At 41.5% G+C, this 50,704-nt stretch carries 56 protein-coding genes and 2 tRNA genes (1 of these 58 cut by a window edge); 32 read left to right on the forward strand and 26 right to left on the reverse strand.

Translation table 11 applies throughout. The features are described 5' to 3' along the window. The 9 genes from ACW6QP_RS06915 to ACW6QP_RS06955 all read left to right on the forward strand — a co-directional run. Positions 1–139: the final stretch of a hypothetical protein gene (locus ACW6QP_RS06915; RefSeq protein ID WP_457910128.1), read on the forward strand. The gene continues 305 nt to the left of window position 1, outside the view; the window shows 139 of its 444 coding nt (coding positions 306–444); its start codon lies beyond the left edge, outside the window; its stop codon occupies positions 137–139. Positions 140–326: 187 nt separating this feature from the next. Beyond that, entirely contained in the window at positions 327–830 is a 504-nt protein-coding gene (locus tag ACW6QP_RS06920; protein ID WP_457910129.1) for a hypothetical protein, read from the forward strand. A gap of 84 nt (positions 831–914) precedes the next feature. Continuing rightward, positions 915–1,811 carry a DUF5996 family protein gene (locus tag ACW6QP_RS06925; protein ID WP_457910130.1) on the forward strand — a complete coding sequence of 299 codons (897 nt, stop codon included), beginning with the start codon at positions 915–917 and terminating at the stop codon, positions 1,809–1,811. 19 nt (positions 1,812–1,830) lie between these two features. Beyond that, positions 1,831–2,745: a pirin family protein gene (locus ACW6QP_RS06930; RefSeq protein ID WP_457910131.1), complete on the forward strand. Its 915-nt coding sequence runs from the start codon at positions 1,831–1,833 to the stop codon at positions 2,743–2,745. A 34-nt stretch (positions 2,746–2,779) separates the two neighbouring features. Beyond that, complete coding sequence (locus tag ACW6QP_RS06935) at positions 2,780–3,430, forward strand: DsbA family oxidoreductase (RefSeq protein ID WP_457910132.1); 651 nt, start codon at positions 2,780–2,782, stop codon at positions 3,428–3,430. A gap of 54 nt (positions 3,431–3,484) precedes the next feature. Further along, on the forward strand, positions 3,485–4,720 hold the full coding sequence (locus ACW6QP_RS06940) for a YaiO family outer membrane beta-barrel protein (RefSeq protein ID WP_457910133.1): 1,236 nt from the start codon (positions 3,485–3,487) through the stop codon (positions 4,718–4,720). A gap of 173 nt (positions 4,721–4,893) precedes the next feature. Next, positions 4,894–6,057 carry a helix-turn-helix domain-containing protein gene (locus ACW6QP_RS06945; RefSeq protein WP_457910134.1) on the forward strand — a complete coding sequence of 388 codons (1,164 nt, stop codon included), beginning with the start codon at positions 4,894–4,896 and terminating at the stop codon, positions 6,055–6,057. Between the two features lie 254 nt (positions 6,058–6,311). After that, positions 6,312–7,058: a LytR/AlgR family response regulator transcription factor gene (locus ACW6QP_RS06950; RefSeq protein ID WP_457910135.1), complete on the forward strand. Its 747-nt coding sequence runs from the start codon at positions 6,312–6,314 to the stop codon at positions 7,056–7,058. Between the two features lie 118 nt (positions 7,059–7,176). After that, positions 7,177–7,959 (forward strand): hypothetical protein, encoded by a 783-nt coding sequence (locus tag ACW6QP_RS06955; protein WP_457910136.1) that lies wholly within the window; start codon positions 7,177–7,179, stop codon positions 7,957–7,959. Between the two features lie 131 nt (positions 7,960–8,090). On the opposite strand, the gene ACW6QP_RS06960 is transcribed toward ACW6QP_RS06955, so the two are convergent. Further along, the gene (locus ACW6QP_RS06960; protein ID WP_457910137.1) at positions 8,091–9,566 is read right to left on the reverse strand and encodes an exonuclease domain-containing protein; all 1,476 of its coding nucleotides are present in this window, start codon (positions 9,564–9,566) and stop codon (positions 8,091–8,093) included. A 205-nt stretch (positions 9,567–9,771) separates the two neighbouring features. Here ACW6QP_RS06960 and ACW6QP_RS06965 point away from each other — a divergent pair, with 205 nt between their 5' ends. Both ACW6QP_RS06965 and ACW6QP_RS06970 read left to right on the forward strand, forming a co-directional pair. Beyond that, entirely contained in the window at positions 9,772–10,125 is a 354-nt protein-coding gene (locus tag ACW6QP_RS06965) for a bleomycin resistance protein (protein ID WP_457910138.1), read from the forward strand. Positions 10,126–10,248: 123 nt separating this feature from the next. Then, positions 10,249–10,662: a VOC family protein gene (locus ACW6QP_RS06970; RefSeq protein WP_457910139.1), complete on the forward strand. Its 414-nt coding sequence runs from the start codon at positions 10,249–10,251 to the stop codon at positions 10,660–10,662. Between the two features lie 304 nt (positions 10,663–10,966). On the opposite strand, the gene ACW6QP_RS06975 is transcribed toward ACW6QP_RS06970, so the two are convergent. After that, on the reverse strand, positions 10,967–12,283 hold the full coding sequence (locus ACW6QP_RS06975) for an IS110 family RNA-guided transposase (RefSeq protein WP_457910140.1): 1,317 nt from the start codon (positions 12,281–12,283) through the stop codon (positions 10,967–10,969). Positions 12,284–12,637: 354 nt separating this feature from the next. Here ACW6QP_RS06975 and ACW6QP_RS06980 point away from each other — a divergent pair, with 354 nt between their 5' ends. Then, complete coding sequence (locus ACW6QP_RS06980; RefSeq protein WP_457910141.1) at positions 12,638–13,270, forward strand: hypothetical protein; 633 nt, start codon at positions 12,638–12,640, stop codon at positions 13,268–13,270. A gap of 12 nt (positions 13,271–13,282) precedes the next feature. Here ACW6QP_RS06980 and ACW6QP_RS06985 read toward each other — a convergent pair whose 3' ends face one another. The 5 genes from ACW6QP_RS06985 to ACW6QP_RS07005 are packed head-to-tail and all read right to left on the reverse strand — an operon-like array spanning position 13,283 to position 15,622. Further along, positions 13,283–13,717 carry a VOC family protein gene (locus tag ACW6QP_RS06985; protein ID WP_457910142.1) on the reverse strand — a complete coding sequence of 145 codons (435 nt, stop codon included), beginning with the start codon at positions 13,715–13,717 and terminating at the stop codon, positions 13,283–13,285. Between the two features lie 59 nt (positions 13,718–13,776). Then, positions 13,777–14,637: an SRPBCC domain-containing protein gene (locus ACW6QP_RS06990; protein WP_457910143.1), complete on the reverse strand. Its 861-nt coding sequence runs from the start codon at positions 14,635–14,637 to the stop codon at positions 13,777–13,779. 59 nt (positions 14,638–14,696) lie between these two features. Further along, positions 14,697–14,831 (reverse strand): VOC family protein, encoded by a 135-nt coding sequence (locus tag ACW6QP_RS06995; RefSeq protein WP_457910144.1) that lies wholly within the window; start codon positions 14,829–14,831, stop codon positions 14,697–14,699. Positions 14,832–14,870: 39 nt separating this feature from the next. After that, positions 14,871–15,230, reverse strand: coding sequence for a nuclear transport factor 2 family protein (locus ACW6QP_RS07000; protein ID WP_457910145.1), 360 nt, complete (start codon positions 15,228–15,230; stop codon positions 14,871–14,873). 11 nt (positions 15,231–15,241) lie between these two features. Then, positions 15,242–15,622 (reverse strand): VOC family protein, encoded by a 381-nt coding sequence (locus tag ACW6QP_RS07005; RefSeq protein WP_457910146.1) that lies wholly within the window; start codon positions 15,620–15,622, stop codon positions 15,242–15,244. Positions 15,623–15,772: 150 nt separating this feature from the next. Here ACW6QP_RS07005 and ACW6QP_RS07010 point away from each other — a divergent pair, with 150 nt between their 5' ends. Beyond that, positions 15,773–16,765, forward strand: coding sequence for a GlxA family transcriptional regulator (locus tag ACW6QP_RS07010; RefSeq protein WP_457910147.1), 993 nt, complete (start codon positions 15,773–15,775; stop codon positions 16,763–16,765). A 107-nt stretch (positions 16,766–16,872) separates the two neighbouring features. Here the strand turns inward: ACW6QP_RS07010 and ACW6QP_RS07015 are convergent. The 6 genes from ACW6QP_RS07015 to ACW6QP_RS07040 all read right to left on the reverse strand — a co-directional run bounded on the left by ACW6QP_RS07015 (position 16,873) and on the right by ACW6QP_RS07040 (position 20,745). After that, positions 16,873–16,949: transfer RNA gene (locus ACW6QP_RS07015), tRNA-Arg, on the reverse strand. Positions 16,950–17,039: 90 nt separating this feature from the next. Next, entirely contained in the window at positions 17,040–17,309 is a 270-nt protein-coding gene (locus tag ACW6QP_RS07020) for an ATP-dependent Clp protease adaptor ClpS (RefSeq protein ID WP_457910185.1), read from the reverse strand. A 48-nt stretch (positions 17,310–17,357) separates the two neighbouring features. Then, positions 17,358–18,191 carry a 50S ribosomal protein L11 methyltransferase gene (prmA, locus tag ACW6QP_RS07025; RefSeq protein WP_457910148.1) on the reverse strand — a complete coding sequence of 278 codons (834 nt, stop codon included), beginning with the start codon at positions 18,189–18,191 and terminating at the stop codon, positions 17,358–17,360. A 2-nt stretch (positions 18,192–18,193) separates the two neighbouring features. Then, the gene (gene tpiA, locus ACW6QP_RS07030) at positions 18,194–18,946 is read right to left on the reverse strand and encodes a triose-phosphate isomerase (protein WP_457910149.1); all 753 of its coding nucleotides are present in this window, start codon (positions 18,944–18,946) and stop codon (positions 18,194–18,196) included. Between the two features lie 136 nt (positions 18,947–19,082). Next, positions 19,083–20,177 carry a BT_3928 family protein gene (locus tag ACW6QP_RS07035; protein ID WP_457910150.1) on the reverse strand — a complete coding sequence of 365 codons (1,095 nt, stop codon included), beginning with the start codon at positions 20,175–20,177 and terminating at the stop codon, positions 19,083–19,085. Between the two features lie 19 nt (positions 20,178–20,196). Next, positions 20,197–20,745 carry a DUF1599 domain-containing protein gene (locus ACW6QP_RS07040; protein WP_457910151.1) on the reverse strand — a complete coding sequence of 183 codons (549 nt, stop codon included), beginning with the start codon at positions 20,743–20,745 and terminating at the stop codon, positions 20,197–20,199. Positions 20,746–20,851: 106 nt separating this feature from the next. Here ACW6QP_RS07040 and folP point away from each other — a divergent pair, with 106 nt between their 5' ends. Both folP and cdaA read left to right on the forward strand, forming a co-directional pair. Next, the gene (gene folP / locus ACW6QP_RS07045) at positions 20,852–21,673 is read left to right on the forward strand and encodes a dihydropteroate synthase (RefSeq protein WP_457910152.1); all 822 of its coding nucleotides are present in this window, start codon (positions 20,852–20,854) and stop codon (positions 21,671–21,673) included. 41 nt (positions 21,674–21,714) lie between these two features. Continuing rightward, a complete protein-coding gene (gene cdaA / locus ACW6QP_RS07050; protein WP_457910153.1) occupies positions 21,715–22,488 on the forward strand; it encodes a diadenylate cyclase CdaA in 774 nt (257 codons plus the stop codon). Here cdaA and ACW6QP_RS07055 read toward each other — a convergent pair. Then, a complete protein-coding gene (locus tag ACW6QP_RS07055; RefSeq protein ID WP_457910154.1) occupies positions 22,485–24,251 on the reverse strand; it encodes an ABC transporter ATP-binding protein in 1,767 nt (588 codons plus the stop codon). The genes cdaA and ACW6QP_RS07055 overlap by 4 nt on opposite strands. Next, a complete protein-coding gene (truA, locus tag ACW6QP_RS07060) occupies positions 24,251–24,994 on the reverse strand; it encodes a tRNA pseudouridine(38-40) synthase TruA (RefSeq protein WP_457910155.1) in 744 nt (247 codons plus the stop codon). Before truA ends, ACW6QP_RS07055 begins: the two co-directional genes overlap by 1 nt. A 107-nt stretch (positions 24,995–25,101) precedes the next feature. Between truA and ACW6QP_RS07065 the strand changes: the two genes are divergently transcribed. Next, on the forward strand, positions 25,102–25,590 hold the full coding sequence (locus ACW6QP_RS07065) for a metallophosphoesterase family protein (RefSeq protein WP_457910156.1): 489 nt from the start codon (positions 25,102–25,104) through the stop codon (positions 25,588–25,590). A 268-nt stretch (positions 25,591–25,858) separates the two neighbouring features. On the opposite strand, the gene ACW6QP_RS07070 is transcribed toward ACW6QP_RS07065, so the two are convergent. Beyond that, on the reverse strand, positions 25,859–26,269 hold the full coding sequence (locus tag ACW6QP_RS07070; RefSeq protein ID WP_457910157.1) for a DUF4293 domain-containing protein: 411 nt from the start codon (positions 26,267–26,269) through the stop codon (positions 25,859–25,861). A 198-nt stretch (positions 26,270–26,467) separates the two neighbouring features. Here ACW6QP_RS07070 and rho point away from each other — a divergent pair, with 198 nt between their 5' ends. From rho to ACW6QP_RS07095, 5 genes are all read left to right on the forward strand, one after another. After that, positions 26,468–28,168 (forward strand): transcription termination factor Rho, encoded by a 1,701-nt coding sequence (gene rho, locus ACW6QP_RS07075; RefSeq protein ID WP_457910186.1) that lies wholly within the window; start codon positions 26,468–26,470, stop codon positions 28,166–28,168. A gap of 117 nt (positions 28,169–28,285) precedes the next feature. Beyond that, positions 28,286–28,358 (forward strand) — tRNA-Gly (locus ACW6QP_RS07080). A gap of 181 nt (positions 28,359–28,539) precedes the next feature. Then, the gene (locus ACW6QP_RS07085) at positions 28,540–29,100 is read left to right on the forward strand and encodes a ClpP family protease (protein WP_457910158.1); all 561 of its coding nucleotides are present in this window, start codon (positions 28,540–28,542) and stop codon (positions 29,098–29,100) included. Then, positions 29,090–29,371: a GNAT family N-acetyltransferase gene (locus ACW6QP_RS07090; protein WP_457910159.1), complete on the forward strand. Its 282-nt coding sequence runs from the start codon at positions 29,090–29,092 to the stop codon at positions 29,369–29,371. The genes ACW6QP_RS07085 and ACW6QP_RS07090 overlap by 11 nt, the downstream gene beginning before the upstream one ends. Positions 29,372–29,393: 22 nt before the next feature. Beyond that, positions 29,394–31,040, forward strand: a complete 1,647-nt coding sequence (locus tag ACW6QP_RS07095) for a L,D-transpeptidase family protein (RefSeq protein ID WP_457910160.1) — start codon at positions 29,394–29,396, stop codon at positions 31,038–31,040. Here the strand turns inward: ACW6QP_RS07095 and ACW6QP_RS07100 are convergent. Continuing rightward, entirely contained in the window at positions 31,037–31,771 is a 735-nt protein-coding gene (locus ACW6QP_RS07100) for a murein L,D-transpeptidase catalytic domain family protein (RefSeq protein ID WP_457910161.1), read from the reverse strand. The two genes, ACW6QP_RS07095 and ACW6QP_RS07100, sit on opposite strands and share 4 nt — an antisense overlap. A 319-nt stretch (positions 31,772–32,090) precedes the next feature. Between ACW6QP_RS07100 and ACW6QP_RS07105 the strand changes: the two genes are divergently transcribed. The 7 genes from ACW6QP_RS07105 (at position 32,091) to ACW6QP_RS07135 (ending at position 37,575) form a co-directional block, all read left to right on the forward strand. Continuing rightward, entirely contained in the window at positions 32,091–32,861 is a 771-nt protein-coding gene (locus ACW6QP_RS07105; RefSeq protein ID WP_457910162.1) for a M48 family metalloprotease, read from the forward strand. 70 nt (positions 32,862–32,931) lie between these two features. Further along, positions 32,932–34,449, forward strand: coding sequence for a 2,3-bisphosphoglycerate-independent phosphoglycerate mutase (gpmI, locus tag ACW6QP_RS07110; protein WP_457910163.1), 1,518 nt, complete (start codon positions 32,932–32,934; stop codon positions 34,447–34,449). A gap of 5 nt (positions 34,450–34,454) precedes the next feature. Next, a complete protein-coding gene (locus tag ACW6QP_RS07115) occupies positions 34,455–34,985 on the forward strand; it encodes a TlpA family protein disulfide reductase (RefSeq protein ID WP_457910164.1) in 531 nt (176 codons plus the stop codon). A gap of 47 nt (positions 34,986–35,032) precedes the next feature. Next, positions 35,033–35,431, forward strand: coding sequence for a BT0820 family HAD-type phosphatase (locus tag ACW6QP_RS07120; RefSeq protein ID WP_457910165.1), 399 nt, complete (start codon positions 35,033–35,035; stop codon positions 35,429–35,431). Positions 35,432–35,436: 5 nt separating this feature from the next. Beyond that, entirely contained in the window at positions 35,437–36,261 is an 825-nt protein-coding gene (map, locus tag ACW6QP_RS07125; protein ID WP_457910166.1) for a type I methionyl aminopeptidase, read from the forward strand. Then, the gene (locus ACW6QP_RS07130; RefSeq protein WP_457910167.1) at positions 36,245–36,808 is read left to right on the forward strand and encodes an HNH endonuclease signature motif containing protein; all 564 of its coding nucleotides are present in this window, start codon (positions 36,245–36,247) and stop codon (positions 36,806–36,808) included. The genes map and ACW6QP_RS07130 overlap by 17 nt, the downstream gene beginning before the upstream one ends. Beyond that, entirely contained in the window at positions 36,808–37,575 is a 768-nt protein-coding gene (locus ACW6QP_RS07135) for a class I SAM-dependent methyltransferase (RefSeq protein ID WP_457910168.1), read from the forward strand. The genes ACW6QP_RS07130 and ACW6QP_RS07135 overlap by 1 nt, the downstream gene beginning before the upstream one ends. On the opposite strand, the gene ACW6QP_RS07140 is transcribed toward ACW6QP_RS07135, so the two are convergent. The 8 genes from ACW6QP_RS07140 to ACW6QP_RS07175 form a co-directional block, all read right to left on the reverse strand. After that, positions 37,572–38,585 carry an FAD:protein FMN transferase gene (locus ACW6QP_RS07140; RefSeq protein WP_457910169.1) on the reverse strand — a complete coding sequence of 338 codons (1,014 nt, stop codon included), beginning with the start codon at positions 38,583–38,585 and terminating at the stop codon, positions 37,572–37,574. The two genes, ACW6QP_RS07135 and ACW6QP_RS07140, sit on opposite strands and share 4 nt — an antisense overlap. A gap of 5 nt (positions 38,586–38,590) precedes the next feature. After that, positions 38,591–38,947, reverse strand: a complete 357-nt coding sequence (locus ACW6QP_RS07145) for a Na(+)-translocating NADH-quinone reductase subunit F (protein WP_457910170.1) — start codon at positions 38,945–38,947, stop codon at positions 38,591–38,593. Between the two features lie 80 nt (positions 38,948–39,027). Then, complete coding sequence (nqrF, locus tag ACW6QP_RS07150; protein ID WP_457910171.1) at positions 39,028–40,314, reverse strand: NADH:ubiquinone reductase (Na(+)-transporting) subunit F; 1,287 nt, start codon at positions 40,312–40,314, stop codon at positions 39,028–39,030. A gap of 18 nt (positions 40,315–40,332) precedes the next feature. After that, positions 40,333–40,947 (reverse strand): NADH:ubiquinone reductase (Na(+)-transporting) subunit E, encoded by a 615-nt coding sequence (gene nqrE, locus ACW6QP_RS07155; RefSeq protein WP_457910172.1) that lies wholly within the window; start codon positions 40,945–40,947, stop codon positions 40,333–40,335. 18 nt (positions 40,948–40,965) lie between these two features. After that, entirely contained in the window at positions 40,966–41,712 is a 747-nt protein-coding gene (locus tag ACW6QP_RS07160; RefSeq protein ID WP_457910173.1) for an NADH:ubiquinone reductase (Na(+)-transporting) subunit D, read from the reverse strand. A 2-nt stretch (positions 41,713–41,714) separates the two neighbouring features. Then, positions 41,715–42,458 (reverse strand): Na(+)-translocating NADH-quinone reductase subunit C, encoded by a 744-nt coding sequence (locus ACW6QP_RS07165; RefSeq protein ID WP_457910174.1) that lies wholly within the window; start codon positions 42,456–42,458, stop codon positions 41,715–41,717. Positions 42,459–42,460: 2 nt separating this feature from the next. Then, positions 42,461–43,642 (reverse strand): NADH:ubiquinone reductase (Na(+)-transporting) subunit B, encoded by a 1,182-nt coding sequence (locus ACW6QP_RS07170; protein ID WP_457910175.1) that lies wholly within the window; start codon positions 43,640–43,642, stop codon positions 42,461–42,463. Between the two features lie 14 nt (positions 43,643–43,656). Then, positions 43,657–45,000 (reverse strand): Na(+)-translocating NADH-quinone reductase subunit A, encoded by a 1,344-nt coding sequence (locus ACW6QP_RS07175; protein WP_457910176.1) that lies wholly within the window; start codon positions 44,998–45,000, stop codon positions 43,657–43,659. Positions 45,001–45,167: 167 nt separating this feature from the next. Here ACW6QP_RS07175 and ACW6QP_RS07180 point away from each other — a divergent pair, with 167 nt between their 5' ends. Genes ACW6QP_RS07180 through apaG form a run of 3 tightly spaced genes read left to right on the forward strand, consistent with a single transcriptional unit; the run spans position 45,168 to position 47,910 of the window. After that, positions 45,168–46,418 carry a type IX secretion system plug protein gene (locus ACW6QP_RS07180; RefSeq protein ID WP_457910177.1) on the forward strand — a complete coding sequence of 417 codons (1,251 nt, stop codon included), beginning with the start codon at positions 45,168–45,170 and terminating at the stop codon, positions 46,416–46,418. Beyond that, a complete protein-coding gene (locus tag ACW6QP_RS07185) occupies positions 46,418–47,521 on the forward strand; it encodes a DUF3667 domain-containing protein (protein ID WP_457910178.1) in 1,104 nt (367 codons plus the stop codon). Before ACW6QP_RS07180 ends, ACW6QP_RS07185 begins: the two co-directional genes overlap by 1 nt. A 2-nt stretch (positions 47,522–47,523) precedes the next feature. Next, positions 47,524–47,910, forward strand: a complete 387-nt coding sequence (gene apaG, locus ACW6QP_RS07190) for a Co2+/Mg2+ efflux protein ApaG (RefSeq protein ID WP_457910179.1) — start codon at positions 47,524–47,526, stop codon at positions 47,908–47,910. Here apaG and ACW6QP_RS07195 read toward each other — a convergent pair. After that, positions 47,907–48,620 (reverse strand): NRDE family protein, encoded by a 714-nt coding sequence (locus tag ACW6QP_RS07195; protein WP_457910180.1) that lies wholly within the window; start codon positions 48,618–48,620, stop codon positions 47,907–47,909. The genes apaG and ACW6QP_RS07195 overlap by 4 nt on opposite strands. A 142-nt stretch (positions 48,621–48,762) precedes the next feature. Here ACW6QP_RS07195 and pruA point away from each other — a divergent pair, with 142 nt between their 5' ends. Beyond that, positions 48,763–50,406 carry an L-glutamate gamma-semialdehyde dehydrogenase gene (gene pruA, locus ACW6QP_RS07200; protein ID WP_457910181.1) on the forward strand — a complete coding sequence of 548 codons (1,644 nt, stop codon included), beginning with the start codon at positions 48,763–48,765 and terminating at the stop codon, positions 50,404–50,406. The last annotated feature ends 298 nt before the right edge of the window (positions 50,407–50,704 follow it).

Below are 50,704 nucleotides of genomic sequence, written 5' to 3' on the forward strand. Positions count from 1 at the left end.
GAGAAGTTATAGTGATCTTTATGACATTTGTCATAACTCCAGATATAAAAATTATCATATCGAACCTGAAAGCTTAGAAATAGCAAAGGAATCTTTGGATGCTATCAAGCAATATTGTAATGATAATTTAAAGGCGTAATTTTCCTAATAATGTTTGCCAACGTCTTATACCCCTAAATTTTTAATCTTTCATCAGAATTCTCCCGGGAAAAATGCGACTATTTAGGGATTCGGTTTTATAAATTTCAAGTACAGCCTGTGTAGGGATGAGCTGCCTGGGGTGGGAAGTTAATAAAATTTTAACTAAATTCGTTGAAATTCCAAATTTGAAGTTTTTCATTAAATTTTTTCTTGAATTATTGCTATTAGCAGCTCTGGCGCTTATTTTCTACATAGCCGCGATCGATTTTGTGATCTTTAACCGGTATTTTTATGAGAGAGAATATCTAAGCTGGCTTTTCTATCTTTTTCCAATTTGCCTGGCTTTGGCTATAATTTTGGTAGCAGTCTGGCTTCCGGCAAAATTAAGGTTGGTAAGTCTGTTGCTCATTATCCTGGCAAATTGCTACCTGGCGCTTTCGCTTTTTATGATCACTGGAATCTATTGTGAGGAAGAGAAAAATTTTAACTGGATCTACAAAGGAATTCTGCTAATACTCGGCCTTATTATATTTGGAATTTATTATAAAAAGATCCTCCCTAAATTTTCAAAATTTGACCTCCTATTAATATTCCTTGCCAGCCTGGCCGTGATCGCTGAACTTTACCTCAACAGCTTCAGTTTCGACCTCATTTATCGCAATCTTTATCCGGCGATGAATAATTCGTAATTCAGCCTAAACTTCAAAAAATTCGATTCCGCAGCTCATTCAAATTTATCGTAACTTAAAACCTCATTTTTAAAAAATTGCGCTATGAAATCAATATGGCCAGAGTTATCCTATTCCCAGGGAAAAGACACCTATTACAGCTTGCATATGTTCAGCCAGATTCTGGGCAAGATTCAGCTGGCCTGCCTGCCCTGGCAGAACCATTCCTGGCACGTGGCATTGCGAATGAGTCCCGAAGGGCTCGCTACCAAAACCCTCTCGCATGAAAATATTTCGTATCAGTTGCTGCTGGATTTGGTACAGCATAAATTAAAACTACAAACCAGCCTGGGCGAAAATCGTGAATTTAAGCTGCAGGGACTTTCGGTAGCCGACTTCCATAAAAAACTTTTCAGCGAACTCGAGGCGCTAAAAATCTTTCCGAAGATCTACAACAAACCCGTAGAGGTGCTCGAGGCGATTCCTTTTCAAGAAAACAAGCACAATAAATATGATCCCGAAGCTGCCACCGCCCTTCACAGGGCCTTGCTGGCGATGCAGGAGGTGTTTTTCCACTTTAAATGCGGCTTTAAGGGCAAGAGCAGCGAGGTGCATTTCTTTTGGGGTAGTTTTGATGTGGCGGTCTCTTTATTTTCAGGCCGCAAAGCGCCCAAACACCCCGGCGGCATTCCCAACTTAGCCAACAGGGTGGCCGAAGAGGCCTACTCCCACGAGGTGATGAGTTTTGGCTTCTGGCCCGGCAGTGAAGCCCTTCCCGATCCTGCCTTTTATTCCTATCTTTATCCCGAACCCGATGGTTTTAATAAGGCCAAAGTGCAACCCGCCAAGGCCTTTTATCATAAGGATTTACGGGAATTTGTGCTGCCCTATAAAGCCGTGCAGCAAGCCGAAAATCCTGAAGAAGACCTGATGGCATTTTTAAAGTCGGTGTATAATGCGGGCACCGAGCTGGCCAACTGGGACCGGGAGGCACTGGAATAATTCAGAAAAAACTAATCTTATGCTAAAACTGGTAATCGATGCAAGGCAGGCCTCGCTGGGCGAAGGAATGCAGGTGAAACGAATTTTACCTTTTCGAAAACAACGTATGGTAGGCCCTTTCATTTTTATGGACCACGGCGGCCCGGTGTCGCTGCGACCCGAACTGAAAAAATCTATGGATGTGTTGCCGCATCCGCATATTGGTTTGTCTACGGTGAGCTACCTGTTTAGCGGCGAACTGGTACATCGCGACAGCCTGGGTGTGCAGCAAATTATCAAACCCGGCGAGGTGAACTGGATGACCGCCGGCAGCGGGATTTCCCATTCCGAGCGATTTGAAGACCCCGGAGTTTTAGCCGAAAATTCCCTGGAACTCATTCAAACCTGGGTAGCCCTGCCCGAAAAAAACGAGGAAGACGCCCCGAGTTTTGAAAATTACAAACCCGAAGAGCTGCCGGTCTACACCGATAAAGGCGTTTGGATGCGGCTTATCGCCGGCGATGCCTATGGGCTCAACAACAAGGTAAGCACCCACTCCCCTCTTTTCTATTTGCATGTAAAACTCGAGCCGGGAGCCAAGTTTGCCCTACCCGATAAACACAGTGAAAGAGGCCTGTATATCGCCAAAGGCAGCCTGGAAGTGGGCGGTCGCAGCTACAAAGCCGGGCAGATGCTGGTTTTCGAACCCGGAAAAGATGCGGTGATTCGCGCGAAAGAAGCCGCTGATCTTATGCTTTTAGGCGGCGAACCCCTTGGAGAACGATTTATTTGGTGGAACTTTGTTTCTTCGCGCAAGGAACGAATCGAGCAGGCCAAGGAAGACTGGAAACAGGGACGAATTTTGTTGCCTGAAAATGATGATAAGGAATTTATCCCGCTTCCGGAAAACCCGTTTAAGCCCAAGAATGATCCGCCGCCAGAGCCGCTCTCTTAAAATTAAAATATTGCCAACCTGAAAAAGAAAAAGAATGAAAGTAAAAATATGGTCTGACGTTAGATGTCCCTTTTGTTATATCGGAAAGAAAAAATTTGAAGCTGCGCTGGAGAAATTTCCGCATTCAGAAAAAATTGAGATTGAATGGAAGAGTTTTCAGTTAGATCCGCACCTGGAAACCAGTCCCAATACCAGCACACTCGATTATTTTGTACAAACCAAAGGCGTAAGCGAAGACCAGGCCCGGGAAATGTTTACAGGAGCTACCCAATTGGCTGCAGATGTAGGCCTGAATTTTGACCTGGAAAACACCGTGACCGCCAATTCCTTTAAAGCGCATCGATTAATACAGCTGGCAAAATCTAAAAACCTGGGTAATGAGATTGAAGAGGCGCTTTTCAAGGCCCATTTCGAAAATGCTGTGAATATAGACGATACCCAAAGCCTGGTAGAGATCGCCGGGTCTATAGGAATGTCTTCAGAAGAAACAGAAAAAGTACTGCAAGGCGATGCTTTCGCTTATGAAGTGAAACAGGACGAAATGGAGGCGAGAAATATTGGGGTGCGGGGGGTTCCGTTTTTTGTGCTGAATGATAAATACGGCGTTTCTGGCGCACAGCCCGAAGAAGTATTTTTGGAGACTTTAGAAAAAGTTTGGCAGGAAGAAAAGAATGCAGGCAATTAGCCTACAAAATTTAAATCCTGAAAGCATTTCTATAAATTTGATAAAATTTAAAATATGAGGCTCCCCATCCTGTTATTCTTTTTTAGCTTTTCACTTATCACTTTCAGCCAGGAAATCAAAGAAACCAACACCGATATTTTACTGCAACAAGGCCTGGAGCAATACCGGCAGGGAAATTTTGCTGAAGCTTTAAAATACGCCAATCGCGGCCTGCAGCTGGCTCCCGAATACCACGACATTCGTTTATTGAGAATACGCACGCATCAGGCTTTGGAGAATCCAGAGAAGGCCCGTGCCGATTTGGATAGCCTGTACCTCACTGCACCCAACTATCCCGAGGTAAAGGACCTGGGCTTGCGGCAGGCGCAACTTTTAAATTCTTCGGAAGCTATTTTTTACCTGGATAGACTTTCTGAAGTTTATGATGATGCCGAAATTCAAATTCTAAAAGCACAGATTTTAATCGAGCAGGGGCAGGTAAAAGAGGGTCGCAGGCTGGCCGAAAATTTATTGAAGCAGGGAGATCTCACCAACGAGCAGCGATTAAGACTAAACCAGATCCTGAAGCTAAGCCTGAATAATGAATTGGGACTCACCTATCAGCTTTTCAATTTCAGCGAAGATTATAACCGGGATTCCTGGCATAATTATATGCTGGAATACCAGCAAAACATCGGCAAAACGGTGCTTGTAGGGCGGGTAACTCATTCAGATCGCGGCTTTGATTCGGGGCAGCTCTACGAAATCGACTTCTACCCTATTGTTAACGAGAATCTTTATTTCCTCGGAAATATCGGCTATTCCAATGATGAGTTATTCCCAGAGTTCAGAGCCAGCAGCTCGGCTTTTTTCTCGGTTTTCAAGGCTTTTGAACTGGAAGCCGGAGCCCGATGGATGCGCCTCAACGATAGTGATTATTTTACCGGAATTGGAGGAATCACCTATTATGCCGGGAAATTTTATTTTAATCTGAGGTCGGCTGTGGGACCTAAGAGGTTAAATAATACCATAGAAAACCATCAGCTCAATGTTCGCTATTACTACTCGGGCACCGATAATTTTCTGTTCACCCGCCTTAGCCGCGGAATTTCTCCCGATGAAAGCACCCTTTTTGCCCAGGTGCAGGATAACCCGGCACTCGATGCCTACTTTGCGGGAGGAGGCATCAATTTTCTACTGGGCAGTCATCATATTTTAAGAGCTGAAGCGGGGGTTTTATTTGAAGAAATCACTGCAAACAGAGATGGAACCCAGGCGATTTTAAGTGCGGGATACCGGTATCGATTTTAGACGAAAGCCGAACAGCTTCAGAGCTTTAACTGTTTCTGGGGATTTTTCCCCTTCGGGCAAATAATATTTTGAAACTAACTGTATTTGAATATATTTAGCCTTATAATTTTCTCTGAACAGAAACTCCGGGTTTACTAATGCGACAGCAGTTAACAGGCAGGCAATAATAGGATATGGTAATTTTTTTATTCATTGCCGCGATTTTTGGTTTCATCTTATCTGTAAACTTATTTCTTAAGACTTCTACCAACATTCTCGCCAGCCGTATTCTTGGAAGTTTTTATTTCCTGTTATCGGTTTACGTCTTGCAGGCATTTATTATCGACGGCGGCTATTTGCAGCATTTTCAATGGTTTTTTCTCTGGCCATTGCTGCCCTACCATTTAATTTTTATCCCGATTTATTATTACTTCAAAGTGGTAATTACAGATGAATTTAAATGGGATAAAGCTGAATTAATTCTACTTGTTCCTTTCCTGATTGGTTTAGTAGATGTTACCTACGTCTATCTTCAACCCGCAGCTTTATACAATAGTATTATTTCTGAAACCATTGCGAATCCCGAAACCAGGCTTAATGTAGAATATTTGCTGCTTAGCCTGGACCAGCACCTGTTAATGAGACATCTCTGGCAGTTTGGGGTATTGGCGGTTTTATTTCCTGAAATAAAATTCTTTATCAAAAACGGCCCCGATGAAGAACTGAAAAACAGGCTGAACAAATGGCTGCTGGTTTTTTGGGGAATTTTAATGCTTATGGCGGTTTTGGCAATAATTTATGCCCTCGAAAAAATTATGCTGGTAAAGTTTTTTGACCTGATGATTATCGGGCAAAAAGGCGGCCTGGTGACCTTTTTCCTTTATCTCGCACTGGTGCTTCTGGGAACTGTACCTATATTTTTTCCCAGTATTTTATATGGCTACCCCCAGCCAAACAAATCAGCGCTCTCCCCTACTATACCTGATTCGTCTGAAGCAAATGCTCTGAAATTCGAACGTGATGAAATGGAAATTCGGGCAAAATTTGATGAGTTAAAAGAAAGCAGGTTATTCCTGAAAAAATCGTTTAATATTAACGAATGTGCCAGGATCCTTGAAATGCCTACGCATCATATTTCCTATTTTTTACAGGAATATTATGGCCAAAGTTTCGAAGTCTATACCAACACTTTACGAATGAACGAGGCTATGGCTTTAATCGAAGCAGATTTTTTAGAGAACAATAGTTTAGAAAACCTGGCTGAAAAATGCGGCTTTACCAGCCCGGCCACTTTTAGCAAATGGTTTCGGAAGCTTGCAAATATTAGCCCGGGAGAATACGCCAGGTCTTTAAGGTAAAAACCAATATCAGGAAATAGATTTTTTCACTTCAGCTTCAAAAATCCCGGCCTCGGGTACCTGAATACCTGGAAATTTTCAGTAAATTAGAGTGATTTTGCCTCAACTCCTGCCTCCACCCCTTCTAATGTTTTGCCTGCCCTAAAATTGAATCTAGCTGAATAGTTATTCAACCAGGCTCTTGGGTTTTAGAAAGTTTCCGTAGCGAAAGTAAACATACCATCTCCCCCCGCTAATCTAAAAATTAGATTTTAATGATTCAGCCGATTAAAATTTTGATTATCGAGGAAGATATGCGAATTGCCTCTACAATTTCGCTGCAACTTCTGGAGTTAGGTTATGAGGTCTCAGCGATTCTATCCCGGGGAAAGGATGCCCTCAATTTTATGGTCAATAACCGGCCCGATATCGCCTTAATCGACCTGCATCTAAAAGGAGATGTAGACGCAGTGGAAACCGCTCAAAAATTGCAGCAAATGCACAAAGACATTGCTGTAATTTATCTTACTTCCAATGCCAGTGAGGCACACTGGAACCGGGCCGAAGCCGAAAACCAGCACATATTTATATCCCGGTCTTCGAACAGGGAAGAACTTCAGCATAGTATTGAGCAAAGCCTCAACCAACTGGCCTGTAGAATTCACGTCCCAAGACCTGAACAAAAATTATCGAATACTAATTTTGTGTCCCGGGAGTGTCTTTTTATCAGGCACCAGGAATCTTTGGTGAAGGTAGATATAAATGCTATTTGTTATATCGAGGCAAACCGTAACTATTGCCGCATATATTCTACCCAAAAAGAATACCTTTTGGTGAACAGTCTTAAAAATATGGACACCAAGTTACCCGACACCCATTTCTTCAGGATTCACAGGTCCTACATCATTAATCTTTCCCGAATTGATGAAATTGGAGGTTCTCATGTAGTAATTGCCAGAAAGGCCATTCCTATGGCTAAAAACCTACGTCCAGCATTATTGTCGAGATTGCAAAGCATTTAAATGCTTCGGATAAGGTTTTTGATTCTTCGTCCCAGGTTTGAGCTCGTTCGTCCCAAGGCACTTGTTTTTAATGTGTTAACAGACTAAATTAAATTCCTAATCTAAAAATTAAGGAATTATGAAATCGTTACAATTATTTATGGGTCTTTTTGTAGGCTTACTTTTATCATGCATCGGGATGCAGGCCCAGAGTTCCGGTACCAATCAGGCATTCTGGATACATGAAGATCAGGTAAAACCTTCAATGTACAAGGAATATGAAGCTGTCACCAAAGATTTTATCGCGGCCTGTAAAGAACACAACCTACAGGATGCCGATTTTACCACAGCACGACTCGATGAGGGTATTTATTTAAGCATTAGTCCAATAAGTAAAATGGGAGATTTGGATAATAATCCGCTGGCTCCTATGGCAGAGAAAATGGGTGAAGAAAAATTCAGGGAAATGTTCACCCGCTTCGACAAATGCTATGACTCTCATCGAAATTATGTGGTGCACCTCGTTGGCAATATGTCGTATATGCCAAATGGTTTGTCGCCAAATACGCCCGGGGAAGATTACAGGAAATGGCACTTCTTTCACGTAAGCCCCCAAAATGTAACGAATCTTCGCAATAAAATGATGGAAATAAGAAGCTTGTATGAAGAAAAAGCTGCGCCACAGCATTATCGTATCTACCGCAATGGTTTTGGAACTACAGGAGATTATTTCCTGGTGGTGATCTCGGCAAAGGATGCGAAATCATATCTTGAAACTTCAGAGGAAACCAATAAACTTTTGGGGGAACAAGGGGAAAAATTAATGAACGAGATGATGCAATATGTATCTAAATACGAGACCAAAACCGGAAAGATGCGACCCGATTTAGCCTATACCTCGGCTACCCCGATTAAGGATTAGTCTGTTCTATGAAGATATTTCAGGTAGAGAAAAAAGTGCAGGGCAACAGCTTTGCACCTTTTTACAGATAATTTTGGAAAGAATGCGATTATCTTAAATTACTCATTTACAGGAGCAGCCCGGTAATACCCTTAAAATTCTAAAACCAGGGTCCCGTGTGCTGCTTTTATCATCCTATGATCGTGGAAGCCTGTTTCAGGTTGAACGGAAGAAGCACCTGATTTTTCTTCAAAATTAATTAACCTGGGGTTTTCCTGCTTCCGAAGATAACTGCGCAAAATTTTATGCGTATGGTAGGTCGCGGGCTGGCGTTTTAAGAATGGCTCCAGGTCTTCGGGACTTAACAACTGCGTTTCCGAATCCAGAAATCCGAAGCCCTGGTAATTCCCTTCTTTCACCCAGATGAATGCCTCTTCGTTTTTATGTCGGCCTTTTTCACGAATAATAAAACTGCTGGAATCTTCAAAAATCGAAGCGATGGCTTGAGTAACTTTTTTATTATAAACTTCCAGGTCTTCCTTTCCGCAGCAAATTCCCTCACAGGTCTTTATGCTGTAATGCGAACATTCGCCCGACTTTTGTTGTAAACTGCAGTAGCGCGGGCAAAGTTTAAACTCCCGGCAAAGAGACTCCAGTTTTTCTACGGCCGAGGCCCGGCTATAAAAAATACCAACCCTGTCCCGGCGTTTATGGGTTCGCTCCAGGGCCAGTTGCAGCACGCCCAACTGATTTTTATAACTCACCACCTGGTAGACAGGTCCCGGTTTCTTTTGCGCCCGATTAAATTTGGGATAATATTTCCTGATGCATTCGGCTTCCAGCAGCAAGGCGACCAATTCGTTTCCGGTAGTCTCATAATCGATATGATAGGTTTGTTGGCCTAATTGGTATTCCTTACTCATCCTGTCGTAAAAATGCGAAATGACGCGTTTTTTGATATTCCGGGCTTTTCCCGCATAGATCACCTTGTGTTTTTTGTCTTTAAATAAATAGATTCCTTCAGATTCTGGTAATTCCTGAATTTGTTCTGAAGCTATATGCGGGGGCAGGGTGGCCTGTCTCGATCGCGGATGAAGGAAGGAATTGATTTCATTAAAATCCTCATCCAGTGCCAGCAGGCGTTGAAATAAAATTACAGTAGCGTCGGTATCGCCTTCGGCTCTATGCCGGTTGACCAGGGGTATATTAATTGAGCTGCATAAATTGCCCAGGCTGTAGGAAAACAAGCCGGGAATCAATTTTCGGGAGAGCCTTACAGTACACAGCTTTTTGCGATTGTAATCCAGCCCCAGGCTTTTAAACTCATTGCGCAGTACGTTATAGTCGAAATTCACATTGTGGGCAACAAAGACCGCATCCCGGGTAAACTCCTCTATCTTTTCGGCTACCTCATCGAATGTAGGGGCATTGGCCACCATCTCATTGTCGATCCCGGTTAAGGCAGTTATATGCCCCGGAATAATCTTATGCGGATTGATAAGGCTGGTGTACTTATTTATAACTTCTGAGCCCCGCAGCAGCACGATACAAATTTCGGTAAGCTTATTTCCGCGGATGCCCCCTCCGGTGGTTTCCACATCGATGACTGCAAATAACTGCTTTTCCATAAGAGCAAAAGTAGGAAAAAATCCAATCTAATGGAAATAGTCCCAGGTAATTTAGAAACAAGATTTCCGGAACTTAGAAGAAGAAAAGGCAGCCCGAAATACAAAATTCAGAATAGACCTTAATTATTAAAATGCTGCCAGGGACCTCGAAACAGCACGAGGTCAAATTTCACAAAAACAGAGTATCTTTAATAAAACCGAAATTATGCTCACAGAAATACATCCAAAACTACCAATGCGTGATAAGCTTGTCACTAGAGATTTTTATTTAAAACTGGGGTTTTCTGAATTTGGAAAAAATGACTATCCAGGCTATCTGATGATGCAAAAAGATAAAATTCAGCTTCATTTTTTTGAATTTAAAGGTTTAAACCCAAAAGAAAATTATGGCCAGGTTTATATAAGAACAGATAAGATCGGGGAGCTTTATAAATCAATCCTGGAGAACAGCATTACAATTCACCCTGCAGGTATACTGGAAACGAAACCCTGGGGAAAGAAAGAATTTGCCATTCTTGACCCAGATTATAATTTATTGACATTTGGCCAAAGTATTTGATTAAGTTAAATAAAGACCGCAAAAAGCCAATGCCCGGGAACATCTTTCGCCATCCTGCGGGACTTAGCTGAGATCCCGGACCAAACCAGGGCCGAAAATTTTGGAAAAACTTAAAAACTGAATTTGAATCAACGCATTGCAAATATCGCACTACTTGTTAGGGACTATGACGAAGCCATCGCGTTTTATACTGATAAGCTTGGATTCGTGCTCATTGAGGATACCAAACTAAGTGAAGCAAAAAGATGGGTTCGCGTCGCACCGAAAGGCGCCAAAGACTGCTGTTTACTTCTGGCGAAAGCAGCTAATAAGGAGCAGGAAAAAAGAATTGGAAATCAAACTGGCGGGCGGGTTTTCCTGTTTTTGTTTACAGATGATTTCAAACGGGATTACCAAAGGATGCTGGAAAAGGAAATAAACTTTGTTCGCCCCCCTGAAAGGGGGAAGTACGGTGAAGTTGCTGTGTTTGAAGACCTGTATGGGAATTTATGGGACTTAATAGAACCCAGCGAAAACAGCGAAGCACTCCCATTCTAAAAAATGAACCCGCTCCCGCGCGATTGTAGGGGATGGTTTTCCAGATTTGCCGGATGAAAATAGATATAAATTTGTTGAACAATATGATAGGTTTAAATGAAACAAACTGAGAAGATTTGAAAGGAAAAGAAGGGAACGCAAGGCCATCGCGCACCAGCCTGGGGTGATGATTTAAAATTTAAGATTCAAAATTGAAGATTTGAGGGTTTGAAGATCATTAGTTCGAGTTTTTTACTGGGCGAGTTCTCGATACTAATTTCTTCTCCCTGCCGGTCGAAAAAATTCACTACCATTGACGTATTTTTTAACTAGCTGTATTATAACTAATTATCATTCCAAGTTCTTTGGCCATTTTTCTTAGATTTCTTTCTTTATTCAGGTTAATTTTATCTTCATAATCTTTTATTCCTTTCTCTATATAATCTAAACCTTTAACAAATAATTTCCAGTAAAGTTCTGCTAATTTTCTGGCCATTGCTTTTATAGCGTGGCCAGGTCCCTTTCGGGCTCTTAGTTTTCTACCAAAGGCACCCAGTGCAATTTTTTTACTATTGAGAAGGCTTGTGGCCACTTGTTTAAAGATTAATCCTGCTTTGGGCTGCCCTTTTGATTTATGGTTCTTCCTCATTTTGCCGGAGTGATGTTGTTTTGGAGCAAGGCCAAGCCAGGAAGTGAAATGTTTTTCTGTTGCCCATTTCTTCATATCTGTACCCACCTCGGCAAGGAGTTGCATCCAGGTATAATCTGTTATTCCAGGTAAAACAGTGGCATCCCTATGGTTAAATATATTTAGTAAATAGCGGTCGAGGTTTTCAATCTTTGGTTTATGATGCCTTATAGGCTTCCTTGGTTTTTTCTTCCCTGGCTTGAGAGATTCATCACCATTCTCTCCGCTCATCTTCTTAAGAACTTCACTTAATTTTTCATCACACTGAACTATTTGTCCCTGATAAAAATCATAACAAGCAACTGCCTGTTCTAATGCGAATAAACCCGCTTGGGTGTAGTGCCCTTTTAGAGATTTTATTACCAGTTCCCTTTTTGTTTTTAAAATGCTTCTTTCGCATAACTCTACCAGATCTTCCGGATTTCTTTCTCCTTTGAGAATAGCTCGGATTACCCTCAATCCACTGACTCCATGCACTTGGCTTAAAACTTCTTTTAAGCGAATATTCATCATGGTGAGGGCTTTTTGCATATGATTTATATGCATTGCCGCACTGCGAATGTGATCTTCCCGAAGGCGTTGATATTCCCGTAGTTCCTGAACAAGATCTTCTGCTACAAAACATCTGCTAAGAAGTCCATGGCTATGCAACTGTTGTATCCACTGGCAATCCTTTACATCTGTTTTTCTGCCGGGAACTTGTTTAGTACTTCTCCCATCTACCAACCAAACATCGATTCCTCTGGCCTGTAGAATATCAAAGAGAATAACCCAATAAACTCCAGTGGCTTCCAAAGCAACAGTTTCGATATTATTATCGATCAAATAATCCGCTGCCATTTCTAAATCCTCAGTAAAAGTCTCGAAGCTTTTCACTTCTTTCCCTTCAAGACCTACAAAAATTTTACGGGCTCCAATATCAATGCCCGCAGCATGTTTGTGAATCTTTTTCATAATAAAAAAGTTTAAAAACCACATCGGAGAATTCTAAAGCAGTAAGACTACCATGCGGGCATCAATAGGGGATTGAGCACCAAAATCGCTACCATTATTTTCCGAAAACCATACTCGAACACAGGTATAAAACACTATGTGTATAACGGCCAAATTGTGGTTTAAATTTCCTTATAAAAATACAACCCCATACGTCAATTCTTTTCGCTAGATAAATTTTTTATCTCAAATCTCGAACTGACGAAGGTTTATTAGCTAATATGGGACGCGATGCAAACCCGCAGCATAGAGGGGCTATGCCTTCTGCAACAAAGCAATTTGAAAAGCGTCTTTAGAATAGAAGCCAACTAACCTATGAAACAAAAATTAATTTATTCGCTTGTATCAATATTTATAGTAATTATAACTCTACAATTAACCTCCTTTGAATTTTTCCTGTTATTCCTGCTGGGCTTAACATTATTATTCCTTGGGGTGGCAGGAGTCTTCTCTTTTTTTATAAAGGTAAAATCGGCGGTTTTTAAAATTCCACTTAAACTTAGCATTATTTTTATCATAGGCATTCTTAGCTCCCTCTTTCGCCCGTATGACAATGCAATAGTCAATTCTGGAACTAGCAGTAAAAAACTGGAATATGCTTATAAAACAGATCAAAAAGACAGGATGCAGTTGAAATCTTACCTATTGGGAAATCTAAAAAAAAGAGATGAAATAAGGTTAAAACAGGCTAAGGAAATTCATAGTAAGCAACATAACTTAACGCCATTAGATCAATTTCACGCCGCATTTATCTTTCATCATAGCCATAACCCCAAAGATTACGAAACCGCTTCCAGGCTGGCCACCTCTGCCAGTGAGGCACCAAATCTTCAGGATCATTACCAGGCTCAGTGGCTAAAAAAAGCCGCCTATGACAGGTGGATGGTTTCAATAGGAAAACCAGAAAAATATAACACTCAGAATAAGTTTTCAATAGGATTTGAATAAAATTACCGGAAATTAGCTATCTATCGGAAAGTTAATCATCCATTTTATTCCAAACTTATCTGTAAAGCTGGCAAATAGATCCCCCCAAAACATTTCTTCGAGCTGCATTTCTACCTCCCCGCCTTTTGAAAGCTCTTTAAAAATTCTTCGGGTTTCAGCTTCGCTATCTGGCGTAAGAGAAATATAATTACTACTTCCAAAAACCGCCTTTTGTCCGAAAGATTCCAGACAGTCCGATCCCATTAAAACACAATCCCCAATGGGTAGAGAAACATGCATTATTTGATCCAGGTTTTGCTCTGAAATTTGGCTGGAGCCTTCCGCGCCCGGCGGCATATCCTTAAAGCGCATTAGATCGCTGAATTCATTGCCAAAAATGCTTTTATAGAAATTGAAAGCTTCCTCACAATTTCCATTAAAATTTAAATAGGGGTTTAGTGTTGCCATTCTTTTTAATTTAATTTTGGGTTGAAGAATCTCGCAGTTGGGATTTTATAGGGTCACAGTTAGCTTTTGTGCTCCACATATTTTTTAAAATTATTTAAAATCGCCTGCCAGCCTTGCTTCTGTAAATGCCGGCTGTTCTGGTTCTCCGGTTCAAATTCCTCAATAATATGGGTTTGACCATTTTTAGAAATGAATTGCACCTGTACCTTACGTTTATCATCCATCACATATTTCAGGCTTTCATTCTTCTTCACTTCGGTGTAAACACCACTAAAATCAAAACCACTGCTACCATCTTTAGCCTCCATTCTGGAGGTAAACCTTCCATTTTCTCTTACCTCATTTATAGCCTTTGGAGTATGCCAGTCTTCAGAAGCTGCATTCCAGTTTTCAATATGTCCCGGATTTGTCCACAGCTCCCAGACCTGCTCTACCGGAGCATTCACAGTAGTTTTGATTCTTATAACCTCTCCCAGAGAATTCTCTTCTGAAAGCTGCTTTAGCTTTTCCAAAGCTTTTGGCCAGGTTTTGAGAAAATAATCTTTGTATTCCCCGTCTATATCCATAAATACCGTTAGCAATGTTTTTCCGCCTTCCTCTTTCAGTTGATAATTTTCCCTCGCGCCTGCCCAGGCCTGCACTTTTTCGCTTTCCAGATCTTCCTTCCCGGTTTTATCAATCATCCCGATATGTTTAAAGTTCATAATTTCAGGGTCCTTGCGCTTTTCGATTCTGGCCACCATTCCCTCTCCATCTGAATTAAGAAAGTAGATCTTATCTCCCTCGTTCCAGGTTGACTTGGCCCTGGAGCCTTCGCTAAAAGCCGAGGTCCACCTGGGATAGGTTTCATCGCTCCATAACACATCCCAAACCTTAACTCTGGGCGCATTAATTCTAATTTCAAACTTATTTCGTTCCATCGGTATTTTAATTTATTGGTTAAGATTTATCTTCAAAATCCTCCTTTAATTGTTGAATATTAAACTTTTTCATAGCGGGCTATGGTTTCAATACTTAGATTATTAAAAACTTTATTGTAAAATTCAGCAGCAGCTTCAGCGCTATATTTTTCAGGGTCAAACCAGAGATTCGGGATTATTTTTTGTGATTCCATTCTTTATCATTTAAATGTAGAAAATCTGCAGGAGGTAGCTTAGTGATTAATTGGTACCACATAGGCGGTTAATTTCTTTATTTTTGGATTCTTAAAGCCGGAAAATTCATACACATCACAAAAGGCATATGAGTTTACCTGGCCTTTTTCTTTCATTTTAAAAGTGCCATTGGCCGAGGCTAGTTTGCCGTGGGTAATAATCTTATCTAATTGCATCTCTATCATTTCAAAATCGGACATACTGCTCATTTCTTCCTTAATGGTAGCTTTCCCTTTATGCCTCTTTCCTCCTACCATATCCCATTCGATATCATCGGTCATACTTTCTAAAATGGCCTCTATATCTCCCTTTTCAAAAGCCCGATTTAATTCCTGAATAAACTTTTCTTTTTCACTCATCTTTTAAAATTTTAATTTTCCAGAATTGAAATGATATTTCCCGAGGGATCTCTAAACCAGGCAATTTGAGGTTCAGTATCCTTCCCCCGGTAGATACCCTTTTGATCAGTTTTTATAGCGCCATCGTATTGCTCAAATTCCACTCCTTTAGAATTTAAACTCTCCACAGCCTTATCGATATTTTCAACCGGGATATTCAAAACGGTAAAACCAGCCGGTTGGTGATCTGATTTGGGATATATAACTATAGGCTTAGCGCCTGAAATTTTAATTTCTATAAATCCCATAGGATCATTTTTAATATTGAAACCCAGAATCTCTTTATAAAATCCCCTCGCCTTCTCAATATCCTTTACGGAAAAACTGCTAAACACCTCCGAAAAATGAAACATCACTTTTTAATTATTTGATTATGATAAATTTACAAGCCTTTACAAAATAATCAGATGGGGGTTTCCGCCAAGTTTTGGGGGTAATTGCGACAAATTTGCAGCGATTTTTAGTATTTTAATCATCTGATTTTTAGAACTTAACTATTGGAGATGAAGAAACATATTTCAATACTTATCCCCAGGGGACACACCAGTCTGGTAAATATCGTGGGGGCCTACCAAATATTTAATCAGGTGAATAGTTTTTTAGAAGGGCGCGGGAAGAAGCCCCTTTTTAAAGTCGAATTAGTTGGGATTTCAAGAATTACCGAGCAAACAAACGGGCTTTTCACTATAAGGCCTGAGAAAATGATCGATGAAATAGACCATACCGATTTAATTATAATTCCAGCTATTCACGATCAGCCAGATATTGCTTTAGAAAGAAATAAGGACTTTATTCCCTGGTTGATACAACACTATAAAGCAGGCACCGAAGTCGCGAGTTTATGCGTAGCTGCATTCTTCCTGGCCGAAACCGGACTTCTGGACGGTAAACAATGTTCCACACATTGGATTCATGCTGATGATTTCAAATCGCGGTATCCCAAAATAAAATTGATGGCCGATAAAATATTAACTGAAGATTCTGGTATTTATACCAGCGGTGGGGCTTACTCCTATCTAAATCTGTTACTCTATCTTATTGAAAAATATGCTGGTAGAGAATTAGCCATTCTTACTTCGAAAACATTTATGATAGAAATGGATAAGGCCGAACAATCAACTTTTCGCATTTTCGAAGGCCAGAAAGACCATGACGATTTGATCGTATTGAAAGTTCAAAAGTATATTGAGTCAAATTTCCAGGAGAAAATCAATGTGGCCGATCTTGCTGAAAAATTTGCACTCTGTCGCCGTAGCCTGGAGCGTCGATTTAAGAAAGCAACCAACAATACTGTAAATAGTTATATTCAGCGCGTAAAGGTTGAAGCAGCTAAACGCAGCCTGGAGACTAAAAACGATAATGTTGCTGAAATTATGTTTGAAGTGGGGTATTCTGACGAAAGATCATTTCGTCATACCTTCAGGAAGTTTACCGGTATTTCTCCTGTTCAATATCGAAATAAGTATCATCGTACTTTAGCTGATATTGAAAATTAATTTTAGGAACTAAAAGTTTATCGGTTACATTCTACTGGATATTAATCTCCATTAAAAACAAAACCCCTTGATTTCTCAAGGGGTTTGGGCGTTTGTACGCATTTTTCTGGTGACCTCGCCAGGATTCAAACCTGGAACCTTCTGAGCCGTAATCAGATGCGCTATTCAGTTGCGCCACGAGGCCTTTATTTATCGCCTCTCCTTATCCGGATTAGCGGCTGCAAATATATTGTTTATTTTAACTTCTGAAAAGAATCCCGGGATTTTTTTCCCATTAAATTATCTCGGCACTTAAACCCTCGTCCAATAGTTTGCTGCAACGGGGTTTCAGGTCATCATAGGCGCCGGTTTTTACCGTACATTTACCTTTATAATGCACAATTATTGAACACTGCTCGGCCTGCTCGGGCGTATGCTCACAAGCGGCTATCAAACAGTTAATTACGTGGTCAAAGGTGTTATAGTCATCGTTGTATAAAACGATCTCGTTTAATCTGTCTACTTTGGTATCTACTTTTTCCAGTACTTCTTCCTGTGTACTCATCATCTTCATTTTTTAGGGCTTCAAATATACAAAATACTTCTAAAATGCTTAAGCTGAAAACTTTACCGAAACCCATCGATTGCGTTCCAGATGCTCTATATATTCCATATCCAAACTTTCACAAGCCTCCTTAATTACTGGCAGATCTTCTTCGTAAAATCCGCTGAGGTAAATCTCCCCGCCCGATTTCAGGCATTTTCGATATATCGGCAAATCCCTCAACAGGATATTGCGGTTTATATTGGCCAGAATAATATCGTATTCTCTGCCTTCGAGCAATTCGGCTCCCCCCTCCTCTACATTAATATTATCGCAGTCATTGCGTTGCACATTCTCCAGGCTGTTCTGGTAGCACCAATTATCGATGTCTATGGCATCACAAAACTTAGCACCGCGCATTGAGGCTAAAATTGCCAAAACGCCTGTACCACAGCCCATATCAAGTACATCCTTACCCTGAAAATCGTTTTTCAGAATATGTTGAATCATCATATGAGTGGTGGCGTGGTGGCCGGTACCAAACGACATCTTGGGTTCAATCACTATGTCGTACTCCACATCGGGCTCAGGGTGAAAAGGGGCCCGCACACTGCAAATATCATCTACCAGGATGGGGCTGAAGTTCTTTTCCCACTCTTCATTCCAGTTTACCTGTTCGATCTCATTTTTCTCATAAATGATCTCAAACTCTTCCGACTGCAGAATGTGCACATTGGCCAGCAAATCTTCTTCATATTCTTCTACCGGAATATAAGCCGTCACCCCATCTTCAGTCTCCACAAAACTTTCAAAGCCCAGGTAGCCGAGTTCGGCAATAAGTATTTCAGAAGCCGGCTGCAGCGGTTCAATTTTAAACTGAAATTCAAGATAATTGGTCGCCATTTCTAGAAAGATTCAACGATCACAAGAAAATCTTCTGCTTTAAGGCTGGCTCCGCCAATAAGTCCGCCATCTACATCTTCTTTAGCGAAGATTTCAGCTGCGTTATCGGGTTTTACACTTCCACCGTAAAGAATAGAAACATCGTTAGCAATATTATCATTAAAATGTTTAGCGATGCTTTTTCTAATAAAAGCGTGCATTTCCTGGGCCTGCTCTGGCGAAGCGGTTTCCCCGGTTCCTATAGCCCAAACCGGCTCATAGGCCAAAACTACATTTTCCCAGGCATTTTCATCGATCTGGAAGAGGCTCTCCTTAAGTTGCTTCTCTACCACTTCAAAATGCTTTTCATTTTTGCGGTCCTGCAGTTCTTCCCCGAAACAAAAGATAATTCGCATCTCGCTTTCCAATGCAGCATTTACCTTGCTGGCAAGAATTTCGTTGGTTTCCCCAAAATGGGCCCGGCGCTCGCTATGTCCTAAAATCACGGTGTTTACCCCAATGCTTTTAAGCATTTTGGCCGACACCTCCCCGGTATAGGCTCCGCTTTCACTTTGATGCATATTTTGGGCAGCCACGATAATAGGTGAATCTTTAAGACTATTGAAGGCCTCGTAAAGATTGGTAAAAGCCGGAGCTACCATCACCTCCGCTTCAGGTTCTTTTACCATTTGAGTTTTTAAATGTCCTAAAAGTTCCTGGGTTTCGGCCAGGTCGTTGTTCATCTTCCAGTTTCCGGCTACTATTTTTTTTCTCATAATTCGATGCTTTAAATTTTTAGTTGGCAGAAGTTTTCCGCGAAAAACAAATATACCGATATAGGCTTAGATAGCCTTCAGGATACAAAGCCTTTCAAGGCTTTTTACAGATTTTTTAAAAATAATTGGGAATGATTTACAATTTAATATCCTCAGCATCAAACCAGTGTTTTTTCTGAGTCACGGTTCCGCGATTTAATACTACAAAGCCGGGATTGGCTCGTACGATGGTCTTTAGAACTGTCTCGTCGCTCTGGTAAAAATCGAATTTTAAATCGTATTGCTGAAGGATCTCCTGCCGGCGATCCTCACCTGAAGCCGTTAAACCATAGACTTTATATCCCTGTTTTATGGCGCGGTCTGAAAGTTCTTTGACCGCCTTATAGCCATCGCGTTCGGTTTTACGCAAATCATAAGCTACGATCAGGAATACTTTTTCGGCTTCCAGTAATTCGTCGGTAAAATCTTCGCCATCCTTTTCTACCTGAAAATCACTTATGGGCGGCTGATATCCCTCTCTTATCATTTTGGTCTCCACGTCTATAAAATCACCTTCTACCTGCGGATAAGCACCATTATTGGTAATAATCACCTCTTCTCCACCTCTTTTGAATTTCCATTTGTATTCATAAAGAGCTCCTTCAGCATCAGCCGGGACTTCCATTTGTTCTTTGATATTTTTTCCTATGGCATAGGCCCTGAAATCAAAAACCGGCAAATGCATCAACACGTGATAGGCGAAAAGGAAACATAGCATAAACGATAAAAAAATGATCCATCGATGCGATGCCGGCACGAACACCGGACTAATATATTTCCGATTAAAAAACAGGATAAGAATAAGTACCAGCAAAATCACGTCTTTATAAAAAGATTGCCAGGGCGTTAGTGGGATAGCGTCACCAAAGCAACCACAATCGGTCACCTTGTTGAAATAAGCTGAATAAAAAGTAAGAAATGTAAAGAAAACGATCATTAAAAGCAGGCTCCAAACCGTGAATTTCGGCAGGTAACCTATGAGCAGCATAATACCGAGCACCAATTCAAAAACCACTATCAAAATCGCTAAAACCAGCGCATAGGGAATTAAAAATTCCAGGTTTAAAACGGTTTCCCCGAAATACTCCTGCAACTTATAAGAAAATCCCAGCGGGTCGTTCAGTTTTATAAATCCCGAAAAAATAAATAAAACTCCAACCAGCACTCTGGAAATTCCTACAAGTAATTTCATCTTTTTTATTTTTTAAAGTTTAAGCCCCGGCTTTTTCATTCATCAGGATAAGCGCAAACACCGAATAATTAATCATATCCTGGTAATTGGCATCGATGCCTTCACTTACCAGGGTTTTTCCTTTATTATCTTCAATCTGTTTGACCCTCAATAATTTCTGAAGGATAAGATCGGTAAGCGAACTTATGCGCATATCCCGCCAGGCCTCGCCGTAATCGTGATTCTTATTCATCATCAATTCTTTGGTTTCGGCGATTTTTTCATCATAAAGCTCTGCAGCGGCATTGGCATCAAGATCGGGCTGCTCGGCGATTCCCATTTCCAGCTGTATGAGCGCCATAACCGAATAGTTGATAATCCCAATAAACTCAGAGCGCTCATCTTCATCTACTTTTCTCACCTCATTCTCCTGAAGTTTTCTAATGCGTTGGGCTTTGATAAAAATCTGGTCGGTAAGCGAGGGAAGCCTAAGGATGCGCCAGGCGCTTCCGTAATCTTTCATTTTATTTACAAACAAGTCGCGGCAGGTTGTGATCACCGCATCATACTGTTTTGAGGTATGCTGCATAAGGAAGTTCTAATTTGCGTAAATTTCGGCCAAATATTTCGATTTTTCAAAGATAGTGAATGCGCTCACTTAAAAAAGTATATCCAAAACCGGCAAAAATCAACCTATGTATATAAACTGCAAAGGCCAACTTGTAGATCTTTCCCGCCCCCGGGTGATGGGAATTTTAAATACCACCCCCGATTCTTTCTATGCTGAAAGCCGAAAAACTTCGGAAGCTGCTCTTCTCGATAAGGCCGGGCAAATGCTGGAAGAGGGTGCCGATTTCCTCGACATTGGCGGTTATTCCAGCAGGCCCGATGCCTCTGAAGTAAGCGAAACCGAAGAACTGGAGCGGGTTGTGCCGGCCATTGAAGCAATTCAGAAACACTTTCCAGAAAGTCTAATTTCCATAGATAGTTTTCGCAGTAAGGTTGCTGAAGCTGGGATTAAAGCCGGGGCAGCGATCATCAATGATATCTCGGCCGGGGAACTTGACCCTGAAATAATGAAAACCGTGGCCCGGCTTCAGGTGCCCTATATTATGATGCATATGCGGGGCAACCCAAAAACAATGAAAGACCTCAACCAATATGAAGATCTTACCCAGGAAGTACTGGAATATTTTTCAGAAAAAATTCAGCAGGCCCGCACCCTGGGGATTAACGACCTGATTCTGGATCCCGGCTTCGGATTTGCAAAAAACATAGAGCAGAATTTTGAGCTGTTTTCAAAAATGGAATTGCTGCAAAATACCCGTTTGCCCTTCCTGGTGGGCATTTCCCGAAAATCGATGATCTATAAAAGTCTTAAAATAAAGCCTGAAGAGGCTTTGCCGGGAACTATCTTCCTAAACAGCATCGCGCTTACCAAAGGCGCCAATATCCTTAGGGTTCACGATGTAAAAGAAGCGGTACACTGTCTAAAATTGTACCGGCTAATTAGTTAACAACAGGATATTTTCTATTTTTACATAAAAGCCCGGCAACTTTGGATATACTTAACCTCAGGATACTAGACATTGTAGACATTGTTAGTGTTGCCCTGTTATTATATTACCTCTACAAACTTATAAAGGGTACGGTTGCGGTCAATATCTTTATCGGGATCGTAATTATTTTGCTGGTTGGTCTACTTACCCAGGTGCTGCAAATGGAACTTCTAAGCAGTGTTTTAGGCGAATTTATAGGTTTGGGAATGTTCGCTCTCATCGTGGTTTTTCAGCAGGAAATCAGGAAGTTTTTGCTGATGATTGGCTCCACCAATTTCACTCAAAAAGGAAAATTTTTCAGGCAGCTTCGCTTTATAAAAGATGACCTGGAGACCTCTACCAATGTTTCGGCTATTGTGAAGGCCTGTGAAACTATGGGCCGCACTTTTACCGGTGCACTGATCGTGATTCAGCGAAGCACCAATCTCGATTTTGTAAAAAATTCAGGAGATTCTATGAATATTGAACTGAATCAGCCTATTATCGAATCTATCTTTTATAAGAATTCGCCTTTACACGATGGTGCTATGGTCGTAGAAGACAATAAAATTACAGCCACCCGGGTGATTTTGCCGGTTTCGAATGACAGGTCTATCCCGCTTAGGTTCGGTTTAAGGCATCGTGCTGCAGTGGGGATTACCGAAAAAACCGATGCGCTGGCTCTTGTGGTAAGTGAAGAGACGGGGCAAATTTCCTATATAAAAGATGGAGAGTTTGTGATGTTCGAAACCGCCACTCAACTGGTTGAAAAACTAAAAACCGATCTTAATTAGAGCGATTCCTCGGCCATAAACTGCACTTCATAAAGTTTACGATAATATCCATTTTCGCGTTGCAGCAATTCGTGATGACTGCCAATCTCCACAATCTTCCCAGCTTCCATTACCATTATCTTATCGGCTTTTTTAATGGTAGCCAGCCTGTGTGCGATTACGATTGAAGTTCTGCCTTTAGTGATCTTATCGGTCGCCTGTTGAATGAGTTGTTCGCTATATGTATCTACAGAAGAAGTCGCCTCATCCAGCACCAGAATACTCGGGTTGCTCATATATGCCCGCAAAAAAGAGATCAATTGTCGCTGTCCCGAAGAAAGCATAATTCCACGCTCCTTAACATTGTAATGATACCCCCCCGGAAGCGTATTGATGAATTCATGAATCCCTATATCCTTAGCCGCCTGGATCACTTCTTCTTCGGTAATTTCAGGATTCTCGAGACTAATGTTATTTAAGATCGTATCGGCAAACAGAAATACATTTTGAAGCACCACGGCTATCTGGGTTCGAAGTGATTTAAGGCTGATGTCCTTAATATCGATCCCGTCTACCAGAATCTGACCACTGTTTATTTCATAAAAACGATTCAGCAAATTGATCACGGTAGATTTTCCTGCTCCCGTAGCTCCTACGATGGCGATGGTTTCACCGGGATTGGCTTTAAAGCTTACTCCTTTTAGAACCTCCTCATCTTCCACATAACTAAAATGCACATCTTTGAATTCGATCTCGCCCTTTAATTTCCCAATTTCAATATGGCCTTCATCGCTTATCGAAGATTGGGTATCGAGTATTCCGAATACGCGATTGGCAGCCACCATTCCCATTTGAAGCGTATTGAATTTATCGGCGATCTGTCTCAAAGGTCTGAACAGCATTTGCGAGAGTTCGATAAAAGCGATGATCATACCCAGGGTGATTCCGTCGTCGGCAAGTACCCGAAGACCCCCAAACCATACGATTAGACCAATGGTTATAGAAGTAGCCATTTCAGCAATAGGGAAGAAAATCGAGTTATACCATACGGTTTTCACCCAGGCTTTGCGATGTTTGTCGTTTATATCCCGAAAATTTTCATACTCGGCCTGTTCTCTGTTGAAAAGCTGCACGATCTTCATCCCCGTGAGCCGTTCCTGCACAAAAGTATTGAGATTGGCAACCTGGGTACGCACTTCTTCAAAGGCTATTTTCATCTTCTTCTGAAAAACCCTGGTCGCATACATAATTAAGGGCAATACGGTAAGCACCAACAGGGTTAGCTCCCAGCTTTGATAGAACATAAAGCTAAGGACCACCAGCATTTTAAGCAGGTCGCTTATAATCATAAATAAACCCTGGCTAAAAATACTTGCGATGGTTTCAATATCGCTCACTGCCCTGGTCACCAAACGTCCCACTGCCGATTTATCGTAGTAGGCCATTTTAAACCTAAGCATATGTTTATAGAGGTTTACCCTAAGATCGCGAACCACCTCCTGCCCCAGCCAGTTGGCATAATAAATAAAGAGAAACTGGAAGATTACTTCAAGGAGCAAAATCCCAGCCATTACGGCTATATAAAACAACAGTAGTTCATTATTAGACGGCGTAATAGCATCGTCTACCGTAACTTTTAAAAGGTAAGGTCTTAAAACTGCAAAAAAGGAAACCAGAATAGCGGCTACCCCCACAAAATAAAAGGTACCTCTATATGGGGAGGTGTATTTCAATAGCCTTTTAAAAAGCTTAAGATCAAATGCGTTTCCGGTTTTATTTGCCATTATTTTCTAATTGATAGCGGGTATTCAACCCCGGTAAGGTATAGACCGTGTGCGGGAACTGAAGCTCCTGCCTCCCCACGGTTTTCACTTTTTATAATTTCGTGCATCGCTTCAACTTCCAATTTTCCAAGACCTATATCGAGCAAGGTACCTACCACGGCGCGAACCATATTCCGAAGAAATCTGTCGGCTGTGATATAAAAAATCAATTTATCGGCTTCCTGAATCCACTCGGCACGGGTGATTCTGCAATTATAGGTTTTTACATCGGTACGGCTTCTGGAAAAACATTTAAAGTTAGTGTATTCCAAAAGGATTTTAGCCGCAAGATTCATTTTTTCCACATCGGGTTTTAATTTCAGGTAGAAAGCCCGGTGTATTGAAAAAGGATCTTTTTGCTGCACTATATGATATTCATAACTACGGCTGGTAGCATCAAATCTCGCGTGGCTTTGGGCCTGCACCTCGAAAATGTTTCTTACCGCGATATCTTTGGGCAGAATTGAATTGAGTTTATACCGAAGTTCTTTAGTATTAATCGGTTCAAAAAAATCAAAATGGGCGAAGATTTGACGGGCGTGCACCCCGGCATCGGTTCTCCCTGCTCCCACTACCTCGGTTGTTCGTCTCAAAATTAAGCTTAAGGCCTGTTCCAGTTTTTCCTGAACCGAAACCGCATTAGGCTGATTTTGCCAACCGTGATAGGCTGTTCCCTGGTATGAGAGTTCGATAAAATACCTCAAGCTTCCGCGATAATTTTTATATTTTCGAGCTGCAAAGATAAGCCAATTATTACAAGGCCAAAGTCAAACCAGTACAGCAGATAATTCAAACTTTAAAAGTTTCAGCATTGAAAAAAATACTACTTCTAAGCGATACGCATAGCCATATAGACGACAGGATTTTACATTATGCTGCCCAGGCCGATGAGATATGGCATGCAGGCGATATTGGAAGCCTGGAGGTGAGCGATGCTCTGAAAAAGATTGCGCCATTAAAAGCCGTGTATGGCAATATAGACGGCGCAGAAATACGAAGAGAATTTCCGCTGAACCAAAGATTTATGTGCGAGCAGGTAGATGTTTGGATAACCCATATTGGCGGCTATCCCGGGAAATATTCTCCGGCGATAAGGGAGGAGATAAAAAAAAATCCGCCTAAAATTTTTATAAGCGGGCATTCACATATTTTAAAGGTGATAAACGACAAGCAACTAAAGCTTTTACATATGAATCCCGGGGCTGCAGGCAAACAGGGTTTTCACAAAAAAAGGACGATGCTTCGGTTTAAAATCGACAAAGCAGAGATCAAGGATCTGGAGGTAATTGAGTTGGAATAATCTCCGGCTAAACCTCACAGATTTTGGAAACCTGCGAGGTTTGCATTCGTGTATTGGTGGCCTCATATAAGGGCATTAAACCAGACAGGTTTCAAAAAAACCTGTCTGGTTTGAAATTTGAAAAAAATCAGCTGAAAATTTATTAAGGGAAATAGCAAACATCAATACTCGTGCATTCGTTGCAAAATTTTTTTATCACCAAAAACTAAAAAAACCCGAAGCTTTCGCTCCGGGTTTTTCACGCACTAATACTACTAAGATGATAGGCTTATCGTAATCGGTCTACAGATTTTACGAGATCTTCGTCCTTTTTAATGGCCTTATTGGCCAAAACAAGAAAAACGATAGAAACGATTGGAAGAAACATCCCAATACCCTTCTCTGAAATTTCCATTTCTCCGGGTAAACTTAGAGACCAATAAACAAACACTCCTAGTAAAAAAAAGTTTAATATGATATTGAGTCGGCCCAGTACAAACTGAAGCTTCCTGTTTTTAAACATAAAAATACTTATCAAAGACAACAAGGCCGATCCCACAAACATAGCCAGAGCTGTAAATACATCGACAGCATAAACCGGTTCCCCGGCAGGATTTTCCCAAAGGGGAATGAAAAATATCAGCACTCCACTTATTAAAGCCGCGATAAATAAGTAAATAGTTTGTATTCTTTGAAGCATATTCTCCCTGAATTCGAAGGCAAAAATAACAGAATCTTTTGAAAATTCATGAGTTGCCAATAAAAATAAAGTTGTATAATTGCAGGAACAATGCGTAACCAGCTCATAGCAGGTTATTTAAAACTCCAATTTTTTTTCGATTCTTCTTCGGAAAAATTTTACAATCAACCCGAACAAAAATTATTATTCAATCAATTCATGTTTGAAATTTCAGAATTAAAAGCTAAAAAGCTACCTGAGCTTCAGGAGATTGCCAAATCTTTGAATGTTCCCAAGTTCAGAACCCTAAAAAAATTAGACCTGGTGTACCAAATTCTGGACTATCAGGCAGCCAACCCGGCAAAAGTAAAAGAGGTTCTTCCCGAAGAATCGGCGAATCCTGCACCTTCTTCAGCTAAACCAACTAAAGAAGAAAAGCCCGAACGCAAGAAAAAGATCGGCAGTGATAAAAAGTCAGCCCGTCACCAAAAACCCACTACTTCGGGTGATGCCGGCGAAGCAAAGGATAACGAACCTAAGAGAGATCACAAGCCAAGAGAAAAGTCTTCAAGAGATAATAAACCCTCGAGAGACAATTCAGCAAAAGAGAAGGATAATGCTCCCCGAAAAGATCATAGATCACAGGAAAACCGCCAGGATAACAGGCAGGATAATCGTGGCAACCGTGACGACAAGAAACCTCAGCGGGATTCTAAAAATGATAACCGCGGAAATAAACACGACAATCGCTCGCAAAACGGTAACCGCGACACCCGCAACCGCTACCGCGAACCCGATTATGAATTTGATGCGATTATAGAAAGCGAAGGAGTTTTGGATATTATGCAGGACAATTATGGTTTCCTGAGATCTTCAGATTACAACTACCTTTCTTCACCCGATGATATCTATGTTTCTCAATCTCAAATTAGACTTTTTGGACTTAAGACCGGAGATACGGTACTTGGGCAAATTCGCCCGCCAAAAGAAGGCGAAAAATATTTCCCGCTTATCAAAATCAATAAGATAAACGGGTTAGATCCACAGGTGGTAAGAGACCGGGTTTCTTTTGAACACCTTACTCCCTTATTTCCGAAAGAAAAATTCAATATAGCCGAAAAACAAAGCACCATGTCTACCAGGATCATGGATTTGTTCTCCCCAATTGGGAAAGGTCAACGTGGAATGATAGTTTCCCAGCCTAAGACCGGGAAAACCATGTTGCTTAAGGATATCGCCAATGCGATTGCCGCCAATCACCCCGAAGTTTACCAAATCGTTTTACTTATAGACGAACGCCCTGAAGAAGTTACCGATATGCAACGCAATGTGCGCGGCGAGGTGGTTTCCTCGACTTTCGACAAGGAAGCCCACGAGCACGTGAGAGTGGCCAATATCGTTTTGGAAAAAGCCAAACGCCTTGTAGAATGTGGTCATGATGTGGTAATTCTTTTAGATTCTATCACGAGACTTGCCCGTGCCTATAACACAGTGCAACCTGCCAGTGGTAAGGTGTTAAGTGGTGGTGTTGACGCTAATGCGCTGCATAAACCAAAACGTTTCTTTGGAGCGGCGAGAAATATTGAAGGCGGAGGTTCGCTTTCTATCATTGCAACCGCGCTAACTGATACCGGATCTAAAATGGACGAGGTGATCTTTGAAGAATTTAAAGGAACCGGTAATATGGAACTTCAATTGGATCGCAAGATCGCTAACCGAAGAATTTTCCCTGCTATCGACCTTACCTCTTCCAGCACCCGTCGCGATGACCTGCTACTGGATGAGAACACCATTCAAAGAATGTGGGTACTTAGAAAATACCTGGCCGATATGAACCCTATCGAGGCTATGGAATTTATCGAAGATCGCATTAAACAAACAAAAAACAACGAGGAGTTTTTGATTTCGATGAACGGATAAGTTTTTAGAAATCAGTAAATAGAAACCGGAGCCTTAATTCTCCGGTTTTTTTATGCCCGGAAATTTGAATTTTATTTGGAAAATGAGTTCGGGCTTAAGTATATTTGTAGCTCAAAGGCGGGAGTAGCTCAGTTGGTAGAGCGTCAGCCTTCCAAGCTGAATGTCGCCGGTTCGAACCCGGTCTCCCGCTCAAAGCCTCATCGAAAGATGGGGCTTTTTTTAAAAGTCCCCATTCCCTACTTCAGCCACAAATTCAGCAGCAAAAGTTCTACTTCTTAAACTTCTGCAAAATCCTGTTAAATGCTGTAAAATAGTAAGCTGCGTCTTGATTTTAATTCTATTTTTAACTCAAACTACTACTTCTATATATTATGAAAAATAAACCCGGAAAGATTCAGGATTTAATCGACTCCCGCTTTTTAAAAGAAAGACAGGTGTTTTTATGGGGTGAGGTAAACGACCGCAGCGCCAAACATGTAATAGACCGACTTCTCTACCTGGATTTAGAAGGTACAGAGGAAATTAAATTTTTTATAAATAGCCCCGGCGGATTCGTAACCGATGGTTTTGCCATCTACGACACCATACAATCCCTTAACTGCGATGTATCTACGATCTGTACCGGCGTGGCAGCCTCTATGGGATCAATTTTACTCTCTGCCGGTAAAAAAGGTCGCAGGTTTATTCAACCACACGCAAGGGTGATGATTCACCAACCCAGCGGTGGTGCCAGGGGTCAGGCTTCAAATATAGAAATCCAGGCCAGGGAAATTTTAAAAATCAAAGAATTAAGCGCGAAAATCCTTGCAGAAAACTGCGGCCAAAGCGTTGATAAGGTCATGAAAGATTTTAATAGAGATCATTGGATGGATGCGCAGGAATCTGTGGAATATGGAATTGTGGACGGAATAATTACAAAAGATGGAAATTAAACATAAAGAAAATGACAGCCGCGGAATGTTTTACGTGGAAAACGAAAAAGGCATTCAGGCCGAACTCACTTACGAACTAAGAGAAAACAATATACTTGTTATAGATCATACCGAAGTAAAACCTCACCTCGAAGGCAAAGGTGTGGCCTCAAAACTGGTTGAAAAAACCGTGCATTACGCCAGAGAAAACAATTATAAAATCGATCCTCTCTGCCCTTATGCTGAAGTTCAGTTTGAAAGGAATAAATCCTACAGTGACGTTAAGACTTAAAATTGCACCCTAAACCTACCCAATGAACCTACACAAAATAGTTTTTATACTGCTTGGCATCCTTATGCTGGCATCCTGCAAAAATGAACCCAACAGGGCTCCGGGAATTGAAACTTCTGTAACCGAACAAAAGGAAATCAACGAACTCACATCGTCTGAGTTTGTCAGGGCCGCTTTCGAAAAATCCTCCGATTCAAGTTCAATAGGGAATATGGCCCTGAAAAATTTTTCAGCTATTTCTGAATTTTATCAAAACAGGGATTATCAACCGGTTTGGAATGACCGGGGGCTTAGAGAAGACCTTTTCAGAAGTATTGAAGCCGCACCTGAAGAAGGCTTGAACTCTGAAGATTATCACCATTCTTATTTAGAACAGGCTCTGGCGCATCTTGCCGACCTCGATGAAGAAGAACTGGGCCTAACCGAAATTATACTTACCGATGCATTTTTTCGCCTCTCCAGCCATATCGAGGCAGGAAAAGTAAATCCTAAAGATTTATACGGAATCTGGGATGTGGAAGTGAACCAGCCAAACCCAGCACAGCTTTTAAACACTGCCGTTGCCCAAAACAACCTGCAAAAAGTGCTGGATTCTATTAAACCCAAACACAGCGTTTACCAGGGCTTAAAAAAATCTTTAAAAGATTACCGGGAACTTGCCGCCAGTGAGGATAGTTTAATAAAAATTGAAGAGGGCGAAAGCATAAAGCCGGGTGAGGAAGATCCGCGTTTAAAATCTATTGCGAGAAGATTGCAGCAATTGGGTTATTACAAGGAATTTTCGGCCGATAGCGCTTTGGTTTATAATGAAAATTTTCAAAAAGAAGTAGAGCGTTTCCAACGCCAGTATGGGATTGAAGGTGATGCGGTTATTGGCAAAGGCACCATCGAAAATTTAAATCGTTCGGCAAAAGACCGGTATTTACAAATCCTGGCAAACCTGGAACGTTGGCGCTGGTATCCCAGAGACCTTGGGGAGCATTATATCATAGTAAATATCCCAAATTACCGGCTACACATAGTGAAAGACGGCGACACCATTGCTTCCCACCGAACAATGGTTGGAACCGAGGCCCGTAAAACTCCGGTATTTTCAGATGAAATTGAACATATCGTGTATAACCCCACCTGGACGGTGCCGCCTACTATTAAAAAGAACGACGTTCTCCCTTCAGCCAGAAAAGATGCTTCTTATTTTGCTAAAAAGAATATGAGCGTTTTCGATGGTAGCGGAAACCGGGTAGACCCGATGCAGGTAGACTGGAAAAACGGCAAGGCGGCCGGCTATACTATACGACAGGAAGCCGGAGCCGCAAATCCTTTGGGTAGGGTAAAGATTATTTATCCCAATCCGCATATGATTTACCTGCACGATACTCCTTCCAAAAAATTATTTGAACGCGACAGCCGGGCTCAAAGCTCGGGTTGCGTAAGAGTAGATGACGCCATTGGTTTATCGAAATATTTACTGAGCAATAACCCAAAATATACTGATGAAGAAGTTGAAAAAATCATCAATTCAGGTAGGACCACAACAATAAAGGTGACGCAACCCGTGAGGGTGCATCACCTTTACTGGACGGCCTGGCGTGAAAACGACAGCACCTTTTTTGCTTATGATGTTTACAAACACGACCAGCGACTGGCCGAACTGCTTGCTGCTAATTAGTTAAGCAGACTGGATTTTTGCAGGTAGTTTTCATCATCTTTATGAATGAATACTACCGATTCTCCTTTGATTAGGTGAATAAGGTCTTTGGCAATTGTATTGGGTACCGCAGGACAACCGTAGCTTCTACCAAGTCGCCCCAGGCGGTTAATCACTCCCGGTTCGGCATAATCTGACCCGTGAATCACCACATAACGTTTTCTGGCGTTGCTGTTAAAACCTTTCTCCATCCCATCGATAAAAAGAGAAAGTCCGTTTTTTCCGTAATAAGTTTCAGCTGTAACGTAAAAGCCAAGAGAACTTTGAAGTGAGTTTACCGTATTAGAAAATTTGGTAGCAAATTCACCACCGGTATTTTTTCCGTGGGTTACATAGGTATGATATAAAACTTCTTTATTTTCCATATCCATAATCCACATTCGTTTTTTCTTTGAGGAAAGTCCGAAATCAATTACGGTTAGCAATTTATTTTTAACCAGATTCTTGTTTTCCAGTTTTTCATAACCCTTCATAGCTCTCTCAAAAATAGTGAGAGCCGGAAGCGAATTGGCATTTTCTGCAAATTCTGAATACAGGTTTTCCACCTTCTCGGCGAAAAGCAACTCAGGTTCAGGGTTTAAAACAGAAGCCGAAACTTCGGGGATTTCAGAAACCGGTCTGGTTTCATTAGAATTGGTAAATGCGAAGGAAAATAATAATACTGCTACTACAGTCATCGTCTTATACATCATACAGTAAATTTTATGAACCACAACTAAAAGCCTGAGGTTCAGATTAGAAAATCATTTTAGTTAATCCCAAAAGGAGATTAAAGCTTTGTTAATATATTCCAAATGTGGTGCCAACATACAATTTTTTGTTTTTAATTGGTAATGAGCAGTCTTAAAATCCAAATTTTAACATTACTGAGCTCAATTATCTTAAAAACAGGGCTTTGAAGGCCGTATGCTATTCCATCTAACGCAAAATGAAAATGATTATTTCACGAATTGCAAAAGGAAATTTGTTAAAATTTTAATGTTCTAAACCAATAAGTACAAGTACCATACCATGAGAGGAGGAAAGAATTTTTTAAGATTGATCATCGCAGCCGGAATTATCATTTTTGGTGTGATTAAGTTTTGTTCTTCTGCTGAAGATAATCCCTATACCGGGGAAACCCAGTATGTAGATCTTACGGCCGAGGAAGAAATCGCGCTGGGAGAGCAAAGTACCCCGGCTATGTTACAGGAATACGGAGGTTTATCTAGTTCTTCGGCCGATCTTCAGAGAATCAGAACTATCGGAAACCGGTTGGTAGAAAACAGCATTGCTTCCTCTTCGCCTTATAAATACGAGTTTTACCTGCTGGCCGATCCCAATACCGTAAATGCTTTTGCACTCCCCGGCGGACCGGTTTTTATCACAGAGGCCTTATACTCCCGCTTAAGCAACGACGATCAAATTGCTGGGATCCTGGGGCACGAAATAGGACATGTAATAGGAAGACATTCAGCCGAACGCCTGGCCAAGCAAGGATTTACGAACTCTATTATCACAGGAGTAGCAGTGGGTTCGGGGTCGCATGAAGCCACCCAGGCCGCGGCCGTTGTGGGCAACCTGGTAAATATGAAGTACGGTCGCAGCGATGAACTGGAGAGCGATCATTTAGGAGTTAAAATTATGATCAATTCGGGCTATAATCCTGAAGCTTTAATCGAGGTGATGCAAATTTTAAAAGAAGCTTCGGGAGGTAATCGCGTGCCCGAATTTCAAAGCACTCACCCCGACCCTGAAAACCGTATTGAAAAAATAAAGGAAGCCATAGAACAATACCAATAAATCCCTGTTGGGAGCTGGGTCTCCCGGAGAAACTTATTATCTTTATCGCTTAATTTTTTTGAAACCAGTTATGAATAAGAAAGTATTATTAATGATTCTTGACGGATGGGGTCTCACGCAAGATCCTGAGGTTTCGGCTATTGCAAAGGCCAAAACTCCGTTTATGGATGAGATCACCGAAAAATATCCGCACGCCGAATTACGCACCGATGGAATGAATGTAGGTCTACCCGAAGGCCAAATGGGAAATTCGGAAGTGGGACATATGAATTTGGGCGCCGGTCGTATCGTTTACCAGGATTTGGTAAAGATCAATATGGCCGTAGAAAAAAATACGCTTATAGACGAGCCGGTTTTGGAAGAAGCATTTACCTATGCTAAAAAGAACAACAAACCCATTCACTTTATGGGGTTGGTGAGTGATGGCGGGGTGCACTCACACATCAACCACCTGAAAGGTTTATTAACCGCTGCTGAAAATTACGGAGTTAAAGAAAAGTACGTTCACGCTTTTACCGATGGCCGCGATGTAGACCCACACTCAGGAAAAGGTTTCATTGCCGAGCTCGAAGAACATCTTAAAAACACCAATGCTAAACTGGCTTCGGTAATTGGTCGTTATTTCGCAATGGATCGCGATCGCCGCTGGGAACGGGTGAAAAAAGCTTACGATCTTATCGTAAAGGGAGTTGGAACAAAATCTACCAACGCCCAGGAAACCATAGAAAATTCCTATAAAAACGGCACCAGCGATGAATTTATAGAACCTATAGTGTTAACCGACAACGCGGGGAATCCGGTGGCTACTTTGAAAGATAAAGAAGTGGTGATTTTCTTCAATTTTAGAACCGATAGAGGTAGGCAGCTTACTCAGGCCTTAACTCAGGATGATTTCCCTGAGTACGATATGAAAAAAATGCCGTTATACTATGTTACTCTAACCAAATATGATGACAGGTTCGAGAATGTGTATGTGGTTTATAAAAAAGACAATATAAAATCTACTTTAGGAGAGGTTTTGGAATACACCGGAAAAAAGCAAATTCGTATTGCCGAAACCGAAAAATACCCCCACGTGACTTTCTTTTTTAACGGTGGCAGAGAAAAACCCTTTAAAGGCGAAAAGCGAATTATGTGTAACTCGCCTAAAGTGGCAACCTACGATCTTCAGCCCGAGATGAGCGCCTATGAAGTAAGAGATAAAATCATTCCTGAAATCGAGAAAGAATCGGCCGAGTTTATTTGTTTGAATTTCGCCAATCCCGATATGGTTGGTCATACCGGAGTTTTTGATGCAGCGGTGAAGGCGGTAGAAACCGTAGATGAATGTGCCGGGGCCGTAGCCAAAGCAGCTCAAGACCACGGATACAGCATTCTGGTTATCGCCGACCACGGAAATTCGGAAGTGATGATAAACCCCGATGGCAGCCCCAATACGGCCCATACTACCAACCCGGTGCCGCTTATTTTAATAGATGAAGATATAAAACAAATTAAAAGCGGTAAGCTTGGCGATATAGCTCCGACTATCCTTCAGTTAATGGGAATAGACAAGCCCGATTTAATGACTCAGGATTCTTTAATTTAAATTTGATGATCGTAAACAAAACCCTGCTATTAAGTATAGCTTTTTTTATTGCATTACTTTCAGGTGAGCAAAAGACCAAAGAAACAGAGAACCAGGAAATTTTACTGGGATATTTCAAGAAGGAAGACTTAATGCAAAGACCTCATTCGGCCTGGTTTAATGCGGGCTATAAGCATTATAAACCCAAGGCTAAGGCTTTAAAAATCATTCAGGAAAATATTCATGATTATGAGATAAAACTGATTATGGGTACCTGGTGTGCCGATAGCCAATATGAAGTCCCTCAGTTTTACAAATTACTGGATATCACAGGTTTCGACCAGGATAAGTTGCAGGCTTATGCTGTAGACGAGTACAAAGTGGCCGGCGACAAGGTGGCCGATTCCTACGATGTTGAACTGGTGCCTACCATTATTTTTTATAAAGATGGAAAGGAAGTAAACCGCTTTGTAGAATATGCCGTAGATAACCTGGAAGAGGATATCGCTAAAATTGTGAGCGGAAAAAAATATGAGCATAGCTATTTCGGATTTTAAGGGAGAACCCCAAATTGAAATCTGCCATTTCTTTTTAAATTTGCACTATGTCTAAAACGCTTACCATTGCAGTTGATTTTGACGGAACCATTGTGGAAAATAAATTTCCCGAGATAGGCAAACCCAAACTCTTTGCTTTTGAAAGTTTAAAAAAACTTCAACAGGAAGGACATCAGCTAATTCTCTGGACGTATCGCTACGGAATTAAGCTCGAAGAAGCCGTTGAATTTTGTAGAAAAAACGGGTTGGTATTTTATGCGGTTAACCAAAGCTATCCCGAAGAGGATTTCGATATGGAAATAAGCAGAAAGATCCTGGCCGATATTTTCATCGATGACCGTAATTTCGGCGGAATGCACGGTTGGGGTGAGATCTATCAGGAGCTTAGCAATGGCAATTCAAAACCTAAAAGAAAGAAATCTGGCCTTTTTGGCCTTTTCAATTAATTAATATGATTATACCCAAAACTAAAGAGCAGATAGAACTGCTTAGGGAAAGCGCTCAAATAGTTTCAAAAACCCTGGGAATGCTGGCTTCAGAAATAAAGCCGGGGATAACCAGTTTATACCTCGATAAGCTCGCCGAAGAGTTTATTCGGGACCATGGCGCAGAACCCGGATTTTTGGGAATGTACGATTTCCCGAATTCGCTTTGTATGAGCCCAAACGCCCAGGTGGTTCACGGGATACCCAATGATAAACCCCTGGAAGAGGGCGACATCATTTCTATAGACTGCGGGGCCTATAAAAACGGCTATTACGGGGATCACGCCTATACTTTCGAAATTGGCGAGGTTGCCCCCGAAGTAAAAGAATTGCTCAAAGTTACCAAAGAATCCCTGTATGTGGGAATTCGGGAATTTAAGGCAGGTAACCGTGTGGGCGATGTAGGTTATGCCATTCAGCAATATACCGAAAGTCGTGGCTATGGCGTGGTGCGCGAGTTGGTAGGTCACGGCCTGGGAGAAAAAATGCACGAAGATCCTGAAATGCCTAACTACGGAAAACGTGGAAGAGGCAAAAAATTTATCGAAGGAATGGTCGTTGCCATAGAACCTATGATAAACCTGGGCACCCGAAGAATAAATCAGTTACCCGATGGTTGGACGATTCTAACCGCCGACAATAAACCCAGCGCGCATTTTGAACACGATGTAGCTCTGGTTGATGGAAAACCGCAGTTGCTTTCTACTTTTAAGTATATTTATGAAGCCCTGGGGATTGAGAGTGATGAAGAAGATGAATTTACAGCCGTACTAAATGATAAAGAGCTTTAGACAGGAGCAATGGAAAACCCTGCACAAAGACGAATGGAAAGATCGATTTGTCTATAAGGTTTCCAACTTCGGAAGAATTTTAAGCTTCCTAAAAAACCCTGAAGGGGTTTTGGTAAAAGGTGGCCGTGTTGGTGGTTATCTTAATTTTGGCGTTCGGCTGAAAAATGGAAAGCACAAAACCTACTATATTCACCGGGTTGTAGCCGAATTATTTCTTCCCAAACCTGAGAATGCCCGCTACGTGGTGCATAAAAACTTTATTAAGGATGATAACCGGGTTGATAACCTGGCCTGGATGACTAAAGAAGAATGGGTAAAACATCAATACGATAGTCCTAAAGTAAAAGAAAACAAACGCAAGCGAAAACTGCGAAAAGTAGTAAGCTATTCCAAACTTACCTATGCGCAGGCGGTGATCCTGAAAAAGAAATTACTCGATCCCAATAGAAAAACCCGCATTAAGGTTCTGGCCAAACAATTTGGTGTTTCCGAGATGCAACTCTACCGAATAAAATCGGGTGAAAACTGGGGCGATATCGAAGTTTGATGAAAAAAATTTTTAAATTTTTTCTGAATAAAATTCCCCGACCACTACTTATCAGGTTTAGTTATCTGGTACGTCCTTTCTTAAAAATCTGGCTTAAAGGAAAGCGTTATACCGACCCAATAGACGGAAGTAGTTTTAGAAATTTTTTGCCGTACGGTTATGTAAAGCAACGGGAAAATGTACTCTCCCCCTCTACCCTCTCCCTGGAACGTCACCGGCTCTTATGGTTATATCTTACAAATGAGACTTCCTTTTTTAGTGCTCCACTAAAAGTTCTTCATTTCGCACCAGAACAGGCTTTTTATAATCGCTTCAGAAAACTTAAAAATTTAGATTACACAACAACCGATCTTAATTCCCCGCTGGCCGATGTGAAGGCTGATATTTGTGATCTTCCTTTTAAAGAGGCTGAATTCGATTTTATCCTCTGCAATCACGTGTTGGAACATATTCCTGATGACACCAAAGCAATGCAGGAACTTTACCGTATTTTAAAACCGGGAGGCACTGCTATTCTCCAAATTCCGCAGGAATTGGAAAGAGAAACAACCTTTGAAGACGACAGCATCACCGATCCTAAAGAACGCGCCAGGATCTTTGGTCAATACGATCACGTAAGGGTTTACGGCAGGGATTATTTCGATAAACTTAGAAGTATAGGCTTTAGAGTAGAAGAAGTAGATTATACCAGCAAATTAACTCCACAGGAAGTTGATAGATATAGGTTGGCCCAGGGCGAGCTTATTCCGGTTTGCTTTAAAGATTAATCCTCAATAAGGGCCTGTTCAAATCCAGGGCTGGCAAAGGTTTTAATCTCCTCCCCGTCAGCTTCAGAATAAATAAAATAGACATCAACCATTTCCAGGTTTTCGAGCATTTCGAGCGAGCGTTCATAACCCAGGGCCATAAAGGCAGTAGCATAGGCATCGGCCAGCATACAGTTTTCAGCCAGCACCGAGACGCTTAACAAATTGCTTTGTTCTGCCCTGCCGGTAATGGGATTTATGGTATGCACAAATCTTTGCCCGCTCACCGAATCGGTTCTGAATTTTCGGTAATTCCCCGAAGAGGCCATAGCCCTATCTTTAAGCGCCAGAATAGTAAATAATTTTCGTTCACCTTCCTTTTGGTTGGGGTCGTCTATTGCGACAATCCAATCGGAATCTTTCTCGAGGTTACGGCCTTTAGCCACCAATTCTCCGCCAAGTTCTATGAGGTAATTTATAACATTTTTTCCATCTAAATATCTTGCGATTACATCCAAAGTGAAGCCTTTGGCGATGGCATTAAACTCAAGATACATTCCCCGATTTTCAAACTTTATTCTATTATCCCGGCTTAATTGTACCTTATCAAATCCCACCAGCCCTTTTAAAGAATCGAGTTGAATTGAATCAAGCCTCTTTAAAGGCTTATCGGCGCCAAACCCGTAGGCATTGACTAAATTTCCCACAGTGGGATCAAAAAAGCCTCCACTTTGCGTATATACCTTTTCTGAAGCCTTAAAAACTTCCCTGAAATTTTCATCTACCTGAATACTGCTGTCTCCCGCATTGATTCGGGAAATATCAGAATCGGGCAAATAGGTACTCATCGACTGATTAATACTTCGGAAAATTGAATCCAAAGCCTTGTTGAGTTCAATTTCTTTTTCTGAATAATATTTGATCTGATAAGTGGTTCCCAATGCCTCTCCTGTCGCTATGCGTTGAGAATTTTCGTCTTTGCAGCTAATTACAACTGAAGCGAAAAAAAATAATAGAAGTAATTTTTTCATAAAATTTAAATTTCCTGCCAGCCGTTATAGTTCACCACATAATCTTCGTCGTGGGTCACGGGTTTTTCATAATCGGAAGAATTAGCCAGGCCAACCCCGGCATAAAAGGTTCGGGCATTAAATTTTAAGGCGTGTTCTTTAATATGCTTCAGAAAAGTAAATTCAAATTCTTTGGGGTCGTGTGGATATTCGATCGCACGAACTATTACAAAGTGCAGTTTCCCTTCTTTCAAAGCCACAAACTGCGGATTTTTACCCATTTCACTGTTCACCCCTAAAAACTCATAACCCTGGTCTTCGAGGTCTTTCCCTACAATATTCATCGCAAGGTTATGCAGCTCTTTATCACTTAACTTAGACATAGCACAAAAATACGATTAAGATTCTATCTAAACGAAAAAACCCCTGCTTTCACAGGGGTTTAAATTATCTACTTTAAGGATTAACCTCCAAAGTCATCAAACCTGATATTCTCTGGTGGGATTCCAAAATCCTCACCCATTTTCTGAACAGCTTTGTTCATCAATGGAGGACCACAGAAGTATAATTCGATTTCTTCAGGCTCCTCGTGTTTGCTCAAATAATTATCGATTACTACCTGGTGAATAAATCCTACGAAACCATCTCCATCATCATCCAGATCTTTTTTCACTTTCCAGTTATCTTCCTCTAAGGGTTCAGATAATGCAAGGTAAAATTTGAAATTAGGGAAGTCTCTTTCCAGAGCTCTAAAATGTTCTGTATAGAACAATTCACGTTTAGATCTACCTCCATACCAGTAAGTCACGGTTCTTCCGGTTTTAAGTGTACGGAAAAGGTGATACAGGTGCGAACGCATTGGCGCCATCCCGGCTCCACCACCAACGTAAAGCATTTCTGCATCGCTTTCGTTGATAAAGAATTCACCATAAGGTCCAGAGATCGTTACTTTATCTCCTTTCTTTCTCGAGAAAATATAAGAAGAAGCGATTCCCGGATTTACATCCATCCATCCGTCTTTGGCGCGATCCCATGGCGGGGTAGCAACACGAACGTTAAGCATAATCTCGCGACCTTCGGCCGGGTAGGAAGCCATAGAGTATGCCCGCTCTACGGTTTCGGTGTTTTTCATCACCAATGGCCATAGTTTGAACTTGTCCCACTCTTCCTTAAACTTATCGGGAGTATCGTGCTCTTCAGGGTGTGCGGTGATATCCATATCTTCATATTTCACCTCACACTTCGGAATTTCAATCTGGATATAACCTCCAGCCTTATAATCCATATCTTCAGGAATTTCTACTACGAATTCCTTAATAAAAGAGGCTACGTTGTAGTTTCTCACAACGGTAGCTTCCCATTTTTTAATTCCGAAGACTTCTTCAGGGATCTGAATTTTCATATCCTGCTTCACCTTTACCTGGCATCCAAGTCTCCAGCCCTGTGCGATCTCTTTACGGGTAAAGTGAGGCTCCTCGGTAGGAAGAATGGCTCCACCCCCTTCAGAAACTATACATTTACACTGAATACAGGTACCACCTCCACCACAGGCAGAAGGCAGGAATAATTTATTATCACCAAGAGTAGACAGCAAAGTCCCTCCCGATCCTGTTTCGATATCTTTTTCGTTATTCACATTTATAGTCACCGGGCCAGATGGGGATAATTTGGATTTGGCTCCAAGAAGCATGGAAACCAGGGCCAGGATCAATACTAAAAATACTACTACACTTGCTATTACAACTGTCATAATCCTATTTTTTCCTTATTATAATTTAATTCCCATAAAACTCATAAACCCTAGGGCCATAAGTCCGGTTATGATAAATGTGATTCCAAGACCCTTTAAAGGTGCCGGTACATTGGAGTAAGCGATCTTTTCTCTAATGGCAGCGATTCCAAGAATGGCAAGGAACCAACCAATTCCACTTCCAAACCCGTAGGTTAAGGCTTCGGTGATTGCTCCAAAATCTTTTTGCTGCATAAATAATGAACCTCCAAGTATAGCACAGTTTACAGCGATAAGGGGAAGGAAAATCCCCAATGCCCCATAAAGAGCAGGCGCGAATTTTTCAACGATCATCTCTACAAGTTGTACCATAGAAGCGATTACCGCGATAAACATAATAAAGCTCAGGAAGCTAAGGTCTACATCGGCAAATTCGGCTCCAAGCCAGGTTAAAGCTCCCGGTCTTAGCAGGTAATTGTCCAGTAAAAAGTTAATAGGAACGGTGATGGTAAGTACAAAGATTACCGCAGCACCTAAACCAACAGCTGTTTTTACTGTTTTTGAAACGGCAAGGTAAGAACACATTCCAAGAAAATATGCGAAAATCATATTCTCTATAAAGATGCTCCTAACAAATAAATTTACATAATCCATTATATCTTGTTTTAGCTGTTAGTTTTCTTCAATTAGTTTACGGTTTCTGGCACGTTGTAACCAGATGATCACTCCCACTACGATAAGCGCCATAGGAGAAAGCAGCATTAATCCGTTATTTTCGTAACCCAGGGCATAAAGACCTGTAGATTCGGCTGCGGTTGCGGCTTTGTGACCTAACACCTCATACCCGAATAATTTCCCGGAACCAAGCAGCTCACGGAAAAAGGCTACGATGATAAGAATTAGACCGTATCCGGCCGCGTTACCCACACCATCAAGGAAAGATTTATAAACTCCATTCCCCAGGGCGAAGGCTTCCAAACGTCCCATTACGATACAGTTGGTAATAATAAGCCCGATGAAAACCGAAAGCTGCTTACTAACATCGTAGGCATAGGCCTTTAAAATCTGGTCTACCAATACCACCAGGGAGGCAACTACTACCAGCTGCACGATAATCCTGATTCGGCTTGGAATCATATTACGCAAAAGCGATACGATCATATTGGCAAATGCCATTACCGCTACCACCGCGATGGCCATTACCACTGCAGGCTCTAACTGAACCGTAATTGCAAGGGCCGAACAAATACCCAGTACCTGTACGGTAATCGGGTTATTATCGTCTAATGGATCTGATAATATTTTTCTGTTTGCTTTCGACAGAAAATGCTCTCTCTCTTCTGAATTAGACAGGAAGAGAATCATTTCTTTTTTCTTAGCTTCCTTTTCTTCGGAAGTATTTTTTATCTCCTTAGCCATAATTACTTAGTTGCTACTTTAATATCTTTTTGCTGCTCGAAATACGGCAGGTAACGCTTCAGTCTTTCAGAAATCATATCTGAAACCCCGTCTCCCGTAATAGTTGCTCCTGAAATTGCATCTACCCGGTTGTCGTCTTTATTCGAAGAATCGTTGTTCCCTTTCACAACCGATACCCCGATAAGATTTCCGCTTTCGTCAAAAATCTTTTCATCGGCGAAACTTTCCTTAAACCATTCTTTGGTGATCTCGGCACCTAAACCGGGGGTTTCCCCAAGGTGGTCGAAGGTGGCACCCTTAATGGTATTCACATCGTCTTTAAGAGAGATGTATCCGAAAATCGCATTCCAAAGTCCGTTTCCTCTTAGCGGTACGATATAGTATTTTTCACCTTCATAATCTGCTACATACAGAGGAAAGATTTGTTCAGAAACCGGTCTTTTTAATTCTTTGGCAAGGTCTACGGTAAAGGCATCAACCTCTTCGTCTACGCTACCGTCTTCTCTAAGACTTAATTCTTCTACAATATATTGGTCATACAAAGCTTCAGCTCCGGCTCTATCGGTTTCAACACCAATAGTTGCCAGAATACTTTGCATCTTTTCCTGCCTTACGTTCTCGCGCTGAATTGGCTGCAGCGAGGTGGCGGTAAAAGCCAGCACCGAGGCTACCACGATCACCATAATAATGGCGAACATAAAAGTGTAACCGTTGCTGTTTGTTTTATTTACTGATTTTTCTTCCATAATTAAACTGCTGTTTCAACCTGTCCGGTTGCGGTTTTTACTCTTTTCCTTCTGCGCTTGATGTTTGACTGAATCACGTAATGGTCTATGGTAGGAGCAAATACGTTCATAAGTAAAATAGCAAGCATCACTCCTTCGGGATATGCCGGGTTAAATACCCTGATCATAATGGAAAGGAAACCTATCAAGAATCCGTAAATCCACATTCCTTTTAGGGTTTGAGAAGCCGATACAGGATCGGTAGCCATAAATACAATTCCGAAGGCAAGACCTCCCACTAACAGGTGATTGTACCAGCTAAAATTGGTAAGTTCATTTCCTGTGATTCCAAGTGAAGGAAGTGCATTGAAAATTAAAGCCATCACTGCTGCTCCGATAAATCCGCTTAAAATAATTCTCCAGTTTCCAACTTTGGTGAACACCAAAAGCAGGGCACCTGCAAGAATAAATAAGGCCGAAGTTTCAGCAACCGATCCGGGAATTACTCCCATAAACATATCCATAGAATTATAGGATACCTGCTCACCTGCAGCTAAACTCCCCAGGATAGTTTCACCCGATACTGCTTCAATATTGCTGGCCTCACTAACCCACACCTGGTTTCCAGACATATAAGTTGGATAGGCGAAGAAAGCAAAAGCCCTTGCAGTTAAGGCAGGGTTCAGAATATTCATCCCTGTTCCTCCAAAAGCTTCTTTCCCAATTAATACAGCAAAAATTACTGAAAGCGCTAACATCCAAAGCGGCAGGTCTACCGGCATAATCATTGGAATAAGCAATCCCGTTACCAGGTAACCCTCGTTTACTTCGTGACCTCTGTAAATTGCGAAGGCAAATTCAATTCCAAGACCAACAGCATAAGAAACCGCAATCATCGGAATAATTTTAAGAGCTCCGTGTCCTATTGCATCCCAAAAGGTGAAATCACCCCCAAGTTGCACAAAATGTTGATACCCCTGGTTCCACATCCCGAAAATCAAGGCGGGAATAAGTGCGATTACCACGGTGATCATAGTTCTCTTAAGGTCTACTGCATCACGAATATGCGCACCTTTTTGAGTGGTATGATTTGGGGTAAAAAGGAAAGTATCTATCGCGTTAACCGCAGGAGCATATTTTTCGAATTTCTTTCCTTTTCCGAAAGGCTCCTTTATTTTATCTAATCTTTGTCTAATCCATTCCATAGTGCTACTGCTTTTTAACCAACTTCAGTAATCATTAAATCCAGACCCAATCTTATCACTTCCTGAATTTCGATTTTCGAGGTATTTACGTATTCTACAAGTGCGAAATCTTCAGGAGCAACTTCATAGATACCCAGATTTTCCATTTTTTCAATATCACCCGCCATACAGGCTTTTATTAGCTGCATAGGGAAAATATCCATTGGAAGCACTTCTTCCATCTCCCCGGTCACCACCAGTGCACGCTCCTCCCCGTTAAGGTTGGTAGTAGGTGTGTACTTGCGATTTGGGAACAACCAGGAAAGTGAAGTCCTGGAATTTGAATGAATATTATTATAGGTAAATGGCAACCATCCAAAGGCACGGTATTGATTTCCTTCAGGAATCATACACAGCTCATTGGCGTAGAAGTTAAGATATTGATTATTGGTAATCTTATCGCCGGTAAGCACATTCCCGGAAATCATTCTAATATCTTCACTTACATTACCAACAAGATCGGCCGAATTGGCTCCGATTTTAGTTTGGTAATATTTGCGATCTTTAGCTTCACTACCGGTTACAGCCACAGTGCGGTTAGCTTCAAATCTTCCGGTAAGGAAAAGATTTCCGATAATGGCAACGTCTTCAGGAGCAATTACCCAAACACGCTCTCCCTGGTTTACAGGATCTATTTTATGAATCTGCACTCCAACATTTCCGGCCGGGTGAGGCCCGTTTACGTTGTGCAACTCAACTCCCTGGGTATTTCCAAGCACAGAAGCAGAACTTTTATCTACTGAAAGATGCACTTTCCCGGGCGTTAGTTTTTGCAATGCTTTTACTCCTTCCTGGAAAGCTGCCTGCTGGTCCTTTAAAACAAAGCCCCAATCTGGCGCTAAAGGCGCCGTAGACACTGCAGAAATAAAAATCGCTTTTGGCGTATCTTTAGGATCGGCAATGATATCGTATGGACGTTGCTTTAGAAAAGCCCCACAGCCGCTTTCAAGAATTCTGGCTTTTACGGCATCGGCACTGGCCGAAGCTGCATCGAGTTTCCCGAATTCTTTGTAGCTATCCTGAGGATGTGCTTCTATAATCACTTCCAGAATACGACGACGTTCTCCACGCTTAATTTCCTTTAGCGTACCGCTAACAGGACTGGTAAAACGAATTTCTTCTGTGTATTTGGAAAAGAAAATTTCATCGCCGGCAAGGATTTGAGCTCCTTCTTTAACCACCATTTTAGGTACCACTGTATGAAAATCTGGCGGTTTTATGGAATAGGTCTTTGACCTTGGAGCCTGTACCAGCTCTTTTTCCGCCTCCCCTTCTAATCTTAGAGATAAACCTCTTTTAATTCGAATGTCTTTTGACATAGGATGGAGTGTATGTTAAAAAATTAATTTTAAAGTGCTGCAAATTTAGAATTTTAACCTCAAACCACCCAACAAATGCATTAAATTTCGATTAAGGCAATTGTTAAAATGAAATGTTAAAAATTCGGGTATCAAATTTGTATTTACATTTGTAGATATACCAGAGAATGAAAAACATATTCTTTTTACTGCTTTGTATTTCAAACAGCTTATTTCTTATAGGTCAGGAAAATGAAAACCTGCCACCAAATTATATTCGCAGCATTCAACTGCACGGGGATTCGCTCCAGGAAAATGGTAATCCCGTGATCAATATGGGCGAACGCCTGCACCTTAGTTTTGATGATATTATTGGCGATGAAGCCGATTATTACTACCAGATCGAACACTTTGATCATAACTGGGCCAAATCCCAATTAGCAAAGGCCGAATATTTAGAAGGCATAGATAATATTCGGATTTTCAATTATGAAAATTCCTATAATACGCTTCAGTCTTATTCTCACTACCGCCTAAGTATTCCAAATGAAGAAAGCAGAGGCCTTAAAGTGAGCGGTAACTATATGATCAAAATCTTTAATGGCGGTGGCGAACTGGTGTTTTCCCGAAAATTTATGGTGGCTGAAAGGCTCGCCGTCGTACCCATTCAGATTAAAAGATCGAGAAACCTCAATTTTATCGAAACCCGGCAGGTTTTGAACTTCAGCATAGATCCCAGGGAATTTTTACTAAAAAATCCAGACCAAACCATCAGGGTGGTTTTAATTCAGAATCACAATTTAAAATCTGCCATCACCGATTTAAAACCTCAGTTCACCATGGGCAATGAGCTTATTTATCGCTATGACCAGGAGAGTTCATTTTGGGGCGGGAATGAATATCTTATGTTCGACAACAAAGAACTGCGGGCCTCTACGGCCGATATTAATTATGTAGATGTAGACAGGCTCTACCACCATCATCTTTTCCCCGATCGCAGCCGGGCCGGCGAGCCCTACACCTACAATCCCGATATTAACGGGGGGTTTGTAATACGCAGCCTGAATGCCCGGGATCCTAATATTGAAGCCGAATATACCTGGGTGCATTTTAACCTCATCAATTACGACGATCTGCAAGGCGGGGAACCGCATATTTTTGGAGGATTCAATAATTTTCAAACCGACGAAAGCACCAAACTTACCTACAACCAGGAATCGGGACAATACGAAGGTGCCAGGCTTTTTAAGCAAGGATTTTACAATTATAAATATGTGCTTAAACGAGCCGATGGCAGTATAGACGAAGGCTTTTTTAGCGGCAACCACGATGATACCGAAAACACCTATCAGGTACTGGTGTACTATCGTGATCTCGGCGCCCGTTACGACAGACTTATTGGAGTGGGGAGAGCAAATTCAACTGTAATTACTAACTAATGAAAACCAGGCGCTCGGCCTTAAAATTTCGGGGTAAACGTTGCCTAAATTGTGATCATCCTTTAGATCCAAGCGACAAATATTGCCCTGCCTGCGGACAATTAAACTCCACCAAAAAGTTATCTTTTGATGATTTTTTCAATGAATTTTTCGCCGGAATTTTTGCCTACGATTCCCGTTTCAGAAGAACTCTGAGAGCCCTGCTTTTCCAACCCGGAAAAATCTCGAAAGATTATATCCTTGGAAAAAGGCAGCGTTACGCCAACCCCTTCAGGTTTTATTTAAGCGCTTCCATTATATTTTTCTTGATTTGGGGGCTTACCCAAACCCTTAACCCCAATAGCGGCCCGGCCATACAACCCGGCGGAATTTCTACTGAAGCCAATAGAGCAGCCCTGGACAGCCTGCGTGCCCGTACCGACAGAGACAGCGTTTCACCGCTGGCCGATGATGAACTGGGAATTGTAAAATTAATTGAAGAGCAACCACGCCTGGGAAGACAAACCTATCTGGATGTTTATACAGACCAATCCAGCCTGGACACTATGTCTTTTCTGAATGCCAGCTGGAAAAAACTGGATATCTATCATCGTTTTTACAAGGAAAAATCAATTCCAAATGCCTACCAGGCCCTGGACAGCCTTAAACACGAACACAGCACCTATAATCATTGGCTTTACAAAAAATCGGTAGATTATATAGAGATCCAGAAGAACCCGAACATTTTTGTAAACTACTTTATTAGCAAACTGCCGTTTATCATATTCTTTTATTTGCCGGTTTTTGCACTTTTTATCTGGCTTTTATACCTGCGTCGCAACTATACCTATATGGAACACCTGGTGTTCACCTTTCACGTGCAAACCACCTTTTTTGTGTTATTTACCTTCTATGTTTTGCTGAATTTTTTCATAAATGCAGAAGATATTGCCTGGATTTTTATCCTGATCTTTACCTTTTACCTGTATAAAGCCCTGCGGAAATTCTATGGACAGGGCCGTGTTAAAACGATTCTAAAGTTTATGATACTCAACCTAATATTCTTTATTTTAGCAGGAATTGCAGCAGTTTTTTCAGCTGTGGCATCTTTCGCGATATATTAATTATGGTTCAGCAAATCACCAGGGGAATAAAAATTTCAGTAGAAACCTCCTTCGAGGGCAAGTTCTACAGGAATAGTAATATCCGCTTTGCATTTGCTTATAAAATCACCATAGAGAATCAAAGTAACGACTGTGTGCAGCTAAAATCCCGTTTCTGGAAAATTAAAGATGCACTTAATTACACCGAAGTGGTTTCGGGAGATGGGGTAATTGGCCAACGGCCGGTGATCAAACCCGGTGAAAGCCATTCTTACGAGAGTGGATGCCTTCTTACTTCCCCATTTGGGTCTATGAGCGGTTATTACAATATGGTAAATTTCAGTTCTGCCAGAAGATTTAGAGTTCGCATTCCCAGTTTTAAGTTAAGCGCCCCCTTCGCGCTTAATTAAAATTCGAAGTTTTCCTCATATACCTTTTCGCTCTCCAGGTCTTTATACCAAAATTTCGCCTGTCCTCCTGCTACTATTATTTGCGAGATGCTTTTGGTTTTTACAAATCCGCGGTCCATTATGAGGTCAAGACTTTTATCTCCAATTCCTGCCGAATGATGAAAGCCCAGCATAGCTTCAGGAGTAATTTTATTTTTTCTTCGGAATTCCGAAAACCAGGCCTCGCGTTTTTGCTTCATCTTCTCGTCGTATAAAGGTGAAGACGACCAGATATGCTCCTGAAGCTGTAATTCTTTGAGGTGTAACCTTTCTTCATCCCAAACCACTTCGGTAAAACCGAGATTGGTATCCCAATTTACCATCACCAAAGTAAAGGCTTCGATCCCGTTAAAATCGTAAGATTCCAGGGTTTTAAAAACATCAGCAGAAGCAAGTAAATCCTTAACCACCACTCCCCTGCTAAGCCGATAATTGGATTTGCGTTTATGAGGTTTAAAAGCTCCATTCATAAGGCTAATTGCGCGCTTTCTTTGGCTTATTCCAATCCAGGTTCCTCCTGCTTCCATATCTTTAGGAAACAGCAGTGGCACCTCTTTATAGATTTCAACGGCGGGGGGCCGGGTTTTCCTGCCCGGTGCTTCATCCCGGTTTGAGGTCAAAACGAAGGAGTTTTCGGTCAAATTTAGAGGCAACAAACTCAGCGTACACATAGCGATTTCTTAATAATTTAAGCCTATTTGCTAAAATAGTTAAGCTTTCGTGAACTGAGGTCTGAAATTGCCTTAAATCGCTTAAATTTTTTACCTTTAGCAACTTGAAATTTTAATTACAAAACTTTTAAATAAATTATTTATGTCTAACGGATTTTTCCACGTTCCGGTTGCTGTTAACGAGCCGGTAAAAACCTACGCTCCCGGGACCCCCGAAAGAGAAGAGGTATTGCTTACCTATAAAGATATGTACAACACCAAAATGGAAGTACCTTTATATATAGGTTCTAAACAGGTAAAAACGGGAGATACTGCAACGATGTACCCTCCACACGACCATAAGCACGAACTCGGAATTTATCATAAGGCTTCAAAGAAAAACGTTGAAGAAGCGATAGAAAGCGCTCTGGAAGCCAGAACCAAATGGGCCAATTTGCCCTGGGAACAAAGAGCTGCAGTATTTTTAAAAGCTGCCGACCTTATCGCCGGGCCCTATCGCTCCCGTATAAATGCTGCGACTATGATCGGGCAGTCAAAGAATATTTATCAGGCTGAGATTGATTCGGCTTGTGAACTTTGTGACTTTCTACGCTTCAACGTAGAATATATGAGCCAAATCTACAACGAGCAGCCAGAATCATCTGAAGGTAACTGGAACCGTGTAGAATACCGCCCGCTAGAAGGTTTCGTGTATGCCATCACTCCTTTCAACTTTACCGCCATTGCCGGGAACCTGCCCTCGAGTGCTGCCCTAATGGGGAATGTTGCTATTTGGAAGCCAAGTGACAGCCAGGTATATTCGGCCCAGGTGATTATGGAGGTTTTCCGTGAAGCAGGAGTGCCAGACGGAGTGATCAACATGGTGATGGGAGACCCGGTGATGATTACCGACACCCTCCTTGCCAGCCCAGATTTTTCCGGAATTCACTTTACCGGTAGTACTACTGTATTTAAAGGTATCTGGAATAAAATTGGAAGTAATATTCAGAATTACAAAACCTACCCAAGAATTGTAGGGGAAACCGGAGGAAAAGACTTTATTGTAGCTCATCCAACGGCTAACCCAAAACAGGTGGCTACTGCGATTTCAAGAGGAGCTTTTGAATTCCAGGGACAAAAATGTAGCGCCGCTTCAAGGGTATATCTTCCGAAAAGCCTTTGGCCGGAGATCAAGGATTTTGTTACCGAAGATGTAAATTCGTTCAAGATGGGATCGCCGGAAGATATGACCAACTTTATCACGGCGGTGATTCACGAAGGCGCTTTCGATAAATTAGCCAGCTACATTGACAAGGCTAAAAAGGATAAAAATGCCGAGATCGTAGTAGGTGGAAATTATGATAAATCGAAAGGTTACTTTATCGAGCCTACCGTGATTCTAACCACCGATCCTAAATACACCACTATGGAAACCGAATTATTTGGTCCCGTGGTGACTATTTATGTATATGATGACAAGAATTTCAGCGACAAAAAATGGGATGATTTGCTGGAACTGGTAGATGACACCAGTATTTATGGACTTACAGGAGCCGTGCTTTCCGGAGATCGTTATGCTGCTACCCGTGCAACCGAGCTTCTGCAGAATGCTGCCGGTAACTTCTACATTAACGATAAACCAACCGGTGCCGTAGTTGGACAGCAGCCTTTTGGAGGTGCCCGTGCCAGCGGTACCAACGATAAGGCCGGTTCTAAACTGAATTTATTGCGTTGGGTTTCTCCAAGATTGATCAAGGAGACCTTCGTAACTCCAACCGATTATCGTTATCCTTTTATGGGAGAATAATTTGTAGGAAAATATCTTACAAAAAGAGGCTGTCTGAAAAGGCAGCCTCTTTTTTATTCGAAATAATATAGGATTGTTTTATTTTCATGGTATGAAAGCTAAAGTTGTATTTAAGACCTACGACCAGTCCCAGTTAAGTCTTTTACCTCCCAGTGGACTTGCAAGAAAAAGTCGGACATTTTTTCTAAGACCTATGCTACATTTTTAAATTGATAAAATTATTGTTCTACTTCATAAGGAGTTTTATACCCTAAAAAAGAGTGTAAACGTTTTCTATTATACCATATTTCTATGTATT

The sequence above is a fragment of the Salegentibacter haimaensis genome (assembly GCF_054121495.1).

What these genes read in the sequence shown, in the direction of transcription:
- ACW6QP_RS06925 (WP_457910130.1), top strand. Translation starts at nt 915, where the DNA reads ATGAAATCAATATGGCCAGAGTTATCCTATTCCCAGGGAAAAGACACC.
- ACW6QP_RS06930 (WP_457910131.1), top strand. Translation starts at nt 1,831, where the DNA reads ATGCTAAAACTGGTAATCGATGCAAGGCAGGCCTCGCTGGGCGAAGGA.
- ACW6QP_RS06935 (WP_457910132.1), top strand. Translation starts at nt 2,780, where the DNA reads ATGAAAGTAAAAATATGGTCTGACGTTAGATGTCCCTTTTGTTATATC.
- ACW6QP_RS06940 (WP_457910133.1), top strand. Translation starts at nt 3,485, where the DNA reads ATGAGGCTCCCCATCCTGTTATTCTTTTTTAGCTTTTCACTTATCACT.
- ACW6QP_RS06945 (WP_457910134.1), top strand. Translation starts at nt 4,894, where the DNA reads ATGGTAATTTTTTTATTCATTGCCGCGATTTTTGGTTTCATCTTATCT.
- ACW6QP_RS06950 (WP_457910135.1), top strand. Translation starts at nt 6,312, where the DNA reads ATGATTCAGCCGATTAAAATTTTGATTATCGAGGAAGATATGCGAATT.
- ACW6QP_RS06955 (WP_457910136.1), top strand. Translation starts at nt 7,177, where the DNA reads ATGAAATCGTTACAATTATTTATGGGTCTTTTTGTAGGCTTACTTTTA.
- ACW6QP_RS06960 (WP_457910137.1), bottom strand. Translation starts at nt 9,566, where the DNA reads ATGGAAAAGCAGTTATTTGCAGTCATCGATGTGGAAACCACCGGAGGG.
- ACW6QP_RS06965 (WP_457910138.1), top strand. Translation starts at nt 9,772, where the DNA reads ATGCTCACAGAAATACATCCAAAACTACCAATGCGTGATAAGCTTGTC.
- ACW6QP_RS06975 (WP_457910140.1), bottom strand. Translation starts at nt 12,283, where the DNA reads ATGAAAAAGATTCACAAACATGCTGCGGGCATTGATATTGGAGCCCGT.
- ACW6QP_RS06980 (WP_457910141.1), top strand. Translation starts at nt 12,638, where the DNA reads ATGAAACAAAAATTAATTTATTCGCTTGTATCAATATTTATAGTAATT.
- ACW6QP_RS06985 (WP_457910142.1), bottom strand. Translation starts at nt 13,717, where the DNA reads ATGGCAACACTAAACCCCTATTTAAATTTTAATGGAAATTGTGAGGAA.
- ACW6QP_RS06990 (WP_457910143.1), bottom strand. Translation starts at nt 14,637, where the DNA reads ATGGAACGAAATAAGTTTGAAATTAGAATTAATGCGCCCAGAGTTAAG.
- ACW6QP_RS06995 (WP_457910144.1), bottom strand. Translation starts at nt 14,831, where the DNA reads ATGGAATCACAAAAAATAATCCCGAATCTCTGGTTTGACCCTGAAAAA.
- ACW6QP_RS07000 (WP_457910145.1), bottom strand. Translation starts at nt 15,230, where the DNA reads ATGAGTGAAAAAGAAAAGTTTATTCAGGAATTAAATCGGGCTTTTGAA.
- ACW6QP_RS07005 (WP_457910146.1), bottom strand. Translation starts at nt 15,622, where the DNA reads ATGTTTCATTTTTCGGAGGTGTTTAGCAGTTTTTCCGTAAAGGATATT.
- ACW6QP_RS07010 (WP_457910147.1), top strand. Translation starts at nt 15,773, where the DNA reads ATGAAGAAACATATTTCAATACTTATCCCCAGGGGACACACCAGTCTG.
- ACW6QP_RS07020 (WP_457910185.1), bottom strand. Translation starts at nt 17,309, where the DNA reads ATGAGTACACAGGAAGAAGTACTGGAAAAAGTAGATACCAAAGTAGAC.
- prmA (WP_457910148.1), bottom strand. Translation starts at nt 18,191, where the DNA reads ATGGCGACCAATTATCTTGAATTTCAGTTTAAAATTGAACCGCTGCAG.
- tpiA (WP_457910149.1), bottom strand. Translation starts at nt 18,946, where the DNA reads ATGAGAAAAAAAATAGTAGCCGGAAACTGGAAGATGAACAACGACCTG.
- ACW6QP_RS07035 (WP_457910150.1), bottom strand. Translation starts at nt 20,177, where the DNA reads ATGAAATTACTTGTAGGAATTTCCAGAGTGCTGGTTGGAGTTTTATTT.
- ACW6QP_RS07040 (WP_457910151.1), bottom strand. Translation starts at nt 20,745, where the DNA reads ATGCAGCATACCTCAAAACAGTATGATGCGGTGATCACAACCTGCCGC.
- folP (WP_457910152.1), top strand. Translation starts at nt 20,852, where the DNA reads ATGTATATAAACTGCAAAGGCCAACTTGTAGATCTTTCCCGCCCCCGG.
- ACW6QP_RS07055 (WP_457910154.1), bottom strand. Translation starts at nt 24,251, where the DNA reads ATGGCAAATAAAACCGGAAACGCATTTGATCTTAAGCTTTTTAAAAGG.
- ACW6QP_RS07070 (WP_457910157.1), bottom strand. Translation starts at nt 26,269, where the DNA reads ATGCTTCAAAGAATACAAACTATTTACTTATTTATCGCGGCTTTAATA.
- rho (WP_457910186.1), top strand. Translation starts at nt 26,468, where the DNA reads ATGTTTGAAATTTCAGAATTAAAAGCTAAAAAGCTACCTGAGCTTCAG.
- ACW6QP_RS07085 (WP_457910158.1), top strand. Translation starts at nt 28,540, where the DNA reads ATGAAAAATAAACCCGGAAAGATTCAGGATTTAATCGACTCCCGCTTT.
- ACW6QP_RS07090 (WP_457910159.1), top strand. Translation starts at nt 29,090, where the DNA reads ATGGAAATTAAACATAAAGAAAATGACAGCCGCGGAATGTTTTACGTG.
- ACW6QP_RS07095 (WP_457910160.1), top strand. Translation starts at nt 29,394, where the DNA reads ATGAACCTACACAAAATAGTTTTTATACTGCTTGGCATCCTTATGCTG.
- ACW6QP_RS07100 (WP_457910161.1), bottom strand. Translation starts at nt 31,771, where the DNA reads ATGATGTATAAGACGATGACTGTAGTAGCAGTATTATTATTTTCCTTC.
- ACW6QP_RS07105 (WP_457910162.1), top strand. Translation starts at nt 32,091, where the DNA reads ATGAGAGGAGGAAAGAATTTTTTAAGATTGATCATCGCAGCCGGAATT.
- gpmI (WP_457910163.1), top strand. Translation starts at nt 32,932, where the DNA reads ATGAATAAGAAAGTATTATTAATGATTCTTGACGGATGGGGTCTCACG.
- ACW6QP_RS07115 (WP_457910164.1), top strand. Translation starts at nt 34,455, where the DNA reads ATGATCGTAAACAAAACCCTGCTATTAAGTATAGCTTTTTTTATTGCA.
- ACW6QP_RS07120 (WP_457910165.1), top strand. Translation starts at nt 35,033, where the DNA reads ATGTCTAAAACGCTTACCATTGCAGTTGATTTTGACGGAACCATTGTG.
- map (WP_457910166.1), top strand. Translation starts at nt 35,437, where the DNA reads ATGATTATACCCAAAACTAAAGAGCAGATAGAACTGCTTAGGGAAAGC.
- ACW6QP_RS07130 (WP_457910167.1), top strand. Translation starts at nt 36,245, where the DNA reads ATGATAAAGAGCTTTAGACAGGAGCAATGGAAAACCCTGCACAAAGAC.
- ACW6QP_RS07135 (WP_457910168.1), top strand. Translation starts at nt 36,808, where the DNA reads ATGAAAAAAATTTTTAAATTTTTTCTGAATAAAATTCCCCGACCACTA.
- ACW6QP_RS07140 (WP_457910169.1), bottom strand. Translation starts at nt 38,585, where the DNA reads ATGAAAAAATTACTTCTATTATTTTTTTTCGCTTCAGTTGTAATTAGC.
- ACW6QP_RS07145 (WP_457910170.1), bottom strand. Translation starts at nt 38,947, where the DNA reads ATGTCTAAGTTAAGTGATAAAGAGCTGCATAACCTTGCGATGAATATT.
- nqrF (WP_457910171.1), bottom strand. Translation starts at nt 40,314, where the DNA reads ATGACAGTTGTAATAGCAAGTGTAGTAGTATTTTTAGTATTGATCCTG.
- nqrE (WP_457910172.1), bottom strand. Translation starts at nt 40,947, where the DNA reads ATGGATTATGTAAATTTATTTGTTAGGAGCATCTTTATAGAGAATATG.
- ACW6QP_RS07160 (WP_457910173.1), bottom strand. Translation starts at nt 41,712, where the DNA reads ATGGCTAAGGAGATAAAAAATACTTCCGAAGAAAAGGAAGCTAAGAAA.
- ACW6QP_RS07165 (WP_457910174.1), bottom strand. Translation starts at nt 42,458, where the DNA reads ATGGAAGAAAAATCAGTAAATAAAACAAACAGCAACGGTTACACTTTT.
- ACW6QP_RS07170 (WP_457910175.1), bottom strand. Translation starts at nt 43,642, where the DNA reads ATGGAATGGATTAGACAAAGATTAGATAAAATAAAGGAGCCTTTCGGA.
- ACW6QP_RS07175 (WP_457910176.1), bottom strand. Translation starts at nt 45,000, where the DNA reads ATGTCAAAAGACATTCGAATTAAAAGAGGTTTATCTCTAAGATTAGAA.
- ACW6QP_RS07180 (WP_457910177.1), top strand. Translation starts at nt 45,168, where the DNA reads ATGAAAAACATATTCTTTTTACTGCTTTGTATTTCAAACAGCTTATTT.
- ACW6QP_RS07185 (WP_457910178.1), top strand. Translation starts at nt 46,418, where the DNA reads ATGAAAACCAGGCGCTCGGCCTTAAAATTTCGGGGTAAACGTTGCCTA.
- apaG (WP_457910179.1), top strand. Translation starts at nt 47,524, where the DNA reads ATGGTTCAGCAAATCACCAGGGGAATAAAAATTTCAGTAGAAACCTCC.
- ACW6QP_RS07195 (WP_457910180.1), bottom strand. Translation starts at nt 48,620, where the DNA reads ATGTGTACGCTGAGTTTGTTGCCTCTAAATTTGACCGAAAACTCCTTC.
- pruA (WP_457910181.1), top strand. Translation starts at nt 48,763, where the DNA reads ATGTCTAACGGATTTTTCCACGTTCCGGTTGCTGTTAACGAGCCGGTA.